Annotated in this window: 40 protein-coding genes, 1 rRNA gene and 3 riboswitches (1 of these 44 running past the window's edge); of the genes, 16 read left to right on the forward strand and 25 right to left on the reverse strand. The window is 72.8% G+C overall.

From position 1 onward, the window contains the following. The 3 genes in view from ACZ47G_RS30980 to ACZ47G_RS30990 are tightly spaced (at most 5 nt apart) and all read right to left on the reverse strand, a layout consistent with a single transcriptional unit that may run on beyond the window. Window positions 1-271, reverse strand: the start of a protein-coding gene (locus tag ACZ47G_RS30980; protein WP_465748333.1) for a bifunctional 4-hydroxy-2-oxoglutarate aldolase/2-dehydro-3-deoxy-phosphogluconate aldolase. The gene continues 356 nt to the left of window position 1, outside the view; only the first 271 of its 627 coding nucleotides appear in the window; the start codon lies at window positions 269-271; the stop codon falls past the left edge of the window. After that, window positions 268-1,878, reverse strand: a complete 1,611-nt coding sequence (locus ACZ47G_RS30985; RefSeq protein ID WP_465748335.1) for an N-acyl-D-amino-acid deacylase family protein — start codon at window positions 1,876-1,878, stop codon at window positions 268-270. The genes ACZ47G_RS30980 and ACZ47G_RS30985 overlap by 4 nt, the downstream gene beginning before the upstream one ends. A 5-nt stretch (window positions 1,879-1,883) precedes the next feature. Next, window positions 1,884-3,185 (reverse strand): alanine racemase, encoded by a 1,302-nt coding sequence (locus tag ACZ47G_RS30990; RefSeq protein WP_465748337.1) that lies wholly within the window; start codon window positions 3,183-3,185, stop codon window positions 1,884-1,886. A gap of 171 nt (window positions 3,186-3,356) precedes the next feature. On the opposite strand from ACZ47G_RS30990, the gene ACZ47G_RS30995 reads away from it, so the two are divergent. The 4 genes from ACZ47G_RS30995 (at window position 3,357) to ACZ47G_RS31010 (ending at window position 6,558) form a co-directional block, all read left to right on the forward strand. Further along, entirely contained in the window at window positions 3,357-4,478 is a 1,122-nt protein-coding gene (locus ACZ47G_RS30995) for a sugar kinase (RefSeq protein ID WP_465748339.1), read from the forward strand. A gap of 37 nt (window positions 4,479-4,515) precedes the next feature. Next, window positions 4,516-5,265, forward strand: coding sequence for an IclR family transcriptional regulator (locus ACZ47G_RS31000; RefSeq protein ID WP_380456887.1), 750 nt, complete (start codon window positions 4,516-4,518; stop codon window positions 5,263-5,265). A gap of 44 nt (window positions 5,266-5,309) precedes the next feature. Next, on the forward strand, window positions 5,310-5,720 hold the full coding sequence (locus tag ACZ47G_RS31005; RefSeq protein WP_465748341.1) for a RidA family protein: 411 nt from the start codon (window positions 5,310-5,312) through the stop codon (window positions 5,718-5,720). A 118-nt stretch (window positions 5,721-5,838) separates the two neighbouring features. Continuing rightward, window positions 5,839-6,558 (forward strand): DUF2470 domain-containing protein, encoded by a 720-nt coding sequence (locus tag ACZ47G_RS31010; RefSeq protein WP_465748343.1) that lies wholly within the window; start codon window positions 5,839-5,841, stop codon window positions 6,556-6,558. Window positions 6,559-6,875: 317 nt separating this feature from the next. Here ACZ47G_RS31010 and ACZ47G_RS31015 read toward each other — a convergent pair whose 3' ends face one another. Beyond that, window positions 6,876-7,880 (reverse strand): M23 family metallopeptidase, encoded by a 1,005-nt coding sequence (locus ACZ47G_RS31015; protein WP_465748345.1) that lies wholly within the window; start codon window positions 7,878-7,880, stop codon window positions 6,876-6,878. 2 nt (window positions 7,881-7,882) lie between these two features. After that, window positions 7,883-8,068: riboswitch (cyclic di-AMP (ydaO/yuaA leader) on the reverse strand. 313 nt (window positions 8,069-8,381) lie between these two features. On the opposite strand from ACZ47G_RS31015, the gene ACZ47G_RS31020 reads away from it, so the two are divergent. Continuing rightward, window positions 8,382-9,923: an MFS transporter gene (locus tag ACZ47G_RS31020; protein ID WP_465748347.1), complete on the forward strand. Its 1,542-nt coding sequence runs from the start codon at window positions 8,382-8,384 to the stop codon at window positions 9,921-9,923. A gap of 7 nt (window positions 9,924-9,930) precedes the next feature. Here the strand turns inward: ACZ47G_RS31020 and purB are convergent, their stop codons facing one another. The 4 genes from purB to ACZ47G_RS31040 all read right to left on the reverse strand — a co-directional run bounded on the left by purB (window position 9,931) and on the right by ACZ47G_RS31040 (window position 13,264). Beyond that, a complete protein-coding gene (gene purB / locus ACZ47G_RS31025) occupies window positions 9,931-11,370 on the reverse strand; it encodes an adenylosuccinate lyase (RefSeq protein WP_465748349.1) in 1,440 nt (479 codons plus the stop codon). Between the two features lie 172 nt (window positions 11,371-11,542). Continuing rightward, entirely contained in the window at window positions 11,543-12,001 is a 459-nt protein-coding gene (locus ACZ47G_RS31030) for a MarR family winged helix-turn-helix transcriptional regulator (protein WP_380456877.1), read from the reverse strand. A gap of 94 nt (window positions 12,002-12,095) precedes the next feature. Further along, complete coding sequence (locus ACZ47G_RS31035; RefSeq protein WP_465748352.1) at window positions 12,096-12,512, reverse strand: DUF3037 domain-containing protein; 417 nt, start codon at window positions 12,510-12,512, stop codon at window positions 12,096-12,098. Beyond that, on the reverse strand, window positions 12,509-13,264 hold the full coding sequence (locus ACZ47G_RS31040; protein ID WP_465748354.1) for a HipA family kinase: 756 nt from the start codon (window positions 13,262-13,264) through the stop codon (window positions 12,509-12,511). Before ACZ47G_RS31040 ends, ACZ47G_RS31035 begins: the two co-directional genes overlap by 4 nt. 180 nt (window positions 13,265-13,444) lie before the next feature. On the opposite strand from ACZ47G_RS31040, the gene ACZ47G_RS31045 reads away from it, so the two are divergent. Then, window positions 13,445-14,803 (forward strand): NAD(P)/FAD-dependent oxidoreductase, encoded by a 1,359-nt coding sequence (locus ACZ47G_RS31045; RefSeq protein WP_380456871.1) that lies wholly within the window; start codon window positions 13,445-13,447, stop codon window positions 14,801-14,803. A gap of 89 nt (window positions 14,804-14,892) precedes the next feature. Here ACZ47G_RS31045 and ACZ47G_RS31050 read toward each other — a convergent pair whose 3' ends face one another. Together ACZ47G_RS31050 and ACZ47G_RS31055 are read right to left on the reverse strand one after the other, a co-directional pair. Then, window positions 14,893-16,086 (reverse strand): GDSL-type esterase/lipase family protein, encoded by a 1,194-nt coding sequence (locus ACZ47G_RS31050; protein ID WP_465748356.1) that lies wholly within the window; start codon window positions 16,084-16,086, stop codon window positions 14,893-14,895. A gap of 156 nt (window positions 16,087-16,242) precedes the next feature. Next, the gene (locus ACZ47G_RS31055; RefSeq protein ID WP_465748358.1) at window positions 16,243-17,580 is read right to left on the reverse strand and encodes an aminotransferase class I/II-fold pyridoxal phosphate-dependent enzyme; all 1,338 of its coding nucleotides are present in this window, start codon (window positions 17,578-17,580) and stop codon (window positions 16,243-16,245) included. A 34-nt stretch (window positions 17,581-17,614) separates the two neighbouring features. Between ACZ47G_RS31055 and ACZ47G_RS31060 the strand changes: the two genes are divergently transcribed. The 6 genes from ACZ47G_RS31060 to ACZ47G_RS31085 all read left to right on the forward strand — a co-directional run bounded on the left by ACZ47G_RS31060 (window position 17,615) and on the right by ACZ47G_RS31085 (window position 23,287). Further along, window positions 17,615-18,343, forward strand: coding sequence for a pyridoxamine 5'-phosphate oxidase family protein (locus tag ACZ47G_RS31060; protein ID WP_465748360.1), 729 nt, complete (start codon window positions 17,615-17,617; stop codon window positions 18,341-18,343). Between the two features lie 12 nt (window positions 18,344-18,355). Further along, on the forward strand, window positions 18,356-19,015 hold the full coding sequence (locus ACZ47G_RS31065; protein ID WP_465748362.1) for an FMN-binding negative transcriptional regulator: 660 nt from the start codon (window positions 18,356-18,358) through the stop codon (window positions 19,013-19,015). A 114-nt stretch (window positions 19,016-19,129) separates the two neighbouring features. Continuing rightward, window positions 19,130-20,542, forward strand: a complete 1,413-nt coding sequence (locus ACZ47G_RS31070) for a sugar porter family MFS transporter (protein ID WP_465748364.1) — start codon at window positions 19,130-19,132, stop codon at window positions 20,540-20,542. Window positions 20,543-20,599: 57 nt separating this feature from the next. Continuing rightward, window positions 20,600-21,301, forward strand: coding sequence for a dienelactone hydrolase family protein (locus ACZ47G_RS31075; protein WP_465748366.1), 702 nt, complete (start codon window positions 20,600-20,602; stop codon window positions 21,299-21,301). A 62-nt stretch (window positions 21,302-21,363) separates the two neighbouring features. Further along, on the forward strand, window positions 21,364-22,647 hold the full coding sequence (locus tag ACZ47G_RS31080) for an MFS transporter (protein WP_465748368.1): 1,284 nt from the start codon (window positions 21,364-21,366) through the stop codon (window positions 22,645-22,647). Window positions 22,648-22,747: 100 nt separating this feature from the next. Continuing rightward, a complete protein-coding gene (locus ACZ47G_RS31085) occupies window positions 22,748-23,287 on the forward strand; it encodes an HAD domain-containing protein (protein ID WP_465748370.1) in 540 nt (179 codons plus the stop codon). Here ACZ47G_RS31085 and ACZ47G_RS31090 read toward each other — a convergent pair. Together ACZ47G_RS31090 and ACZ47G_RS31095 are read right to left on the reverse strand one after the other, a co-directional pair. Continuing rightward, entirely contained in the window at window positions 23,265-24,080 is an 816-nt protein-coding gene (locus ACZ47G_RS31090) for a CPBP family intramembrane glutamic endopeptidase (RefSeq protein ID WP_465748372.1), read from the reverse strand. The genes ACZ47G_RS31085 and ACZ47G_RS31090 overlap by 23 nt on opposite strands. 69 nt (window positions 24,081-24,149) lie before the next feature. Next, a complete protein-coding gene (locus tag ACZ47G_RS31095) occupies window positions 24,150-25,655 on the reverse strand; it encodes a glutamate-cysteine ligase family protein (RefSeq protein WP_465748374.1) in 1,506 nt (501 codons plus the stop codon). Window positions 25,656-26,032: 377 nt separating this feature from the next. Here ACZ47G_RS31095 and ACZ47G_RS31100 point away from each other — a divergent pair, with 377 nt between their 5' ends. Both ACZ47G_RS31100 and ACZ47G_RS31105 read left to right on the forward strand, forming a co-directional pair. Continuing rightward, window positions 26,033-26,605, forward strand: coding sequence for a hypothetical protein (locus ACZ47G_RS31100; RefSeq protein ID WP_465748376.1), 573 nt, complete (start codon window positions 26,033-26,035; stop codon window positions 26,603-26,605). Between the two features lie 435 nt (window positions 26,606-27,040). Then, the gene (locus tag ACZ47G_RS31105) at window positions 27,041-27,232 is read left to right on the forward strand and encodes a DUF5999 family protein (protein ID WP_380456847.1); all 192 of its coding nucleotides are present in this window, start codon (window positions 27,041-27,043) and stop codon (window positions 27,230-27,232) included. Between the two features lie 129 nt (window positions 27,233-27,361). On the opposite strand, the gene gcvP is transcribed toward ACZ47G_RS31105, so the two are convergent. Continuing rightward, window positions 27,362-30,262 carry an aminomethyl-transferring glycine dehydrogenase gene (gene gcvP / locus ACZ47G_RS31110; RefSeq protein WP_380456845.1) on the reverse strand — a complete coding sequence of 967 codons (2,901 nt, stop codon included), beginning with the start codon at window positions 30,260-30,262 and terminating at the stop codon, window positions 27,362-27,364. A 104-nt stretch (window positions 30,263-30,366) separates the two neighbouring features. Then, a riboswitch (glycine riboswitch) is annotated at window positions 30,367-30,498 on the reverse strand. Window position 30,499: 1 nt separating this feature from the next. After that, window positions 30,500-30,603, reverse strand: a riboswitch (glycine riboswitch). Between the two features lie 224 nt (window positions 30,604-30,827). Between gcvP and ACZ47G_RS31115 the strand changes: the two genes are divergently transcribed. Beyond that, window positions 30,828-31,895, forward strand: coding sequence for a PRC and DUF2382 domain-containing protein (locus ACZ47G_RS31115; RefSeq protein WP_465748378.1), 1,068 nt, complete (start codon window positions 30,828-30,830; stop codon window positions 31,893-31,895). A gap of 215 nt (window positions 31,896-32,110) precedes the next feature. Next, window positions 32,111-33,604: an MFS transporter gene (locus ACZ47G_RS31120; protein WP_465748380.1), complete on the forward strand. Its 1,494-nt coding sequence runs from the start codon at window positions 32,111-32,113 to the stop codon at window positions 33,602-33,604. A gap of 149 nt (window positions 33,605-33,753) precedes the next feature. Here ACZ47G_RS31120 and ACZ47G_RS31125 read toward each other — a convergent pair whose 3' ends face one another. From ACZ47G_RS31125 to rrf, 12 genes are all read right to left on the reverse strand, one after another. Beyond that, window positions 33,754-35,139, reverse strand: coding sequence for a DNA polymerase IV (locus tag ACZ47G_RS31125; protein WP_465748382.1), 1,386 nt, complete (start codon window positions 35,137-35,139; stop codon window positions 33,754-33,756). Between the two features lie 72 nt (window positions 35,140-35,211). After that, a complete protein-coding gene (locus tag ACZ47G_RS31130) occupies window positions 35,212-35,934 on the reverse strand; it encodes a SanA/YdcF family protein (RefSeq protein WP_465748384.1) in 723 nt (240 codons plus the stop codon). A gap of 101 nt (window positions 35,935-36,035) precedes the next feature. Further along, window positions 36,036-36,680: a MerR family transcriptional regulator gene (locus tag ACZ47G_RS31135; RefSeq protein ID WP_465748386.1), complete on the reverse strand. Its 645-nt coding sequence runs from the start codon at window positions 36,678-36,680 to the stop codon at window positions 36,036-36,038. Window positions 36,681-36,904: 224 nt separating this feature from the next. Further along, window positions 36,905-37,381 (reverse strand): bifunctional nuclease family protein, encoded by a 477-nt coding sequence (locus ACZ47G_RS31140; protein WP_030062493.1) that lies wholly within the window; start codon window positions 37,379-37,381, stop codon window positions 36,905-36,907. 98 nt (window positions 37,382-37,479) lie between these two features. Beyond that, window positions 37,480-38,172 carry a transcriptional regulator FtsR gene (gene ftsR, locus ACZ47G_RS31145; RefSeq protein WP_465748407.1) on the reverse strand — a complete coding sequence of 231 codons (693 nt, stop codon included), beginning with the start codon at window positions 38,170-38,172 and terminating at the stop codon, window positions 37,480-37,482. 182 nt (window positions 38,173-38,354) lie between these two features. Further along, on the reverse strand, window positions 38,355-38,897 hold the full coding sequence (locus tag ACZ47G_RS31150) for an FHA domain-containing protein (protein WP_465748388.1): 543 nt from the start codon (window positions 38,895-38,897) through the stop codon (window positions 38,355-38,357). 562 nt (window positions 38,898-39,459) lie between these two features. Beyond that, complete coding sequence (locus tag ACZ47G_RS31155) at window positions 39,460-40,563, reverse strand: DUF881 domain-containing protein (RefSeq protein ID WP_465748390.1); 1,104 nt, start codon at window positions 40,561-40,563, stop codon at window positions 39,460-39,462. Then, window positions 40,556-40,888 carry a small basic family protein gene (locus ACZ47G_RS31160; RefSeq protein ID WP_030062488.1) on the reverse strand — a complete coding sequence of 111 codons (333 nt, stop codon included), beginning with the start codon at window positions 40,886-40,888 and terminating at the stop codon, window positions 40,556-40,558. The genes ACZ47G_RS31155 and ACZ47G_RS31160 overlap by 8 nt, the downstream gene beginning before the upstream one ends. Then, window positions 40,885-41,958 carry a DUF881 domain-containing protein gene (locus tag ACZ47G_RS31165; RefSeq protein ID WP_465748392.1) on the reverse strand — a complete coding sequence of 358 codons (1,074 nt, stop codon included), beginning with the start codon at window positions 41,956-41,958 and terminating at the stop codon, window positions 40,885-40,887. Before ACZ47G_RS31165 ends, ACZ47G_RS31160 begins: the two co-directional genes overlap by 4 nt. A gap of 174 nt (window positions 41,959-42,132) precedes the next feature. Then, window positions 42,133-44,628, reverse strand: a complete 2,496-nt coding sequence (locus tag ACZ47G_RS31170; protein WP_465748394.1) for a sugar phosphate nucleotidyltransferase — start codon at window positions 44,626-44,628, stop codon at window positions 42,133-42,135. Window positions 44,629-44,752: 124 nt separating this feature from the next. Then, a complete protein-coding gene (locus ACZ47G_RS31175; protein WP_465748395.1) occupies window positions 44,753-45,373 on the reverse strand; it encodes a CDP-alcohol phosphatidyltransferase family protein in 621 nt (206 codons plus the stop codon). A gap of 98 nt (window positions 45,374-45,471) precedes the next feature. Continuing rightward, window positions 45,472-45,558: ribosomal RNA gene (gene rrf, locus ACZ47G_RS31180) — 5S ribosomal RNA — on the reverse strand; the annotation flags it as partial.

Raw genomic sequence — 45,558 nt, forward strand, 5'->3', positions numbered from 1 at the left:
GCCGACAGCCCGGGGTGACCAGGAAGGAAGCCCCGGCGTCGATCCCCCGCTCGGCCTGCTCGCCGGTCAGCACCGTCCCGACGCCGACCCGCCAGCCGGCCTCCGAAGCCCGTATCAGATGGTCCGTCACATCCGGTGTGGTGTAGGTGAATTCGGTGAAGCCGATGCCGCCCTCCGCGAGCGCGGCGCACAGCGCGGCGGCGTCCGGGATCCGGGGTGCGCGGACCACCGCGATCACCGGGTCGTTCCACAGCTCGGACAGATCGTTCATGGGGCCAGAGTCCCTCGGTCGGTGCGGCGCAGGGCACGCCCGGGGCGGGCGCCGGTGGTGCGTCCCTGCCGGACGACGGCGGTGCCGTTGACGTACACGTACTCGATCCCCTCGGCGGGCAGCCGGGGTTGCTCGAAGCTGGCGGAGTCCCGGACCCGCTCGGGATCGAGGAGCACCAGGTCGGCGTGGTACCCGGGGGCGATCCGGCCGCGCCGGTCCAGTCCCAGCCGGGCGGCGGGCCGACCGGTCATCTTGGCGACGGCCTGCTCCAGCGTGAGCACCCCCAACTCCCGTCCGTAGTGTCCGAGGTAGCGCGGGAAGGTGCCCCAGGCGCGCGGGTGCGGCCGGGCCCCCACGAGCAGCCCGTCACTGCCGACGGTGTGGGCGCGGTGGCGCATCACCGCCCGGACGTTCTCCTCGTGGCCGACGTGCTGGAGGATGGTGGTGGCCAACTCGTCCCGGAGCAGCAGGTCGAGGAACACCTCCGTCCCGCCGGTCCCCCGCTCGGCGGCGAGTTCGGCGACCGTCCGGCCGACCGTCTCCGCGAGCCGCGCCGAGCGGACGCCGGAGATCTGGACGGTCGCCCAGTCGGCGACCACGCCGTGGCAGCCGTCGCTGCCCTGCTCCTCCATCGCGTACCGGATCCGCTCCCGGGCGGCCGGGTCGGCGAGCCGCGCCAGTGTCGCGCCCGGCCCGCCCTCGGTGGCCCAACTCGGCAGCAGGGCGGCCAGGGTGGTGGATCCGGGTAGGTAGGGGTAGCTGTCCAGGGTGAGGTCGACGCCGTCCGCGAGCGCCCGGTCGACCAGCTCCAGCAGCTCACCGGCCCGGCCGCGGTTGACGCCGAAGTTCATCGTGGCGTGGGTCAGGTGCAGCGCGCAGCCTGACCGCCGGGCGATCTCCACCATCTCCGCGTATCCCTCCAACGCGCCTTTCCCGTAGGAGCGTTGGTGCGGAGCGTGGAAGCCACCGTAGGCCGCCACCACGGTGCACAGCTCGACCAGTTCGGCGGTGTCCGCGTACATGCCGGGGGTGTAGCTGAGGCCGCTGGACATCCCGACCGCCCCGTCCAGCAGGCTCCGCGCCAACACCTGGCACATCCGGTCGAGTTCGGCCGGGCCGGGCGGGCGGTTGTCCCAGCCCATGGCGAGCATCCGCAGCGAGCCGTGCGGTACCAGGTAGCAGGCGTTGACGGCGACCCGGGTGCGGTCGATCCGGTCCAGGTAGCCGGCGACGTCGCGCCAGTCCCAGGCGAAGTCCGCCGGATCGCCGTTCCAGCCCGCCAGTTGGCGGCGCAGCGCGGGCAGGGTGGTGTCGTCCACCGGGGCGTAGGACAGGCCGTCCTGGCCGAGCACCTCGCAGGTGACGCCCTGGGTGACCTTGGCCGGGTGCTCGGGTTCGAGCAGCAGGGCGAGGTCGGAGTGGGCGTGCATGTCGATGAAGCCGGGGGCGAGCACCAGCCCGTCGGCGTCCACCTCCGTGGCCCCGTCGAGGCCCGTACCGATCTCGGCGATCAGCCCGTCGGCGATCCGCACGTCCGCCCGGTAGCGTTCGGCGCCGGTCCCGTCGACGACCGTCGCCGCCTTGAAGACGGTTGCTCTCTCCCCCACCGCCATCAGAAGAACGTCCTGACCAGCCCGGTGACCTTCGGCTCGGCCGCGTCCGCCGAGTCCAGCACCGGAATCGCCGTCCACCTGTCGAAGGCCGTGCACGGGTGCGAGACGCCGAGCCGCAGCACCGCACCGAGCGGTGCGAGGTCGCCCGCGTCACGGAGGAAGGCGTGCTGGTCGTTGAGTGCGGTGATCCGGGCCGCCGTACCGGTCAACGCCGCTCCCCCGCGCACCAGTTGCGGCTCGGGCAGGCCCTCGTCGAACGGCAGGTCGCGCTTTCCCGCGTCCAGCAGCGCCAGTTGGGGCTCCGGCCGGGAGGCCACCCGGGCCCAACCGTGCAGCGCGCCGCGGAAGGGGGCTTCCCCGGCGCCCCGGGCGAGCGGCGAGATACCCCGGTAGAACCCGTCGTCGTGGGCGATGTACGCGCCCGAGCGCAGCACCACCAGCGCCTCCGGCAGCGCGGCCAACTCCTCGACCACCAGGTCGAAGTAGGCGCTGCCGCCGGCCGACACCACCGGCGGCGCGTCGTCCGGGTAGGCCGTGGCGAGCCGCCCGTGCAGCTCGCCGAGCGCCTTGAGGTAGCCGCGTACGGTGGCCAGTCCCTCGGCGGTGGCGTCGTGCGCGAGGGCCCCCTCGTACCCGCCGACCCCGGCGAGCCGCAGGGTGGGGGCGCGCAGGACGGCGGCGGCGATCTCGACGGCCGCGTCCACGCCGCGCGCGCCGGTCCGCCCGCCCGGGCCGCCGAGTTCGATCAGCACCTCGAGCGGCCGTTCGGCCCCGGCGGCGCGCAGCGCCTCGTCCATCTGCCGTACGCCGTCGGCGGAGTCGGTCCAGCAGAGGAAGGCGAAGCCCGGGTCGGCGGCCAGTTCGGCGGCGAGCCAGGCCAGTCCGGCCGGGTCGAGCAGGGTGTTGGCGAGCAGGATCCGCTGGACGCCGAAGGCCCGGGCGACCCGCACCTGCGGCAGGTTGGCGAGGGTGATGCCGTGGCTGCCGGCGGTGAGCTGGGCCTGCCAGAGTTCGGGCGCCATGGTGGTCTTGCCGTGCGGGGTGAGCGCGACGCCCGCCTCGGCGCACCAGCGGGCCATGGTGCGGACGTTGTGGTCGAGCGCGGCGGCGTCGAGGGTGAGCAGCGGGGTGCCGAGGGAGGAGAGGGTGGGCCCGGTGGCGAGCCAGTCGCGGACGGTGTGCCCCCAGCTCTCCGGCGGGGCGGCCTTGAACCGCCAGTCGAGGGTCTCGTCGGCCAGTGCGGCCACCGCCCCCTCGGCGATCCCCGGTCCGGTCGTCCTGCTCGCGAACGTCTGCTTCACCCTGTCCTCCATTCGTGCAAGTTGCAACATGTGCAACGAGGGTTGCACATGCTGCCAGCACGGTTCTAGCATCGGCGCCGGATCACGGTCAACGGAGTCAAACCCACGGCCAGGGGTCGAACCCACCGTCAGGAGTCGACACACCGCCGCCGCAGACGAGGAGCCCAGCAGATGCCGCCACAGGACACCCCGGGGCCGACCCGCCCCGGTCCTCCCCCGACGGCCGTCTGCCTGGGCGAGTCGATGGCCGTCCTGCTGCCCGACCGCCCGGGCCCGCTGGAGGCCGTGGACACCTTCCGACTGTCCGTCGGCGGTGCGGAGTCCAATGTGGCCGGGGCGTTGGCCGGTCTCGGCGTGCCGACCGCCTGGGTCAGCCGGGTCGGCGACGACGGCTTCGGCCGCCGCCTGCTCGCCGAGGTCGCCGCCCGCGGGGTGGACGTCTCCGGGGTCACCGTCGACCCGCACCGCCCGACCGGCCTGTATCTGAAGGAGGTCGGCGGCGCCACCGGACACCGGCACGACCTCGGCCCCGGCCGCAGCCGCCTGCACTACCACCGGCGCGGCTCCGCGGCGGCCGCGCTCTCCCCCGCCCTGCTCACCGACCCGGCCGCCGCCCGGCTGCTGGCGGGCGCCCGGCTGCTCCACCTGTCCGGCATCACCGCCGCGCTCTCCGACGACTGCCTGGCCCTGCTGCGCGCCCTGCTCGCCGACCGCCGCCCCGGACGGCTGGTCAGCTTCGATCTCAACTGGCGCCCCTCGCTCTGGCGGGACCGCGACCCGGCGGTGCTGCCGCCGCTGCTGGACGCCGCCGACCTGCTGCTGCTCGGCGCCGACGAGGCCCAGGCCGCCTTCGGCACCGACGAGCCGGCCGCGCTGCGCCGCCGCTTCCCGTCCCCCGCCACCGTGGTGGTCAAGGACGCCGCCCGGCTGGTCACCGCGCTGGAGCGGGACGGTACGGCGGTCGCCGAACCGGCCCTGGCCGTCGAGGTGGTGGAGGCCACCGGCGCGGGCGACGCCTTCGCGGCCGGCTACCTGGCCGGCACCCTGCACGGCCTGGACCAGCGCCGCCGGCTCAGACTCGGCCACCTGGCCGCGGCCTGCGCCCTGACCGCCCACGGCGACCAGGCCGAACTGCCGCCCACCCCGGTGGTGACCGCCCTGCTCGACGCCTCCCCCGCCGACTGGGCCGCCACCCGGGTCACCGCCGACGACATCGCCTCCCCGGCCCTGCCCGCCTCCCCGGCGCCGCCCGCTTCCCGCGTCCGGCCCGCCGCCCCGGCCCGGGCAGAATGAGCAGCGACCCCAGCCCCCCGACCGGAGCCCGAGCCCGATGAGCCAGACCGTCACCCGCGCCCTGCGCATCCTCGCCCAGCTCGGCGAGGGCGAGCGCTCCCTCGACCAGCTGGCCGAGGTCCTCGGCGTGCACAAGACCACCGTGCTGCGACTGCTCCAGAGCCTGGAGGAGGAGCGGTTCGTCTACCGTGACGCGGCCTACCGCTACCACCTCGGCGCGGGCCTGTTCGCCCTCTCCGGGCTCGCCCTGGAGCAGCGCGGCCTCCGCCGGATCGCCGCCCCGCACCTCGCCGAGCTGAACTCCGCCACCGGCCAGACCGTGCACCTGGCGGCGTACGAGGGCGGCGAGGTGGTCTACATCGACAAGTACGACTCCCGCCACCCGGTCAGGATGTACTCCCGGATCGGCCTGCGCGCGGCCCTGCACAGCGCCGCCGTCTCCAAGGTGCTGCTGGCCGACCTCCCGCTGCCCGAGCGCCGCCGGGTGGTGGCCGGGGTCGACTTCACCCCGCACACCGAACGCACCCTCACCACGCCCGAGGCGCTGCTCGCCGAGCTGGAGAAGGTCGCCGCCCTGGGCTGGGCGCAGGACCACGCCGAGCACGAGGCCTTCATCAACTGCGTGGCCGCCCCGATCCGGGACGCCAGCGGTCGGGTCGTCGCCGCCGCGTCGATCTCCGTCCCGGACGTCGTCCTCCCGTACGAGCAGGTGCTGGACCTTCTCCCGCAGCTGCTCGCCACCGCCCGCGCCATTTCGGCCGACTGCGGTCGCCCCGAGCACAACTGACGACCCGTCACCCACTGCCGCACCCACCGCACACAAGGAACCCCATGGACTCCGACAAGCTCGAGATCCGCACCGACGGCGCCCCGGCCCCCGCCTGGATGTTCTCCCAGGGCGTCCGCAAGGGCCCGATCCTCCAGGTCTCCGGCCAGGGCCCGCAGGACCCGGCCACCGGCGAGTACCTCCACCACGGCGATGTGAAGGCCCAGACCCGCCGCACATTGGAGAACGTCAAGGCCATCGTCGAGGCCGGCGGCGCCACCATCGAGGACGTGGTGATGTTCCGCGTCTACCTCACCAAGCGGGCCGACTTCCCGCTGATGAACGAGGTCTACGCCGAGTTCATCGACGAGAACATCGAGCCGGGCGGGGTGAAGCCCTGCCGCACCACCGTCTTCGTCGAACTGCCGCAGGAGCCGATGCTGGTGGAGATCGACGCCCAGGCCGTCGTCGGCTGACCCGCCGCCACCGCCACCCCGGGGCCCGGACGCCGTCACGCGTCCGGGCCCTCGCCGTACTTGCCACCACCCCCCACGGAGATTAGGTTAGGCTCACCTAACTAACAGGAGGTCCGTCATGAGCCTGCCCACCGGCGACGCCCAGGTGCCCGAGCCCACCACCGCCGACCGGGTCCACAGCCTGCTCAGCGCGACCTCCTCGCTCACCGTCCGCGCCCTCGGCGAGCACCACGACCTGGACACCCCGGTCTCCGTCCACGGCTCCCGGCTTCGCCTGCGCGTCCCGCTGGACGCCCCGCTCACCGCGGCCGCCGCCGGCGCCACCAACGGCCTGGCCGTCGTGCTCGACGTCACCGACGTCTCCCCCGTCGCCGTCCGCGACCGGATCCGCGCCCGGCTCACCCTGGCCGGCCGACTGCACCTGGCCCACCTCGCCGACGACGGCCTCAGCGTCCACCTGCGCGTCGACGTCGCCCACGCCGTCCTCGCCACCCCGTACGGCACCAGCGCGCTCACCGCCGCCGACCTCACCCTCGCCGCCCCCGACCCGCTGGCCCGGCACGAGGCCGCCCTGCTCACCCACCTGGCCGACGACCACGCCGACGCCCTCGACCTGCTCACCCGCCTGCTCGACCCAGTCCTGCTCACCCACCGGCCGGACGTCCGCCCGCTCGCCCTGGACCGCCACGGCCTGGTGCTGCGCCTGGACCACTCGCACGGCCACCGCGACGTCCGTCTGGTCTTCCCCGAACCCGCCGACGACACCGAGGACTTCGGCCACCGGATGCACCAGCTGCTCGGCGCCGCCGAGCACGGCCTGCCCGTCCACCGGAACTGACCCGCCGAAGCCGAACGGGCCGCGGAACCGGAGATCCTCCCGGGAATCACGGGAGTTGACGCGGTGTTCGGCCCGCGCGCACCGCGAAGCCCCGCGAAGCCCCGCGAGGCCCCGCGAGGCCCCGGGAAACGGCGGTGGCCGGCCCGGCCGCACGAGAGCTGTCTCGTACGGCCGGACCGGCCGTGGGCGTGTCCCGCGCCCAGGTCCACTGGTGCGGCGATCACCCGGTCGAGCGGTCACCCGACATGACCATCCCGGGCGGTCGATTCGCCCCGCATCAGCGGTGGTTCACAGTCCTGCGGAAGGGAGCAGGCGGGTCAGAGCGCGACGCCGTGCGCCCGCAGGTAGGCGACCGGGTCGATGTCCGAGCCGTACTCCGGACCGGTGCGGATCTCGAAGTGCAGGTGCGGGCCGGTCACATTGCCGGTCGCGCCGGAGAGGCCGAGCTGCTGGCCGGTGGTGACGGTCTGACCGATCGACACGCCGATCGAGGACAGGTGCGCGTACTGGGCGTACTTGCCGTCGGCGAGCTTGATCTCGACCTCGTTGCCGTAGGCGCCGCCGTTGCCGGCCTTCACCACGACACCGTTGGCGACGGCGCGCAGCGGGGTGCCGGTGGAGGCGATGAAGTCCTGGCCGGTGTGGTGGCCGGAGGCCCACATCGAGCCGGCCACGCCGTAGGCCTCGCCCAGCACCGGGTTGGCCAGCGGGGCCACATAGCCGGAGGTGGCGGCGACCGGGGCGGCGGTGACGGCCTGGGCCGGGGCGGCGGTCTGCACCTGGGTCTGCAGCTGGGCACCCGGCTTGGCGGCCTCGGTCTGGACCTGCGGCTGGGTGTCCGCGGCGGCGGAGGCGTCCTGGGTGGCCGGAGCGGCCGGCTTGGCGGGCTTCGCCGGAGCGGCGGGCTTCGCAGCGTCAGCGGCCTGACCGGCGTGGCCGGCCTGACCGGCCAGGGCGAGCTGCTGGCCCGGGAAGATCAGGTTCGGGTTGGCACCGACGACCGAGCGGTTCTGCTCGTACAGCGCGTGCCAGCCGCCGTCGACGTGCTTGGCGTCGGCGATCTTCGAGAGGGTGTCGCCGCTGACGACGCGGTAGCTCTCCTGACCGGCGGCCGAAGCGCCGGCAACCGAAGCGCCGGTGGCCGAGGCGGCCGGAGCGGCCTCGTGCGAGGCGGCCGAAGCGGTGGCGGCGGCCGGGACGGTGTGCGCCTGGGCGCTCATCGCGGTCACGAGCGGCAGGACGAACGAGGCGCCGGTGACGGCGGTGGCGATGCCGATGCGGGCGGCACGGGGCAGGGCGATACGACGAGCCTGTGCAGGCATGGAATTTTCCTCTCCGACGCCTGCGAGGTGAGCTGTCGGGTTCGGGCTGGAGTTGCCCGGCCGCGCATGCGCGGCTTCACCCCAAGCCGGTCCTGGTCGTCCGCGCCCTGAAAAGGCGCGAACTCCGGTCCGGCGACTTACCTGTGGGTCCCCCGCTCCTGCCGTACAGAGTTCGGTTCGAGCCACCGGGCAGCGGCAGGACTCGGCGTTCCACCCGGTGGATCCGTCCGGGCTGGCCGGGCGGTCGCTGAACTAAAACTCATCCGTTCAGGTGAAGCAATGTCGATCTCTTGAATCCGCAACCACCCCCACCGCCACGGTCACCCTCCGAATGATCCAGCGCACCGTGCGTGCACAATCCATTCACCCGGTGCCACTGATCCACCACCCTGCGCCGACCACCCCACCGCCACGCGACCATTCGCTCACGCACCGCCACCGGCCGACACACCGCCCAGTGACCCTTGTCACGTACACCCCCGTCGGACCAGGATCTGCCCCGTGACCACCTCTCAAGCAGGCACTCTGCGCCTGGGCACCGCGCAGGGTCGCTGGGTTCTCCTGGCAACGGTGCTCGGCTCCAGCATGGCGATGCTCGACGGCACCGTGGTGAACGTCGCCCTGCCCCGGATCGGCGCCGACCTCGGCGCCTCCCTCGCCTCGCTGCAATGGACCCTGAACGCCTATCTGCTCACCCTGGCGGGCCTGATCCTGCTCGGCGGCGCCCTCGGCGACCGCTACGGGCGGCGCCGGGTCTTCCTGATCGGCGTGGTCTGGTTCGCCGCCGCGTCCGCGGCCTGCGCCGCCGCCCCGACCATCCACGTGCTGATCGCCGGCCGCGCCGTCCAGGGCATCGGCGGGGCACTGCTCACCCCGGGCTCGCTCGCCATGCTCCAGGCCGTCTTCCACCCGGACGACCGCTCGGCGGCGGTGGGCCTCTGGTCCGGCCTGGGCGGGGTGTCGGCCGCCGTCGGCCCCTTCCTCGGCGGCTGGCTGGTGGACGGCCCCGGCTGGCGCTGGATCTTCCTGCTGAACCTGCCGCTGGCCGCCGCCGTCATCGCGGTGACCTCCCGTTACGTCCCGGAGAGCCGGGACGAGTCGGCGGCCGGCCGCTTCGACGTGCCCGGCGCGCTGCTCGCCGCGCTCGCCCTCGGCGCGATCACCTACGCGCTCACCGCCGCCGGGGAGGGCCTGTCCCCCGCCGTCTGGGTCACCGGGGCGATCGGCCTGCTGCTGGGCGCCGCCTTCGTGGCCGTCGAGCGGCGCACGCCCGATCCGATGCTGCCGCTCGGGCTGTTCTCCTCCCGGCTGTTCACCGCCGTGAACCTGGTCACCCTCTGCGTCTACGCGGCCTTCAGCGGGGTGTTCTTCCTGCTGGTGGTGCAACTGCAGATCGTCTCGGGCTTCTCCCCCCTGGTCTCCGGCTTCGCGCTGGTGCCGATCACCGTGCTGATGCTGACCCTGTCCGCGCGGGCCGGCCGCCTCGGCAAGCGGATCGGCCCGCGCATCCCGCTCACCGTCGGCCCGCTGCTGTGCGCGGCCGGGGTGCTGCTGATGCTGCGCACCGGCCCGGACTCCTCCTACTGGGCGGACGTGCTGCCCGCGGTGGCGGTGATGGGCTCCGGGATGACCCTGCTGGTCGCGCCGCTGACCGCGACCGTGCTGGCCGCCGTCGAGGTGCGGCACGCCGGCATCGCCAGCGGCGTCAACAACGCCGCCGCCCGCGCGGCGGGCCTGCTCGCGGTGGCCGCGCTGCCCGCGCTGGCCGGGCTGAGCGGCGACGCCTACCGGGTGCCGTCCTCGGTGGACTCCGCCTTCCACACCGCGATGCTGATCTGCGCGGGCCTGCTGGCCGCCGGCGGGCTGATCGCCTTCACCACCATCCGGGGCAATGTGCTCACGCCGGAGGAGGCGCACCCGATGGCCGAGCCGAACTGCGACTGGCCGTGCGCCACCACCACCCCGCCGCTCGACCCGGGCCGCCCCCGGACGCCCGAGGGCCCCGCCACCGGTACGGCGGCGGGGCCCTCGACAGAGAGCTGACGCTACGTCAGAGGATGTCGCCCGGCGCGTACTTGGCCGCCGCCGGGTAGGCCGCCGCGACGGCCTCCACCTGGCGGACGACCTCGGCGACCTGCGCCGCGGCCGCACCGGTGAAGGACAGCCGGTCGGCCAGCAGCGCGTCCAGCGCGGCCCGGTCCAGCGGGATCCGCTCATCGGCGGCGAGGCGGTCCAGCAGCTCGTTCTCCCGGGCGCCCGCGCGCATCGCCAGCGCGGAGGCCACGGCGTGCTCCTTGATGACCTCGTGGCCGGTCTCCCGGCCGACGCCCGCGCGCACCGCGCCCATCAGCACCTTGGTGGTGGCCAGGAACGGCAGGTAGCGGTCCAGCTCGGCCTCGACCACGGCGGGGAAGGCGCCGAACTCGTCCAGGACGGTGAGGAAGGTCTCCAGCAGGCCGTCGAAGGCGAAGAACGCGTCCGGCAGCGCGACCCGGCGCACCACCGAGCAGGAGACGTCGCCCTCGTTCCACTGGTCGCCGGCCAGCTCGCCGGTCATCGACGCGTAGCCGCGCAGGATGACGGCCAGGCCGTTGACGCGCTCGCAGGAGCGGGTGTTCATCTTGTGCGGCATCGCGGAGGAGCCGACCTGGCCCTCCTTGAAGCCCTCCGTCACCAGCTCGTGGCCGGCCATCAGACGGATGGTCTTGGCCAGGCTGGACGGCGCGGCGGCCAGCTGGACGAGGGCGGTGAGCACCTCGAAGTCCAGCGAGCGCGGGTAGACCTGGCCGACGCTGGTGAGCACGTTCTCGAAGCCGAGGTGGCCGGCGACCCGGCGCTCCAGCTCGGCCAGCTTCTCGGTGTCGCCGCCGAGCAGGTCCAGCATGTCCTGGGCGGTGCCGACCGGGCCCTTGATCCCGCGCAGCGGGTAGCGGGCGATCAGCTCCTCCAGCCGCCGGAAGGCGACCAGCAGCTCGTCGGCGATCGACGCGAAGCGCTTGCCCAGGGTGGTGGCCTGCGCGGCCACGTTGTGCGAGCGGCCGGCCATGACCAGCTCGGAGTGCTGGGCGGCCAGGTCGGCCAGGCGCACCAGCACGGCGACCGTACGGTCCCGGACGTGCTCCAGCGACTGGCGGATCTGCAGCTGCTCGACGTTCTCGGTCAGGTCCCGGGAGGTCATCCCCTTGTGGATCTGCTCGTGCCCGGCGAGCTCGCTGAACTCCTCGATCCGGGCCTTCACATCGTGGCGGGTGATCCGCTCACGGGCGGCGATCGAGCCGAGGTCGACCTGGTCGATCACCCGCTCGTAGTCGGCGACGGCGTTCGCCGGCACCTCGACACCGAGGTCCTGCTGGGCCTTCAGGACGGCGAGCCACAGGTGGCGCTCGAGGACCACCTTGTGCTCGGGGGACCACAGCTGGGCCAGGGTCGCCGAGGCGTACCGGGAGGCCAGGACATTGGGGATCTGGGGCTTCGCGCTCACGCTTCGCAAGCCTAACAGCCGAGGTCACGCCGAACGTCGGCGGATGGGGTCGCCCGGCTCCCGCCCGCCGATGTGCCACAACCCGCCGATCCGCCACAACCCACCGGTGCACTCACGGCCCGCCGATGCACCCACGAGCGCAGCCGCCGGTGCACCCGCGAGCGCACCGGCGGGGCGGCCGCTACTGCTGCGCGACGCCCGTCCGGCCGGCCAGCACCGGGAGGACCTGCCCGCAGATCGAGTGCAGGGCGATCCGCTGCTCGTCGGTCATCGCCTCGAAGGCCTGGTGGGTGCGGGCCATCTCGCCGCGGATGCGGTTGAGGATCTCCCGGCCCTCGTCCGTGATCACCACGATCTTCACCCTGCGGTCGCCGGCGGCCGCCTCCCGGTTGGCGAGGCCCAGCGTCTCCAGCCGGTCCACGATCCCGGTCACGTTCGACGCGTCGCAGCCCAGGCGCCCGGCCAGTGCCCGCATCGGCACCGGTTCCTGCACCGAGCCCAGCGCCTTGGCCTGGGAGGAGGACAGCCCGTGCCGGGCCGCGGCCGCCGCGAAGTCCTGGAAGTACGCGGCGCCGACGGCGGCCAACGCCTCCATCAGCTCGGCGTTGGTCGGTACGGTCGTCGTCGAGGTCGAACCCATGGGGTCAGCGTACGGCCGAGTGCTTCAGTAACTCAAGCTTTGACCACGGCAACCGTCGGCGAGCCGCCTCACACGTCCATCGATCGGGGGAAGGTCAGAGCACCAGCTGGTCGAACAGCCGCCGCAGCTCCGCCTCCGGGTCCGCGGTCAGCCCGGTGTGCACCGGCCCCGGCTGGACGATCGCGCTGCGCGGCGCGGTCAGCCAGCGGAACCGCTGCCCGGGGCTGTCCGAAGCGGCCGGACCGGCGGCCGGGCCACCCAGGCAGACCGCCTCGATCCCCTGCAGCGCCCGCCGCACCCCCTGCACGTCCGCCACCGGGTCCAGCGCCAGCAGCCGGGCCTGGTCCAGGTGGGTGCGCGCGGCCAGGTGGGCGTTCTGCCGGCAGTACAGCAGCACCCCGACGTTCACGCACTCACCCCGCTCCACCCGCGGCACCGCCCGGATCACGGCGTACTCGTAGTCGTGCAGCTCCACGACGGCCGGCAGCGCGGCCGACAGCGGCTCGGTCATGCGGGCACCTCCGGCAGCCAGTCACGCGGACCGGCCAGTCGCTCGGTCAGCTGGGAGCGGTACGCGGCGCGCACGTCCTCGGGCGAGTCGAATCCGAACTCGTCCATCAGCCACACCTCGGGGATCTGCGCCACCGCCGCCTCGACCGCCGCCTCCGCGAGCGGCGCGAGCGCCTTGTCCGCCGCCGCCAGATCCGGCCGGGCCCGCAGCAGCGCATGGTCGGACGCGTCGTACGGGCGGCGCACCCAGGCGGCGGCGCCGGCCCAGTTGTGGTGGAAGATCAGGCTCGCGCCGTGGTCGATCAGCCGCAGCCCGCCGGTGGCCACCAGCAGGTTGGGGTTGCGCCAGGACCGGTCGACGTTGCCGATCAGCGCGTCGAACCAGAGCACCTGCCCGGCCAGTTCGGGGTCCACGTCGAAGCAGAGCGGGTCGAAGTTGAGCGCGCCGCTGACGAAGGCCATCCCGAGGTTGGTCCCGCCGCTGGCCCGCATCTGGTCCTGCACCTGGTGGTCCGGCTCGCTGCGCGCCAGCACCGGATCCAGGTCGATCGTCACCAGCTCCGGCACCGGCAGCCCGAGCCGCCGGCCCAGTTCCCCGGCCAGCACCTCCGCCACCAGGGCCTTGCGGCCCTGCGCCGCGCCGACCCATTTCAGCGCGTACAGCCGCCGGTCGTCGGCCTCGACCAGGCCCGGCATCGAGCCGCCTTCTCGCAGTGGCGTCACATACCGGACCGCCGTCACCTCGGGGAGCACGCCCGACAGCCTATCGGTGCCCCTCCCCCTCCGTACGTCCCCGCCCCACGCCCCACCCGTCCCCTTTCCCCCTCCTCCCCCCTCCGCCCCACCCCGGTGGCAGCCCCCGCTGCTCCGTGCGAGTGTGGCGGACAGTAATGGGGGCCTTCCGGTACGACCTGTACGGCAAAGGGATGAGCGATGGAACGACCTCGGATCCTGATCGTGGGCGGCGGCTTCGCAGGCCTGGAGTGCGCCCGCCGCCTCGAACGCAAGCTCTCGCCGTCGGAGGCCGAGATCACGCTGGTCACGCCGTTCAGCTACCAGCTCTACCTCCCCCTCCTCCCGCACGTCGCCGCCGGCGTCCTCACCCCCCAGTCCGTCGCGGTCTCGCTGCGCCGGAGCCTGCGCCGCACCCACATCGTCCCGGGCGGCGCCATCGGCGTGGACCCGGCCTCCCGGGTGTGCGTCGTCCGCAAGATCACCGACGAGGTGGTCGCGCAGAAGTACGACGTCCTGGTGCTCGCCCCCGGCAGCGTCACCCGCACCTTCGACATCCCCGGGCTCACCGACTACGCCCGCGGCATGAAGACGCTCGCCGAGGCGGCCTACGTCCGCGACCACGTGATCGCCCAACTCGACCTCGCCTCGGCCACCTTGGACCAGCGCGAGCGCGAGTCCCGGCTGCAGTTCGTGGTCGTCGGCGGCGGCTACGCGGGCACCGAGACGGCCGCCTGCCTGCAGCGCCTGACCACCGCCGCCGCCCGCCGCTACCCCCGGCTGGACGCCCGCCAGATCAAGTGGCACCTGATCGACATCGCCCCCAAGCTGATGCCCGAGCTCGGCGACGCTCTCGGCACGGCCGCCCTGGAGGTGCTGCGCGACCGCGGCATCGACGTGTCGCTGGGTGTCTCGGTGGCCGAAGTCGGCGCGGAGTCGGTCAAGTTCACCGACGGCCGGGTGCTCCCCTGCCGCACCCTGATCTGGACCGCCGGCGTGGCCGCGAGCCCGCTGATCGGCACCCTGGACGCGGAGACGGTCCGCGGCCGGCTGGTGGTGACGGCCGAGATGCGGGTGCCGCAGTTCGAGGGCGTGTTCGCGCTCGGTGACGCGGCCGCCGTCCCCGACCTGGCCAAGGGAGACGGCGCGGTCTGCCCGCCGACCGCCCAGCACTCGGCCCGCCAGGGCCGCGCGGTGGCCGACAACGTGATCGCCTCGCTCCGCAACCAGCCCCTGGAGCCCTACTACCACAAGGACTTGGGCCTGGTGGTCGACCTCGGCGGCAAGGACGCGGTGTCCAAGCCGGTCGGCGTCGAATTGCGCGGCGTGCCGGCCCAGTTGGTGGCCCGCGGCTACCACCTGATGGCGATGCGCACCAATGTGGCGAAGTTCCGGGTGGGCGCGAACTGGCTGCTCAACGCGACCGCCGGGGACGACTTCGTCCGCACCGGCTTCCTGGCCCGCCAGCCCGCCCGACTGCAGGACTTCGAGTACACCGACGCATACCTGACGAAGGATCAGGTACGAGCCCACGCCCAGTCCCTGCTCGCCAAGGGCTGACCCAACGGCCGACCCCGAGCCCGAAGCCCGCCCCGAACCGCCCCGCCGCCCCTCGCCCACCCGGGCGGAGGGGCGGCGGCACGTCCGCCTCACTCCGCCGTCAGGTACATCCCGCTCGCGTCCCGCCCGGCCGTGTTGTTGCACGCGAAGTTGCCCGTCGGCCGCGCCCACAGCCGGCTCAGGCAGGCGCCGAGCGCCTGCTGCCCGTAGTAGTTGGGGTGCATCGACTCCTGCAGCACGCCCTGGGTGGTGTTGAGCCCGCCGTCCAGGAAGCGCGCCCACTCGCTGGTGGTCGCGGACGGGCCGGAGCCCGCGGTCGGCTGCTGTGCGGAGGTGGAGCACACCTCGCGGCCCTGCAGCATGTTGGAGAGGTCCAGGAACTGCGCCCCCTTGGACGCCGCCACTCCGGCCAGCGCCTTGGAGATCTGCGGCACCATCGAGTCGCGCGCCCAGTCCGCGTCGCCGTCCCAGAACGGGCAGCCGCCGGTGTCCGAGCGGCTCCAGCCGCTCTCCGGGTAGCGCATCTCGGCGCTGCGCGGGATCGGCGAGGGGTACGACTGGAGCACCAGCCGGTAGTCGGACGGCGCGTAGCCCGCGTTGGCCATGACGGCCCGGATCTCGTCGATCGCCTTGCCGACCCCGGCCATCGCGGCGGGCATCTTCGAGTCGATCGCCGACTGCTGCGAGTTGTGGCAGTAGGAGTACCAGACCAGGTAGTCCTGGACGCAGTTGGAGATGACGCTGGAGAAGCCGAGGTCGTTGCCGCCGATCGACAGCGTGATCAGCTTGACGTTGTTCTGGGCCGCCACGGTGGCGAGTTGGTCGGCCTGCGGGGCCTCGCCCTTGAGGGGCTGCCCGCCGTTGGAGGCGCGGAAGACGTTGCCGGTGACGGCGCCCGAGCAGGCCAGGTTGATCTGCTTCTGCGCGACACCCTGGGCGCCGAGCACCTCGGCGACGTCGGAGCGGTCGCACCCGCTCGCCGCCGTCGGACCGTAGACCACCGAGGGGTCGTACGAACTGCCGTTCCAGGCCCGGTCGGTGCCGCTCCGGTTCCCGCTGGAGTCGGCCGAGTTGCCCTTCCAGCGGCCGGCCTCGCCGGAGATGTAGCTGTCGCCGAGGGCGACGCTGGCGGTCGGCCCGCTGGGTGCGGTGGCCGGGGCCGCCGAGGCGGGGGCGGCGAGGGCCAGTCCGGCCAGGGTCAGCGGCAGGGCGGCGGCTGCGGTGAGCAGCCGTCGGCCGAGTCGAGGGGTGCTGCGGGTGATGCTCGAACCGTTTTCGGGCACGGCGGAACTCCTGCGGCTCGGTCTCCCCGCGGTATGGGGACGGGAAGACGCGTAGGTGAGGGAAGGCCGCCGGCCGGTGGCGCAAGGAAGATGACATGGCCGTGCCGGTCACCGCTAGGTACGTGCAGCAGGTTTCCCGCTTTGTTACCGACGGGTTCAGACCAGCCTGGTGTCGCCGCCGCCCGTTCCCAGGACCGCCGCCAGGTCGTCGGCCAGCTCCGTTGCGCCCGCCGGGTCGAGGCACGCGACGGTGAACCGCAGCCCGGGCGGCGACTGGATCCGGAACCGCGCCCCGGGCGCCGCCACCCAGCCGCGCTGCACCAGCGCCGCCAGCGCCGAGGTCTCGTCCGGCACCGGCACCCAGACGTTCAGCCCGCTCGCCCCGTGCGCCTCGATGCCGCGCGCCGCCAGCTCCGTGAGCAGCGCCTCCCGGCGCGCCCGGTAGGCGGCGGCCACGCTCGCGGCCGGCGCCGCGTCGGCCCGCCAGAGTTCGGCGACGGCGCGCTGCAGCAGGTGGCTGACCCAGCCCGCGCCGAGCCGCAGCCGCCCGGCGACCCGGCCGACCGTCTCCTCGTCGCCGACCATCACCGCCACCCGCAGGTCCGGCCCGTAGGCCTTGGCCGCCGAGCGCACCACCGCCCAGTGCCGTGAGCCGGCCCCGACCAGCGGCCGGTACGGCTGGTCGACCATGCCGTGCCCGTGGTCGTCCTCGATCAGCAGCACCCCGGGGTGCTCGGCCAGCACCGCCCGCAGTTCCGCCGCCCGGGCCTCGCCGACCGCCGCGCCGGTCGGGTTCTGCGCCCGGCTGGTCACCACGACCGCGCGGGCGCCCTGGGCCAGCGCCGCGGCCAGCGAGTCCGGCAGCAGTCCCTCGTCGTCCAGCCGGACCGGCAGGGGCCGCAGGCCCATCGCGGGCAGCAGGTCGAGCAGGCTGCCCCAGCCCGGGTCCTCGACGGCCACCGGGTCGCCGGGGCGCAGCCAGGCCCCGAGGGTGCGCTCGACGGCGTCCAGGGCGCCGGAGGCGACGGCGATCGGGCCGCCGGGCAGTCCGTCGGCCTCGAAGGAGGCGCGGGCGAGTGGGAGCAGGCCGGGGTCGGTGCGCGGGTGCCCGTAGAGCACGGGTTCGGCCCGGGCGGCCTCGGCGGCGGCCGTCAGGGCCGGGGCGAGGTCGGGCAGCAGCGCCGGGTCGGGGTTGCCGCTGGACAGGTCGCGGGCCCGGGCGGGGACGGGGATGCGGATCTGGTCGCGCGGGGTGAGCGCGGGCCTGGGGAGGATCCGGCTGCCCTTGCGCCCGGCCGTCTCGATCACGCCGCGGTCGCGCAGCAGCCGGTAGGCGGCGGCCACGGTGTTGGGGTTGACGCCGAGTTCCGTCGCGAGTTCGCGCAGCGGGGGCAGCGCGGTTCCGGGGGCGAGCCGCCCGCTGCTCACGCCCTGTTCGATGTGGGCCGCGATTTCGCTGGCGCGTCGCCCTGTCAGCGGATAGTCTCCTAGCACAAAGTAGATTATGCACTAGTACATAGAGGTTGTCATGTCGACCACGCCGGAAGCCCATCCGGACGCCCACCCGGAAGCCCACCGGGACGCCCCCTCCGGATCCCAGCCCGAGGCGGCCGCCAACTACCCCCGCACCCCCCGCACCACCCCCACCCGCTACAAGGACCGCGCCACCTGGGAGCGGGAGGCGATCCACGCCATCCTCGACGAGACCTACCTCTGCCACCTCGGCTTCGTCGCCGACGGCGCCCCGGTCGTCCTGCCGACGATCTACGCCCGGGTCGGCAGCCGGCTCTACCTGCACGGCTCCACCGGCAGCCGCCCGCTGCGCGCCGCCACCGACGAGCAGGGCCTGAAGGTCTGCGTCACCGTCACCCACGTCGACGCCCTGGTGCTGACCAAGTCCGCCTTCAACCACTCGGTGAACTTCCGCTCGGTGGTCGCCCACGGCACCGCGTACCAGGTCACCGACCCCGAGGAGCTGGACGTCGCGCTGGCCGCGCTGGTCGACCAGGTCGTCCCCGGCCGCTCCGGCGAGGTCCGCCCGGCCAATCCCAAGGAGCTCGCCGCCACCGCCGTGATCCGGCTGGAGCTGGACGAGGTCTCGGCCAAGACCCGCGAGGACGGCGCCGACGACGACCCGGCCGACGCCGACCTGCCGCACTGGTCCGGCATCGTCCCGGTCAGCACCGTGTTCGGCGCCCCCGAGCCGTACGACCCGACGATCCCGCTGCCCGCGCACATGCGCGCGTTCCCGCGCTGAGGAGGGCCCCCGATGCTGATCCGGTCCTGGGACCGCGGCGACGAGCAGGAGTGGCGGGCCTGGCTGGCCGAGGGCCGCGACTTCGGCCTGCTCGCCGCCAACGGCCGCCCCGGCGAGGGCCCGGTGCTCGTCCCGACGCACTTCCTGCTGGACGCCGGGCGCGGCGAGATCCTGCTCCACCTCGCCGCACCCAACCCGCTGCTGGCCGCCGTCCGGGCCGACCCGAACGTCACCCTGGCGGTCACCGACGACTACACCTTCGCCCCCGGCCACTGGCGCGGTGAGCCCGGCACGCCCACCAGCTACTACGCCTCGGTCCACTTCCACTGCACCGCCGAACTGGTCGAGTCCGCCGCGGGCAAGGCGGAGATCCTCAACCGCCAGCTGGCGCACTTCCAGCCGGAGACCCCGGAGGTCCGGGTGGTCCCCGGCGAGGGCGAGTTCGCCCGGCTGCTGCCCGGCCTGCGCGGGCTGCGGCTGACGGTCCGCGAGGTGCGCGCCAAGTTCAAGTACGACGACAAGAAGCCGGCCGCGGCGCAGCACGCGATCGCCGACCGACTCGCCGCCCGGGCGGACGCCCCCGCCCTGCGCCGCGACCAGGACGCCGCCGCCCGCGCCCAGCTGCTGCGGCGCCACGAGCGGCGCACGGGCCCCACCCGCACCGCCGACTGACCCTGTTTCACCCGATCGGCCCTGAACTCGGGCAGGTCGACCGCCGCGCTGCTCGAATGTGAGACGAGTCCTGCCCAGCCGTCAGAGCGGGCCCGTCCACCCCGGGGAGCGCACGTGTCCACAGTCCACCAGCAACGGGCGTCCGGCGAGGCCCACCTCGGGCACGTGATCTTCATTTCGGCGGCCGCCGCGATGGGCGGCTTCCTGTTCGGCTACGACAGCGCCGTGATCAACGGCGCGGTGACCGGCATCCAGAAGCACTTCGCGGTGGGCCACGGCACCACCGCCTTCGTGGTGGCCATCGCGCTGCTGGGCTCGGCCGTCGGCGCGGTGATCGCCGGCCGGCTGGCCGACCACTTCGGCCGGGTGCGCACGATGCTGCTGGCCGCCGTGCTGTTCGCGGCCAGCGGCATCGGCTCGATGTTCCCGCCGAACATCGAGGCGCTCGCCTCCTGGCGCGTGGTCGGCGGCATCGCGATCGGCATCGCCTCGGTGATCGCCCCCACCTACATCGCCGAGGTCGCCCCGACCGCCTACCGCGGCCGGCTGGCGTCCTTCCAGCAGATGGCGATCGTGCTCGGCATCACCGTCTCCCAACTCGCCAACTGGGCGCTCAACCAGGCCGCCGGCGGCGAGTCCACCGGCCACCTGGGCGGCATCCAGGCCTGGCAGTGGATGCTCGGCGTCGAGGCCATCCCGGCCCTGGTGTACGGCCTGATGGCGCTGGCCATCCCGGAGTCGCCGCGCTACCTGATCGCCGACCACCGCGAGGCCCAGGCCCGCAAGGTGCTGGCCGAGGTCGAGGGCGAGGACGTCGACCTGGACGCCCGGGTCGCCGAGATCCGCGCGGTGCTGGCGTCCACCCACAAGCCCCGGCTCAAGGACCTGCTCGGCGGCCGCTTCGGCCTGCTGCCGATCGTCTGGGTCGGCATCGGCGCCTCGGTGTTCCAGCAGTTCGTCGGCATCAACGTGATCTTCTACTACTCCTCCCTCCTCTGGCAGTCGGTCGGCATCAACGAGTCCAACTCGCTGCTGATCAGCCTCTCCACCTCGATCATCAACGTGATCGGCACGGTGATCGCGATGGCCCTGGTGGACCGGATCGGCCGCAAGCCGCTGGCCCTGGCCGGCTCCATCGGCATGGCCCTCGCCCTGTCCACCGCCGCCTGGGCGTTCTCCTACCGGCACGGCACCGGCGACACCGCCACCCTGGACAACACCCACGCCACCGTCGCCCTGGTCGCCGCGCACGTGTTCGTGCTCTGCTTCGCCTTCTCCTGGGGCGTGGTGGTCTGGGTGCTGCTCGGCGAGATGTTCCCCAACCGGATCCGCGCGCTGGCCCTGTCGGTCGCCGCGTCGGCCCAGTGGATCGCCAACTGGGCGATCACCGTCAGCTTCCCGGACCTCGCCGACTGGAACCTCTCCGCGACGTACGTCATCTACGCGGCCTTCGCGCTGCTCTCGATCCCGTTCGTGGCCTTCTGCATCAAGGAGACCAAGGGCCGCGCCCTGGAGGAGATGGGCTGACCGTCCGCGCCATCCCGTCCCCTCGCCGCACGCGGCCCGACCCACCGAGAGGAAGCCATGCCTGACCAGGGCGGCTCCCGGCAGAACGTCACCTTCCCGAGCAACGGCCGCACCGCGCACGGGTACCTGGCCCGTCCTCCGCAGGGGGTCGGGCCGGGCCTGGTGGTGGTGCAGGAGTGGTGGGGGCTCACCTCGCACGTCGCGGACATGGCCGACCGCTTCGCCGCCGAGGGGTTCACCGTCCTCGCCCCCGACCTGTTCGGCGGCGCCACCACCCACGACCGCGCCGAGGCGGCCCGGCTCAAGCGCGAACTGCCGGTCGAGCGGGCCGTGGAGGACCTCTCCGGCGCCGTCGACTTCCTGCTCGCGCTGGACGACGTGGTCGGCGACGCGGTCGGCGTGGTCGGCTTCTGCATGGGCGGCGGCTTCGCCCTGGTGCTGGCCGCCCGGGCCGGCGACCGGGTGGCCGCCGCGGTCCCGTTCTACGGCCTCCCGCCGGACCCGGACTTCGACTACCGCGGCCTGACCGCCCACGTCCTGGGCCACTTCGGCGAACTCGACGGCTCCATCCCGATGGCCGCCGTGGACGAGGCCGCGATCCGGATCGGCGAGGCCACCGACGTCCGCCCCGAGATCCACTTCTACCCGGCCGGGCACGCCTTCATGAACGACGAGAACCCGCTCGGCACCCACGACCCCCTGCAGGCCCGGATCGCCTGGCGGCGCACCCTCACCTTCCTCTGGGGCCACCTCGGCTGACGCACCGGACGGGTGCCGAAACCCGATGGACACCTGTACGAACTCCGGCCATAGTCACCGGGGTGCCCACCCCACACCCGCCGCGAGCCCGCCGACTGTCCTGGGCGAGCCGCAACTTCCGGATCCAGACCGCCGCCACCGTGATCAGCGGCCTCGGCAACGCCGGCGCCCCCATCGCCACCGCCTTCGCCGTCCTCGGCAACGGCGGCGGCGCCGCCGAGATCGGCTACGTCACCGCCGCCCGGCTGGTGCCCACCGTGCTGCTGGTGGTGGTCGGCGGCACCCTCGCCGACCGGCTGCCGCGCCACCACGTCATGGTCGCCGCCAACCTGTTCAGCGGCGCCTCCCAGGCCGTCCTGGCCGCCCTGGTCCTGGCCGGGAACGTCCAGCTGTGGCAGCTGCTGGTGCTCTCCGCCGCCGGCGGCGCCGGCTACGCGCTCTACTCCCCCGCCGCCGGGGGCATGATCATGCAGGCCGTCCCCCGGGAGCACGCCGCCCGGGCCTTCTCGGTCTTCCGGATGGGCCAGAACGCCGCCCAGATCGGCGGCGCCGCCCTCGGCGGGGCGCTCACCGCCGCGGTCGGCCCCGGCTGGGTGCTCGGCCTGGACGCCCTCTGCTTCCTGGCCGCCGCCGGCCTGCGGTTCCTCCTGGAGGCCGAGTCCGCCCCCGCGCCCACGGGCGGCGGCATGCTGCGCGACCTGCGGGAGGGCTGGCAGGAGTTCGCCTCCCGCCGCTGGCTCTGGGTGATCGTGCTGCAGTTCGCCGTGGTGGTGGCCTGCATCAACACGGTCGAGTCGGTGTACGGGCCGACGGTGGCCGAGCAGCGCCTGGGCGGCGCGGGCGCCTGGGGTCTGGCGATGTCCGCCTACGGCGTCGGCCTGGTGGTCACCGGTCTGCTGATGGCCCGTTGGCGCCCCCGCCGGATCCTGCTGGTCGGCAACTGGGGCGTGTTCCTGTTCGGCGCGCCCGCCCTGGCCCTGGCCGCCGGCGCACCGCTGCCGGCACTGGTCGCCGCGATGTTCCTGTCCGGCGTCGGGGTGACCGTCTTCGGCGTCAACTGGATGGTCGTGCTCCAGCAGGAGATCCCGGAGGAGATGTTCTCCCGGGTCTCCGCGTACGACGAGCTCGGCTCCTACTCGCTGGCCCCGGTCGGCACCGCGCTGGCCGGCCCGGTGGCCGCCGCGCTCGGCCTGTCCGGCGCGCTCTGGGCCTGCGCCGCGCTGTGCCTGCTGCTCAGCGCCGCCGTGCTGATCGACCCGCAGGTCCGCCGACTGTCCCGCCGCGCTCCCCGTCGGAGCACCCCGGACGCACCGGTGCCCGCGAGCGAGCCCGCGCCCGCGCCGTGAGCGCCCTGTGCGCCCCGCGTGCGCCCGTCGAAGAGCAACCACCGGTACGGGTGGTTCGTCCGACCAGGTAGGAAACACCATCCACTTGGGGGGCCCACCGGTGCCGAAGCCACTGCTGTTCCTGGACGTCGACGGGGTGCTGAACCCGGTCTGTCCGCATCCGGACGCCGGGTTCGACTCCCACACCCTGCTGGGCTACGCCGTCCTGCTCGCCGCCAAGCACGGCGCCTGGCTGCGCGAGCTGGCCGGCACCTACGAACTGGTCTGGGCCACCACCTGGGAGAAGCACGCCAACGACCACATCGCCCCGGCGATCGGCCTGGACCCGCTCCCCTTCGTCCGCTTCACCGGCTACGTCCCCCAGCCCGGCGACCCGCGCGTCCCGCTCATGGAGCTGTTCTCCGCCCGCAAGTGGGCGCCGCTGCTGCGCTACGCCGAGGGCCGGCCGTTCGCCTGGGTGGACGACGTCATCCCGTCCCGACTGGTCCGCCACTCGATGTGGCGCCGCGACCGCCTGCTGCTGCCGATCGACCCCGGCCAGGGCCTGGAGCGCCGGCACGTCGACCGACTGCTCACCCGCCCGCCGCGCGGCCACGCGCTGCCGGCCGGCGGACCGCTCAGGGGGTCGGCAGCCAGCTGACGTGCCCGGCGAGCAGCGCGTACCCGACGAAGGCCACCGTGTCGATCAGCGCGTGCGCCGCCACCAGCGGCATCACCCGCCCCCAGCGCCGGTACAGCAGGCAGAAGACCGCCCCCATCACCATGTTGCCGACCAGCCCGCCGACCCCCTGGTACAGGTGGTACGAGCCGCGCAGCACCGAGCTGGCCACCACCACCGCGGGCCAGGACCACCCGCGCTGCGCCAGCCGGCGCAGCAGGTAGCCGAGAACGACGACCTCCTCCAGGATGGCGTTCTGCCAGGCCGACAGCACCAGCACCGGCACCCGCCACCAGACGTCCGGCAGTCCCGAGGGCGCCACCGTCAGGTTGTACCCGGCGGCCTGCGAGGCCAGGTACAGCGCCAGCCCGGAGCCGCCGATCGCCGCCGCGACGCCCGCGCCCCGGCCGAGGTCGCGCAGCTTCTGGCGCAGGTCGAAGCCCAGCACCCGCAGCGAGGCGCCCTCGCGCACCAGCAGGTAGCCGACCAGCACCACCGGCATCAGCCCGCGCGCGATGGAGTAGAGCTGCCACACCAGGTCCAGCCAGGGCCGCCCGGGCGCGCGCGAGCCGTTCAGCGTGGCGACCTGCTGCCCGAGGTGGATCGGTTCGGTGAGCGAGCCCGCGAAGCTGATCACCGCGCTGATCCCGCTGGCCCCGAGCGACAGTCCGAGGACGATCAGCAGTTCCACGCCGAGCAGGCGCGGGGTGGGCGGCGCGCTCTCCGGCGCGGTCGAGCGGGTCGTCACGGGCGCTCCATCGAACGGATGCTCCATCGAACGGGTGATGGCTCCGGCGGTCGGCCGACGACCGGAGCGATCATCCTGACACAGTCCCCGGAGCGCTCAGCCGACCGGCCAGGTGTGCACCGGCTCGCCCCCGCGCATGTGCTCGGCGTAGCGCCTGGTCATCGCGGCGAGCGCGGCCGGGCGGTCCATCCCGTACCGCTCGCGCAGCCGGTGGAAGGTGGCGCTCTGCCAGGCCGCGCCGTTGGTGCGGCGCAGGCAGCGCTGCTCGATGATCCCCAGGTAGCGGTCCCGGTCGGCGGGCTCGACGCCCCACTCGTCCAGGCCCTGGTAGGCCATCGGCAGCAGCTCGTTGAGGACCAGGTCGACCGCCGACACCGTCTGCAGTCCGCCGCCGCGGCCGGCCCGGCCGGAGCGCGGCCACTGGAACACCGCGTCGATGCCGTACCGGGCGCCCTGCCGGAAGTTCTCGTCCGCCCGCTCGAACGGCAGCCGGGTCCAGATCGGCCGGGGCTGCTCGGCGAGCACCCGCACCAGCCCGTAGTAGAAGGCGGCGTTGGCCAGGGTGTCGGCCACCGTCGGCCCGGCCGGCAGCGCCCGGTTCTCCACCCGCAGGTGCGCGACCCCGCCGGAGACGTCGTACACCGGCCGGTTCCAGCGGTAGATGGTCCCGTTGTGCAGCCGCATCTCGGCGAGCCGGGGCGCGCCGCCGGAGGCCAGCACCTTCAGCGGGTCCTCGTCGTCGCAGATCGGCAGCAGCGCCGGGAAGTAGCGCAGGTTCTCCTCGAACAGGTCGTACGCCGAGTCCACCCAGCGCTCGCCGAACCAGGTGATCGGGCGCACGCCCTGGGCCTTGAGCTCCGCCGAACGGGTGTCACAGGCCTGCTGGAAGAGCACCGGACGGGTCTCCCGCCACAGCTCCCGCCCGAACAGGAACGGGGAGTTGGCACCGAGCGCGAGCTGCGGCCCGCAGATCGCCTGGGCGGCGTTCCACACCGAGGAGAACCGCTCCGGGGTCACCTGGAGGTGCAGTTGCAGCGAGGTCGCGGCGGCCTCGGCGACCATGGTGATCGACTCCAGCTGGAGGTGCTCGACGCCCTCGATGTCCAGCGCGATGTCCTCCCCCCGGGCGGCCAGGATCTGGTCGCTGAGCAGGCTGTACCGCTGGTTGTGGCTCATCGCGTCCAGCCCGGTGTGATCGTTCTCCAGGGTCGGCAGGATGCCCACCATGACGATCCGGGCGCCGGCCTCGGCCGCCTGCCGGTCGGCGTAGCGCAGTCCGGTGTCGATCTCCTCGCGCAGCTCCTCGAAGACGTGCCCGCAGAGCCGGTGCGGCACGATGTTGACCTCGATGTTGAACTGGCCCAGCTCGGTCTGGAAGTCGCTGGAGCCGATCGCGCTCAGCACCTGGGCGTTGCGCATCACCGGCAGGCCCTGTTCGTCGGCCAGGTTGAGCTCGATCTCCAGCCCCATCACCGCCCGCGGCCGGTCGAAGCGGTCCTCGCGCAGCATCCGCCCGAGCGCGTCGAGGCAGGCCTGGAGCTTGAGCCGGTACTGCTGCCGATCCGCGAGATCCGCCCGAGTCGCCACGACCTTCTCGCCCACGGTCCCCTCCTCCTGAGACACCCGGCCGGTCGACCGTGCCAGCATCATGCCCACCTCGAAGATCGATACCCGAACGCGCCGACTGGCTTGCAATGCAAGGGATCTGACGGTGATTCAGGCCATCTGCAGACTTGCTCGGCGCCACCGCCTGTGATAAACAGATCACCCTGCGCATTTGTTCGATGAAGTCGCTGAGTTCGCACTGCGCTCCGGCCGGTCCGTTCCCCGCCCCGAGGCCCTCGTCGAGGGCGGCGACCGCGCCGGCGCCGCGATCCTGCACAACCGGACAAGGCCGGCCCCCCGTCACCGTAGACGCACCGCGCCGCGCCGGTATGCCGCACTCGCACGCCGATCTCACCTGGAGAGGCGGACCCGCCATGACCCTGCAGACCCCCCAGCCCCCACCGAGCGCCCTGCGCGCGGTGCTGGGCGCGCTCGACTCGGAGACCGCACTGCGCCAGCCCGCCGCCGCAGCGCTGCGTCACCCGACCGGTCCACTGCTCCCCGCGCACCCGCTCGCGGTGCACGTCCTCGACGGTCCGCACCCGGAACTGCCCAACGCCCGTCGGACGGGCTGGCGCTTCCTGATCAAGGACGGCCCGGAGGTGGCGGCCGCCGCCGAGGTGGTGCAGAGCGCCGAGGGCCACACCTTCTCCCACTTCACCGCCGGCCCGTACCTCTCCTCCACCGTCCGGGCGCTGCGCGAGGCCTGGCAACTCGCCCAGAGCTCCCGCTCCCGCAGCCAGCCCCGGCTGCTGACCTTCCCGGGCCAGTACGCCACCGCGCTCTGGCTGCACAGCCCCGACGCCGGCCCGTCCACCGACCTGCTGATCCCGCTGGCCCCGGCCCCGCTCGGCGTCACCGCGCACCGCGCCTACCCGGCCGCCGAACTGCTCCCGCTGCTCACCCGCGCCCCGCTCGCCCGGCCGCTGCTGCTCGGCTCCGCCTGAGCCCGCGCCACCCGCCGCACCGGCCGCCGGGCACCGTGCCCGGCGGCCCTTCGCCGTGCGCTCCGACGGCCGCTGACGGCCGATGACGGTCGTTGACGGCATCACCCGAACGGCTACCACCCGAGTGGGCCACCCGCCATGGCCCCGTCGGGCCATGCGCCGACTGACCCACCGGTGCGCGGATTCCCCCGGGCCCCACCTGAACGGGTGATCTCTGCCCCGGAGTTGTGGCGCATGTCACCAAATTGCTGCGCGCGCGAGCTCGGATGCCGACACTGGGAACTAGCGTGGAAGGACCACCTGTCCTACCCACTTGAGCATCGGTCAAACCTGGCTGATGCGCGGACAGGATCCGACCACCAGGCGGCTCCGGACGGCTCGACCTCCGGTGACCGCACCACGGGGAGGATCGCAGAGCGAAGCGAGGGTACGCGTATGTGCCAGCACCGTCCTGAGTGCCCGATGGCCGAGTCCGAGGACCGCGAGGCGGCCGTACCGGTGGCCTGCCACCCGGAGCAGGGCTGGAGCCTGCTCTGCAACGGCGTCGTCCTGTTCGAGGACACCGGAGAGCTGCTGCCCGACGGCCGGGTGATCGGCCCGCGCCGGCCCGTCGCCCACGCGGCCTGAGCCGACCCGGCCCGACGACCGTACGGCCGGAACCGTACGGCCCGGGCCCATCGGGCGGGGGGAGACACCGAGACGCAAAGGGCAGGGCCCTGGCAGAAACGTTCTGCCAGGGCCCTGCCGCGTTCCTGCTCAGACGCCGTACTCGTCCAGCGGCGGGCAGGAGCAGACCAGGTTACGGTCGCCGTACGCGCCGTCGATCCGGCTCACCGGCGGCCAGTACTTGTCCGCCGGGTTCACGCCCGCCGGGAAGACCGCCTCCTGCCGCGAGTAGCCGTGCGCCCAGTCGCCGGCCAGCGTGGCGGCGGTGTGCGGGGCGTTGCGCAGCGGGTTGTCGTCGGCGGCCCACTCGCCCGAGCCGACCTTGTCGATCTCGCCGCGGATCTCGATCATCGCGTCGCAGAAGCGGTCGATCTCGTGCAGGTCCTCGGACTCGGTCGGCTCGATCATCAGCGTGCCGGCCACCGGGAAGGACATCGTCGGCGCGTGGAAGCCGTAGTCGATCAGGCGCTTGGCGATGTCGTCCACCGTCACGCCCGTCTCCTTGGTCAGCGGGCGCAGGTCGATGATGCACTCGTGCGCGACCAGCCCGCCCGGACCGGTGTAGAGCACCGGGAAGTGCGGGGCCAGGCGCTTGGCGATGTAGTTGGCGTTCAGCACCGCGACCTGGGTCGCGTGCTTGAGCCCCTCGCCGCCCATCAGCCGGACGTACGCCCAGGAGATCGGCAGGATCGCCGCCGAGCCCCACGGCGCGGCCGAGATCGGGCCGACGCCGGTGGCCGGGCCGGCCTCCGCCTGCAGCGGGTGGTTCGGCAGGTACGGCGCCAGGTGGGCGCGCACCGCGACCGGGCCGACGCCCGGGCCGCCGCCGCCGTGCGGGATGCAGAAGGTCTTGTGCAGGTTCAGGTGCGACACGTCCGCGCCGAACTTGCCCGGCTTGGCGAGACCGACCAGGGCGTTCAGGTTGGCGCCGTCCACGTACACCTGGCCGCCGGCCTCGTGCACCAGGGCGCAGATGTCGGTGATCTGGGTCTCGTACACGCCGTGGGTCGACGGGTAGGTGACCATCAGCACCGACAGGTTGTCGCGGTGCTGCTCGATCTTGGCCTTCAGGTCCTCGACGTCCACGTCGCCGTCGACCAGGGTCTTCACCACGACGACGCGCATGCCGGCCATCACCGCGGAGGCGGCGTTGGTGCCGTGCGCCGAGGACGGGATCAGGCAGACGTCGCGCTGGGTGTCGCCGTTGGCGTGGTGGTAGGCGCGGACGGCCAGCAGGCCGGCCAGCTCGCCCTGGGAGCCGGCGTTCGGCTGGATCGAGACGGCGTCGTAGCCGGTGACCTCGACCAGCTGCTGCTCCAGCTGGCGGATCAGGGTCAGGTAGCCCGCGGCCTGGTCGACCGGCGCGAAGGGGTGCAGCTGACCGAACTCCGGCCAGGTCACCGCCTCCATCTCGGTGGTGGCGTTGAGCTTCATGGTGCAGGAGCCCAGCGGGATCATGCCGCGGTCCAGCGCGTAGTCCCGGTCCGACAGGCGGCGCAGGTAGCGCAGCATGGCGGTCTCCGAGCGGTGGCTGTGGAAGACCGGGTGGGTCAGGTACTCGTCCGCGCGCAGCAGCGCGGCGGGCAGCGCGTCGGCGGCCTCGGCGACCTCGACCGCGGGGACGCCGAACGCGGCCCAGACGCCGGCCAGGTGCTCGCGGGTGGTGGTCTCGTCGGTGGAGACCGAGATCCGGTCCTCGCCGTCCTGGAACACGTTGATGCCGTTGGCGCGGGCGGCCGCGGCGATCTCGGCGGCGCGGCCCGGGACGACGGCGGTGACGGTGTCGAAGAACTCGCCGTGCAGCAGCTCGACGCCGCCGGCCCGCAGGCCCTCGGCGAGGGCGGCGGCGTAGCGGTGGGTGCGCCGGGCGATGTCGGCCAGGCCGTCCGGGCCGTGGTAGACGGCGTACATCGAGGCCATCACGGCGAGCAGCACCTGGGCGGTGCAGATGTTGCTGGTGGCCTTCTCGCGGCGGATGTGCTGCTCACGGGTCTGCAGCGCCAGGCGGTAGGCGCGGTTGCCGTCGGCGTCGACGGAGACGCCGACCAGGCGGCCGGGCAGCGAGCGGGCGTACTCGGCGCGCACCGAGAGGTAGCCGGCGTGCGGACCGCCGAAGCCCATCGGCACGCCGAAGCGCTGCGAGGTGCCGCAGGCGATGTCGGCGCCCAGCGCGCCCGGGGACTTGAGCAGGGTCAGCGCCAGCAGGTCGGCGGCGACGGCGACGATCGCGCCCAGCCCGTGGGCCTGCTCGATCACCGGGGTGAGGTCGCGGACCACGCCGGTGGCGCCCGGGTACTGCAGCAGCACGCCGAAGACGCCGCGCTCGGCGATCTCGGCCGGGATGCCCCCGGACAGGTCGGCGACGACGACCTCGACACCGGTCGGCACGGCGCGGGTGTTGATCACCGCGACGGTCTGCGGCAGGGTCTCGGCGTCGACCAGGAAGACGCCGCCCTTGACCTTGGTCACGCGGCGGGCCAGCGCCATCGCCTCGGCGGCCGCGGTGCCCTCGTCCAGCAGCGAGGAGCCGGAGGTGGGCAGGCCGGTCAGGTCGGAGACCAGGGTCTGGAAGTTGAGCAGCGCCTCCAGGCGGCCCTGCGAGATCTCCGGCTGGTACGGGGTGTAGGCCGTGTACCAGGCCGGGTTCTCCATGACGTTGCGCAGGATCACCGGCGGGGTGAAGGTGCCGTAGTAGCCCAGGCCGATCATCGGCTGGAGCACCTGGTTGCGGCCGGCCAGCTCGCGCAGCTCGGCGAGGACCTGCGCCTCGCTGCGGCCCGCGGGCAGGTCCAGGGCGGTGATGGAACGGATCGCCTCGGGAACGGCGGTGGCGGCGAGCTCGTCCAGCGAGCCGTAGCCGACGGACGCCAGCATCTTCTCCTGCGCGGCGGCGTCGGGGCCGATGTGGCGGTTCTCGAAGGGGCTGGCCAGCTCAAGCTCGGTGAGGGTCGAGGCGCTGGTGGGGCGTCCCGCGTTCGGCTGGGCGTTCATGGTGGTCGAGGCCTCCTGGTCACGGACCGGCGGGGGTACGCACGCCGACCGGCCGACGCCGCTGCGGACAGCGGACCGGCCTGGGCGGACGGACCCGAAAGGCCTCCCCCTCTGTCATCGGGACCTGAGAGCTTCGCCCGCACGTCGCGCTGTGGCGCTCCGTCGGCTTGCACCGTCGGTGAGGGTGGTGATCGCCGGCTCCCGCGCCGACGCTCCTGCCCTGCTTTCCAGAGTGACCTATCCCGCACGGTACGGATGCCTGAGAGATTCCGGGGAGGAGTTGCTCCTTCGGCGCCTCGACCAGCGGTTTTCGCTGTCGGGGACTCTCCCGAGCGGGCTCGGCGGTCGCGGCCCAGGGTACCAGCGGGCGGCCCTGCGATCACGGGTGCGTCGGGTCGACTCCGGGTCTACGCGCGTCCCCCGTACGGAGCAGCGCGGACCCGTCCGGCCGCACCCCGGTCGCGCACGTCCGGTTCATGGCTTTTGGTGTGAAGTGGCGGACGGGACGGGTGCTCCGGCCGCCTTACCTGCGGGAGTTCCGCAGGCGCAGCGCTTGGAGGAAAGAGTGCAGACCGACATCGACCCCCGAGACCTCATCGGCCACAAGGCGGTCGACCGCAACGGAGACAAGATCGGCACGATCGACGAGGTGTACCTCGACGACGCCACCGGCCGGCCGGAGTGGGCGGCCGTCCGCACCGGCATCTTCGGCCGGGACGCCTTCGTCCCGCTCACCACGAGCGAGTTCTCCGGCGAAGAACTCCGGGTGCCCTACGACAAGTCGCTGGTCAAGGACTCGCCGGACTTCGGCGTGGGCCAGCACCTCTCGCCCGCCCAGGAGCTCCAGCTCTACCGCTACTACGGGCTCGACACCCCGGCGGACGGCCACCCGGCCAACGGTGAGCCCGCCCGGGCGGCCCAGCCCGACCTCGACTTCGGCACCACCACGGCCGCCGCGGTCGCCAAGCCGCTCGCCTTCCACTCCCCCGAACCCGGCCCGACCATGACCACCGTCGCCACCGCGACGACCACCAGCACCGACACCGCCACGGAGGCCCACGTGCGGACCCTCAGCACCCCCGCACCGGTCGCCAACGGCACGGTGACCGCGCCGACCGCCACCCCGGTGGTCGAGCCGAAGCACCAGCCGGTCCCGTCCGCGGTCGATCCGACCGGCACCGCCGCCGCCTCGGCCCCCAACGGCCCGGTCGAGATCACCTGCCGCGAGGAGCGCCTGGACATCACCACCGAGTGGCACGTCCTGGGCACCGCGAAGCTGCGCAAGTACGTGACCAGCGAGCAGGTCGAGCGCCGCGTCCCGGTGGTCCGCGAGCGGGTCCGGGTGGAGCGGATGCCGGTCGGCGACGCCGAGCGCGCCTCGCTCACCGAGAAGGAGATCGCCGAGGCGGTGGAGGAGGTCACCCTCCGTGAGGAGCGGCCGGTGGTCCGCAAGTACCTCGCCCCGATCGAGCGGGTCCGCCTGGTGGTGGAGCGCTACACCGCGGAGGAGGTCGTCCAGGACGAGCTCCGCCGCGAGAACGTCGAGGTCCACGACGACACCGCCGCGGCCGCCGAGCCGGACGCCCCGGTCATCGACGGCGCCCGCCCGTCCGCGCTGCGCCCCCTGGTCTGACCGACCCCGCACCAGCAAGGGCCTCGGACTCCGGTCCGGGGCCCTTCGCCGTGCCCGCCCCCGCGCCGAGCCCACCCGACCGGCCGTCAACGCCCGGTCCGCCGAAGGCAAAGCCTTCCCCTTTGCCAAACCTTAACCACTCGATATTTGACACTCTGAAGTATCTCCCTGCACAGTTACTTCAGTTCATTCACTATGTACGGGAGGAAGCAACCGTGAGTGAGGCACCACAGCCCACCACCGCGGCCGAGAAGCAGAGCAACGCCCGGGTCCTGCCGGCCCTCATCCTGGCGATGCTGTCGTTCAGCGTGGTGCAGACCGCGGTCGTACCGATCCTGCCGTCGCTGGCCAAGGAACTGGACGTCTCCGGCTCCAACATCACCTGGCTGATGACCGCCAACCTGCTGTCCGCGGCCGTGCTGACTCCCCTGCTGGGCCGCTTCGGCGACCTCCGGGGCCGCAAGCCCATGCTGCTGATCTCGCTGGCCGGCCTGGTCGCCGGTTCGGCGCTGGCGGTCAGCACCCACTCCTTCACCTGGCTGATCGTCGCCCGCGTCCTCCAGGGCGCCGGCGGTGGCGTGATGCCGCTGGCGATCAGCATCGTCCGTGACGAGCTGCCCAAGCAGAAGGTGACCGGCGGCGTCGCCGCCATCAGCGCCTCGATGGGCGTCGGCTCCGGCCTCGGCCTGGTCGCGACCGGCCTGCTGCTGGAGCACTGGAACTACAAGTCGATCTTCTGGATGGGCCTGGCCTTCGGCCTGCTCGCGGTCGCCCTGGTCGCCTTCCGCGTCCCGTCCGACCCGGTCGTCGACAAGGAGGGCGGCGCCGACCCGCTCGGCGCCATCACCCTGGCCGCCTGGCTCTCCGCGCTGCTGGTCGCCGTCAGCCAGGGCAACCACTGGGGCTGGACCTCCACCAAGACCCTCGGCCTGTTCGCCGTCGCCGCCGTGGTCGCCCTGATCTGGGGCGTCATCGAGACCAAGGTCGCCCACCCGCTGGTGGACCTGAAGATGATGGGCCGCCCGGCCGTCGCCTTCACCAACCTGGCCGGTCTGCTCATCGGCTTCGGCATGTACGGCTCGTTCATGGTCATCAGCAACTTCGCCCAGACCCCGGAGAAGCTGGCCCACTACGGCTTCACCGCGACCGTCCTGCACGCCGGCGTGATGCTGCTGCCGTCCGCGATCGGCTCGATGGTGGCCGCCCCGGTCGGCGCCGTGCTGATCGCCCGCCGCGGCCCGCGCCTGCCGCTGGTCCTCGGCGGCGTCCTCGGCGCGATCGCGATGGCCTACCTGGCGCTGCGCCACAGCGCCGAAGGCGACATCTACACCGCCTCCGCCATCTTCGGCCTCGGTATCGGCCTCGCCTTCGCCGCGATGCCCGCCTTCATCAACGGCGCCGTCCCGGTCGAGCAGAGCGGCATCGCCAACGGCATGAACTCCGTGCTCCGCACCGTCGGCGGCGCGATCGGCACCGCCGTGATGACCGCCATCCTGACCGGTGACACCATGAAGTTCCCGATCAAGCTGCCGGTGCAGATCCCCACCCTGGACGCCTACAAGCACGCGTTCTGGACCACGGCCGTCATCTGCGTCATCGCCGGCGTCGTCCCCTTCCTGATCCGTACCGTCAAGCCGGCCGTCACCGCCGTCGCCGGCGGCTCGGCCCGGCAGGACTCCAGCCCCGAGCTGGCCAAGACCGACGCCTGACGAGGCGTCCGGCCCGCGCGCTCAGGGACAGGACGCGCGGGCCCGGCCTCCGCTCGGTCGCGAGGGCATCACGACCGTCCGGGGACCGGCACGGTATGCGGCCCCACCCGGTACTCCTACCGGGTGGGGCCGTTCCGCGTTCTCCCGCTTCACTCCCCGTCGCCGGCGGGCTCCTCGGCCTGCCGCAGCGGCAGCGGCCGGGCCGGCTCCAGCTCCGGATCGTCCACCGAGAAGGTCCGCACCCGCCCCGGCCCGCTCCACGGCGTCTCGAACCGCACGGTCACCCGCCCGACCCCGCTGCCCTGCACCCAGCCCGGCCCCCACTCGGCGTGCCGGACGTCCTGTCCGGGCATCCAGCGCCGCACCACGGGCTCCTCCGGCTCCTCCTCGGCCACCGCCGCCTCGGCGACCTCGGCGTGCTCCGCCGCCTCCTCCCGGAGCGCCTGGGCGAACAGGTCCTCCTGGGTGTAGTCGGCCAGCTGGGCCACGCCCACCCCGAGCAGCCGGACCCCGCCGGTGATGTCCACCTGCTCCGCCAGGCGCCGCGCCGTCGCGGTGATCACCGCCTGGTCGTCGGTGGGCCCGCCCAGGGTCTCCGAGCGGGTCAGGGTCGAGAAGTCGAAGCGCCGCACCTTGAGCACCACCGTCCGCCCCGAACGCCCGGCCGCCCGCAGCCGCCGCACGCACCGGCCGGCCAGCGCCTCCACCTCGCGCAGCACCCGGTCCCGGTCGGCCAGGTCCACCTCGTAGGTGTCCTCCACCGAGACCGACTTGGCGTCCTGGTCGGCCACCACCGGCCGCTCGTCCAGTCCTATGGACATCTGGAAGACCCCGGCGCCGTGCGCCCGCCCGAGCAGCTGGACCAGCTCCGCCTCCCCCGCCTCCGCCAGGTCGGCCACCGTGCTCAGCCCGGCCCGCCGCAGCACCTGCTCGGTGGCCGGCCCGATCCCGGGCAGCGCCCGGACCGGCATCGGCCCGAGCACGGCCCGCTCCTGCCCGGGCTCGATCAGCACCAGCCCGTTCGGCTTGGCCTGCTCGGAGGCGATCTTCGCCATCAGCTTGGAGCCCGCCGCCCCCACCGAGCCGGTCAGCCCGGTGAACCGCTGGATGTCCGCCCGCAGGTCCTCCGCCAGGGCCAGTACCAGTTGCTCCCCGGTCTCGTGGTCCGCCTCCGTCAGCGCCGGACCGTACGGACCGGCCTCCAGGTCGACGAAGGCCTCGTCCAGGCTCAGCGGCTGCACCAGCGGCGACAGTTCGCGCAGCAGCCCCATCACGATCTCGCTGTTCTGCCGGTACGCCTCGAACCGCCCGGCCAGGAACGCCGCGTTGGGGCACAGCCGCCGCGCCTGCGCCATCGGCATCGCCGAGTGCACCCCGAACGTGCGCGCCTCGTACGAGGCCGTGGACACCACCCCGCGCCCGCCGAGCCCGCCGACGACCACCGGTTTGCCGCGCAGGCTCGGCTTGGCCGCCTGCTCCACCGCCGCGAAGAAGGCGTCCATGTCGAGGTGGATGATGCTCGGCAGAGATCGCACCCGCCGATCATCGCGCACGGGTCCGACAGTGCGTACGAACCCGGCCGACGCCCCACGGCCGGCCGCTCGCCGCTACCGCTTCGCGGCCTGGGCCAGCGCCTTCGGGATGCCGTCCTCCGTGGGCCCGAGGAACACCGGGTCCGGCCGCAGCCACACGTTCACCGCCGCCTTTCCCGCCCCGGCGACCTCCCGCAGCCCGCCGTACAGCCAGGTGTTGTCGTGCAGCTCCGGCACACCGACCGCGTACGAGCGGATGCCCGCCGCCTCGCACAGCGCCAGCGCCCGCCGGACGTGGAAGTCCTGGCTGACCAGCACCGCGCGGTCCACCCCGAAGATCCGGTGCGCCCGGGTGCAGGAGTTCCAGGTGTCGAAGCCGGCGTAGTCCCGCACCACCCGGTCCGCCGGGATCCCGTGCTCGGTCAGGTACTGGTACATCGCGTCCGGCTCGTCGTACTCGGTCCGCCCGTTGTCCCCGGTCACCAGGACGGCCTTCACCTTGCCCTCCCGGTACAGGTCCAGTGCCGCCACCAGCCGGTGCTCCAGGTACGGCGACGGCTTGCCCTGGTCCAGCCCGGCGCCGAAGACCACCGCGACCGGCGCCGAGGGCGCGCTCTCCACCGTGCCCACCCGGTCCCCCGCCGCGATCCACAGCCAGGCACTGGGCGCCAGCGCCAGCGAGCACAGCAGCGTCGCCGCCTGGAAGACCCTGCGCTGCGTCCGGCGCTCCCGCAGCCGCGCCCGGAGCCCCCCGGCCCGACGCCGCACCAGCTCCGATATCCCGGCGCCGACCTCCACGTGCCCCTCCCTCGATCGCTTTCACCAGGCAACACGACGAGGCCGTGAGCCGGAACGGTTCCCCGTCCGGGCCCACGGCCCCGTCGAAAACGATCGCCCGGTCAGACCGCCCGGTTGCGCCGCTGCGCCAGCTCGTCCGCCGGATCGTTGCCGACCAGCGTCTCGCCGGTGTCGGTCCGCTCCGCGTGCAGCCGACCGAGGGTCAGCTCCAGCTCGTGCCAGACCGCTCCCACCGCGATGCCGAACACCCCCTGACCACCCTTCAGCAGATCGACCACCTGCTGCGGCGTGGTGCACTCGTACACCGTCGCACCGTCACACATCAGCGTCAGCCCGGCCAGGTCGGCCTGTTCGGCGGACTGCAGATGGGCGACGGCCACCCGGATGTTCTGCAAGGAGACGCCCGCGTCGAGCAGCCGCTTGACGATCTTCAGCAGCAGGACGTCGAGGAAGCTGTAGAGCCGCTGACTGGTCGCCGGGTACGCGGTGCGGACGCTGGGCTCCAGCAGTCCGGTGCGGGCCCAGTAGTCCAACTGGCGGTAGGTGATGCCGGCCGCCGCACAGGCCGTCGGGCCGCGGAAGCCGATCAGTTCGGACGTCGGGGCCAGCCGCTCGATCGCGGGCTGCCCCGGCTGTACGGCCGGGAACCTGCCCGTCCTGGGCAGGTCGGACACGGTGCGGGCGGTGCGCGGAAGGTGCACGGCGCACAGGCCTCCCACGGCCGCGTCATCGCCGGTGCTGCTCATGCCTACCTCCGTCCACTCGTGCTGCGGGCAACCCGACTGCGGGCATCGGCCACCCGGACAGCCACTCCTGACGGTAGGCAGTCCCCTATGACCCGTCAACGATCGCCACGCCGGGCCCGACAGACCACATCACTCAGGAGAGTGGTTTTTCGTGCCCCTAGTGTGGGTAGATGGACGGTTTTTGGCAAAACGGCGCGCGCAACGGCTGACGAGGCCCGTCCGCGCTACTGCGGGCCGCCGCCCCCGAAGTCCTCGGGCGACACCTGGTCGAGGAACTCGCGGAACTTCTCGACCTCGTCCTCCTGCTCGTCCGGGATCGCGATGCCCGCCTCGGCGAGCACCTCCTCGCTCCCGTAGATCGGCGTACCGGTGCGCAGGGCGAGCGCTATCGCGTCGGACGGCCGGGCACTCACCTCGACCCCGCCGGCGAACACCAGCTCGGCGTAGAACACGCCCTCCCGCAGGTCGGTGATCCGGACCTCGGTGAGCTGCTGGCCGAGCGCTTCCAGGACGTCCTTGAACAGGTCGTGCGTCAGCGGGCGCACCGGAGTCATGCCCTGCTGGGCGAAGGCGATCGCGGTCGCCTCGCCGGGGCCGATCCAGATCGGCAGGTATCGATCTCCCCCGACCTCCCGAAGCAGCACGATCGGCTGGTTGGAAGGCATCTCCACTCGGACACCCACGACGTCGAGCTCATTCACACAGGCAACCCTATGGCTACGACCCCGGATATGAAAGCGCAGGGCCGACGCCGCTGGTCAACGCGGTGCACCGGTCCGTGCGAGGGACGCCGCAGGGGCTATCCCCGAGAGCGCAGACCGGCCTGGACCATGGCCGCGTGCAGCCGCACCGACAGCGTCGCCAGCTCCCTCGCGGTGGCCTCGGCGTGCGCCCGGGTCTGCGGGTTCCGGTGCCGTCGCAGCGGCGCCACCACCTGCTCCACCAGCGCGATCTCGCGGTCCGCCGCCGCCTTCATGGCCCTCAGGTGCCGCGGCTCCAGCCCGTACCGGCCGAGCTCGGCGACCAACCGGGCCACCTGCAGCGCCTCCCCGTCGTACCCGCCGTCCGGGCCCGGCACGACCAGCCCGTACGCCTCCCACTCCGCCAGCTCCGGTTCCCCGGCCTCGGCGGCGGCGAGCAGCTCGGCCCGCCCCAGCCGGACCCCGGAGGGGACGTCGGCCGAGGCCACCAGCTCCCGGTCGGCCTCCTCCATCGGCCCGGGCCGGGCCTCGGCGGCCGGCAGGGCGGGCGGGGCCTCCCCGCGCTCGATCGCGTCCAGGTGCTCGCGGATCACCCGCAGCGGCAGGTAGTGGTCGCGCTGCATCCGCAGCACGTAGGCCAGCCGCTCCACGTCGGACGGGCTGAACTTGCGGTACCCCGAGGGAGTGCGCTGCGGCTCGACCAGCCCTTCCGCCTCCAGGAAGCGGATCTTGGAGATGGTCACCTCGGGGAAGTCGTCGCGCAGGAAGGCCAGCACCGCGCCGATGCTCAGCAGTTCGTCACCGCCGCGCCGTCGCCCGGCGGGCCGGTCCGGCCGGACCGGCTGCCTGGGGGCCGCGACCACCCCGCGACCGCCCCGGTCCGCCTGCGGACCGGACGACGACGCAGGGTTGGCCGCCCCGAGAGAAGAGGAAGGGGTATTCGTATTCACTCGGGCTCCCGCCGACGTTGGTTTCAGTACCCCCGGTTGTGGCCGGCGAAGAACACCAGCCGGTACTTCCCGATCTGCACCTCGTCGCCGTTGTTCAGCGGCACCTCGTCGATCCGCTCCCGGTTGACGTAGGTGCCGTTCAGGCTGCCCACGTCCGCGACGCTGAAGCCGGCCGGGGTGCGGCGGAACTCCACGTGGCGGCGGGAGACGGTGACGTCGTCCAGGAAGATGTCACCCTGCGGGTGACGCCCCGCCGTGGTGACGTCCGAGTCCAGCAGGAACCGGCTGCCCGAGTTCGGGCCGCGCTGGACGATCAGCAGCGCCGAGCCCGGCGGCAGCGCGTCGATCGCCGACAGCACCTCGGCCGACAGCGCCGGCGTGGTGCCGGTGCCGGTCGTGGCGGACGGGTCGTAGGACTCCAGGCCGGAGATCGAGATCGTCGAGGTGGTCTCCACCGCCCCCTCCGGCAGCACACCGCCGCGCAGCGCGGTGCCGCAGTTGGAGCAGAAGCGGGCCGCGGCCGGGTTCTGGTTGCCGCACCTGGGGCACGGAGTGGGGCCAGCCATGTTCACAGCCTCCTGGCGCGGCACACCCGACGGGTTGTGCCCGGCGTACGGGTCCGGGGCAAACCCTCCACCAGAGGTTGAGGGTCCTGACGGGAAACCTATGCGCGGGTCGCCGGAGGGGTCAACCGACGCGCCGTAGCCCGCCGGATTCCCCGCGTACTGCGCGGCACCGTCCCGGTAGAGCTGCTGTTCGGCGTACGGCGCGGCCTCGGGGGCGGGGCGCATGCCCGGCACGGCGGGCTCGTCCTCCGGCCGGCGGTGCCGCGCGGTGGGCGCCTCGACGGCGGCCGCGTCGCGACCCTTGTTGCGACCGAACAACTTCGAGAAGAAACTCACGGGCGAATCCCCTTGCGTGTGACAGACCCGCCCGCGGGGCAGGGTGAGAACCTCGGACAGGCTGCGGGCCCGGTTGCGGCTCGGGCCTGCTGGAGTGGTACTCCGACGGTTGGTGCTTCGGTTGGTGCTACGGAGCGTACTGGTGCGAACCAGTCTCTCCCACGCGACGACGGCGCCCCGCACCGGGTGCCGCCCGCCCGTGACGGGCCGTTCGACGAGCGCCCCGTCACTTCGAAGCCGGCTTGGCGTACTGCGGCGTCTTCAGATCGACGAGGGCGTCGACGACCACCTTCTGCTGCTGGGTGATCGTCGCCCGCGCCTGGTGGCTCTCCAGGGTGCGGACGACGCCCCCCGGGATGTTCAGCGCGGGCGTCAGGTCCTGCGGGTTCCCCACGACGGTGAACCGATAGGGCTGCGAGACCTTCTTCCCGTCGATCTGCACCCCACCGCCCGACAGGTCGGTGAAGTAGGTGTTGACCACCACGCGCACATCGTTGATCTGAATCGCCTCCGCCCCCGCCGCTCGAAGTTCCTGCAGGGTGTCCAGCAGCATATCTGCCTTCACCTGCCCTTGGGGATCATCGACCGTGAGTACGATGCCCGGACCTGTGGCTTTGACCGTACCGGCCAGCACACCCAGTTCCGTCATCTTCTTCCTGGTCTGTTCCTGGGCCTCCTTGGCCTGGTTGGAGCTGTTCTCCAACTTGCCCAGGGACTGCTCGAGCTCGGCCTTCTCCTGCTGGAGACGCTGCTGACGGCTGTCCAGTTCGTCGAGGATCCGGACCAGGTCCTCCTGCCGCGCCCCGCGCAGCTGGTTGTGGTGGTCGTTGGTCGAGCGCACCTGGATCGCCAGCCCCAGCCCGAGCGAGAACAGCAGCAGCGCCACCACCAGCTGCCCGCGCGACAGCCGCGGCGGCCAGAGCGCCGCCTTCAGCCGCCGCCGACCGGCGCTCCGGTCCGCACCGGGCGGCTCCTCTGCGGGCGATTCCTCAGCGGCTGGCTCCTCGGCGGCCTCCGGACCGACCGGTTCCGCCGGCTCACCGGCCTCGACCTCGACCTCGACCTCGGCCGCCACAGGCTCCGGCTCGGTTTCGGCGGCGGCGGCCTTCGTCAGCCGTACCGACGGCGCGGGCTCCGGCTCCGCCGCCCCTGCCTCAAGCTCAGCGTCAGCGTCAGGCTTCTCCGCCTCCGCCACAGCCTCAGCCGTCGCCGCAGCCTCAGGCTCCTCGGACGCCTTCGCCACCGGTTCCGGAGCGGTCTCCTCGACCGCCGGCGCCTCCGCCGTCTTCTCCTCTTCCTTCTCCGCCGCTCCGCGGCCCGGCTCAGGCACGGAAGACATGACGCCGGATCGCCGCCGCGTTGGAGAAGATGCGGATGCCGAGGACGACGACCACACCCGTGGACAGCTGCGAGCCGACGCCCAGCTGGTCACCCAGGAAGACGATCAGGGCCGCGACCACCACGTTCGACAGGAACGAGACGATGAAGACCTTGTCGTTGAAGATCCCGTCCAGCATCGCCCGGACGCCGCCGAACACCGCGTCCAGCGCCGCCACCACCGCGATCGGCAGGTAGGGCACGACGGCGTCGGGCACCTCGGGTTGGACGAAGAGTCCGACGACCACCCCGATCACGAGACCCAGTACGGCAATCACGGTCTAGCTGCTCCTGTCCCTGTGGTGGTCTTGGTGGATCCGCCGGACGGTCGCCGCTTCGCGGGCTGACCCGTACTGGTCGCGGATGGTGAAACGGACGCCGTCGGGCTCCCCGAGGTTCCCGGGCCGCCCGACGGGCTGCCGTCCGCTGCGGCCGTCGAGCTCGCCGACGGGCTCGCCGTGGGCGAGGGCTCGGGCGTGACGGGCTGCGCGGTCCGCAGCGTCACGCCCACCGCCGCCGGCAGCGTCAGGCTCTTCTGTGCGGAGAGCGTGGACTTGATGCCGTACTTCTCCTCCAGCAACCGCAGGTACTGCCCGGCCATGTCCCGCTCGAAGGCGGTCAGTAGCTTCGGCCCGTCCCCGATCGCCTGGATGTTGTACGGCGGGACCAGCGGCCGGTTGTCCACCAGCACCGCCTCACCGGCGGCCCGGATCGCCGACAGGGCGGTCAGCCGCTGCCCGTTGATCGAGACGGCCTCCGCGCCGGATCCCCACAGGCCGTTCACCACGAGTTGCAGGTCTCGGTCGCGCAGCCGGCCGCTGTTGGAGAAGCCCTGTCCGGCCCGCGGGTCGACGTTGCCCCCGCTGCCCGTCCCGGCGGCGTCCTCCAGGACCAGCTTCACCCCGGGCCCGGTGACCTCGCCCAGGCCCACCTCGCCGGTCAGTCCGGCCGATCCGCTGTCCCCGGAGGCCAGCGCCTGCTGCTGGGTGTCGTCGACCTTGCGCCGCAGGTCCTGGACCTCCTTCTGCAGGTGGTCCGCCGAGCCGTTGCTGTCGTTGATCCGGTGGATCAGCGCGTCCCGCTCCTTGGCCAGCGTCGGCTCCGCCTTGTGCGCGTTCACCGCGCCGATGGTCACCACCGCACCGACCATTGCCAGTCCGGCGCCCAGCGTCAGCAACCCCCGCAGCGTCCGGGGTATCCGGCTGTCGTGCTCACCGCCCCGGGCCGCGGCCGCCTCGGCGTACCCCTCGTCCAGGCTGTGGTCCATCACGTTGGTCAGCAGGGACATCGAGGCGTCCGGGCGGTTGTACCGCCCGTTCGGGGCACTCGGCGTCGGCGTCGCTGGCATGCGGACCATCGTCCCATGTCGGCGAAGGGGCCCGCGCACGGCCCCTGAGCTGCACACACGCCGGACACATCCACGGAAAGTGACGGAACCCTCCGAATGATGTGAAAACGGACAGCGGGGCGCGCGAACCGATCCGCGCGCCCCGCCCTTCAGGGGACCCGTCCGCTCAGACGGTCACCGTCCCGCGCCCTCGACCACCGCCGCCCACTCGTCCAGGAGCGCGTCGGTCGCCTCGTCGTCCGGCCCCTCGGCCCACAGGTGGGTGACCGCCTCGGCCGGGTCCGGCAGCACCAGCGTCCACCGCCCGTCCGCCTCGACCACCCGGACGCCGTCCGTGGTGTCCAGCCGGCGGCTGCCGGCCGCCTCCACCACCGAGCGCATGACCATGCCCTTCGCCGCCCACGGCGTCGCGATGTCCCGGCGCCGGATGTGCGCCTGCGGGATCCGCGCGTCGATCTGGCTCAGCGTGAGCTGGGTCCGGGCCACCAGGCCGACCAGCCGGACGAAGGCCGCGGCACCGTCCAGCACCCCGCTGAACTCGGGCACCACGAAGCCTCCGCGCCCGTCCCCGCCGAACACCGTGCCCTCGGCCGAGGCCGCCTTCGCCAGGTCGTCCGGCGTCGTCGTCGTCCAGATGACCTGGGTTCCGTGGTAGGCCGCGACCTGCTCGGCGATCCGGGTCGTGGTCACCGGCAACGCCACCTGCCCACTGCGCCGCTCCGCCGCGACCAGGTCCAGCAGCACCAGTAGCGCCCGGTCGTCGTCGATCACCCGGCCCAGCTCGTCCACGAACGCGACCCGCTCGCCCACCGGGTCGAACCGGACGCCGAAGGCCGCCCGCGAGGACGCCACCAGCTCGCCGAGCCTGGCCAGCCCGGCTCGCCGGGTCTCCGCGTCCTCGGTCGGCCGTGCCTCGTCCAGCCCGCTGGAGACGGTGAGCGCCTCCACCCCCAGCCGACCGAGGATGCTGGGCAGCACCAGCCCGGCACTGCCGTGCGCGGTGTCCACCACCACCTTCAGCCCGGCCTCCCGGACCCCGGTGGTGTCCACCGTCCGCAGCAGGTTGCCCGCATAGGAGTCGAACACGCTGGACGGGAAGGTCAGGTCCCCGATCTCGCCCGGGAACGCCCTCCGGTACTCCTGACGTGCGTAGACCCGGTCGAGCTTGCGCTGGCCGGCCTGCGAGAGGTCGGCCCCGCGCTCGTCGAAGAAGAGGATGTCCAGCGAGTCCGGCACGCCGGGGGTCGTCCGCAGGAAGATCCCGCCCGCGCTCCCCCGCGCCGTGTGCTGCCGGGCCACCGGCATCGGTACGTTCTCCAGGTCGCGGACGTCGATCGCCGAGGTCTGCAGGCCCGAAATCATCGCCCGTTTGAGCGCACGCGCACCACGCGAGTGGTCACGCGCAATGGTGACGGTGGCGCCCTTCTTCAAGGTCGTCGCGTACGCACCCGCCAGCCGCACGGCCAGCTCCGGGGTGATCTCGACGTTCAGGATGCCCGAGACGCCCCGGACACCGAACAGGTGCTCCTGGCCGCGCGACTCCCAGATCACCGAGGTGTTGACGACGGCGCCGGCCTCGATCGTCTTGAACGGGTAGACCCGGACGTTCGCCCCGATGATCGACTCCTCGCCGACCAGGCACTCGTCCCCGATCACCGCGCCGTCCTCGATCCGCGCGGCCCGCATCACATCGGTGTTCTTGCCGACCACGCAGCCGCGCAGATTGCTCTGCGGCCCGACGTAGACGTTGTCGTGCACCACCGCCTTGTGCAGGAAGGCGCCGCGCTTGACCACGACATTGCTGCCGAGCACCGTGTGCTCACGGATCTCCACGCCGGCCTCGACCTTGGCGTAGTCCCCGATGTACAGCGGCCCGCGCAGCACGGCCTCCGGGTCCACCTCCGCCCCTTCGGCCACCCAGACCCCCGGCGAGATCTCGAAGCCGTCGATCTCGACGTCGACCTTGCCCTCCAGGACGTCCGCCTGGGCCTTGCCATAGCTCTCGTGGGTGCCCACGTCCTCCCAGTAGCCCTCGGCGACGTAGCCGTAGACCCGCTTGCCCTCCTTCAGCAGCTGCGGGAACACGTCACTCGACCAGTCGACGGACTCACCGGCCGCGACGTAGTCGAAGACCTCCGGCTCCATCACGTAGATACCGGTGTTCACCGTGTCGGAGAAGACCTGGCCCCAGGTCGGCTTCTCCAGGAAGCGCTCGACCCGCCCGTCCTCGTCGGTGATCGTGATTCCGAACTCCAGGGGATTCGGCACCCTGGTGAGACAGACCGTGACCAGTGCGTTCTTACTGCGGTGAAAGTCGATCAATTCGGAGAGGTTGAAGTCGGTCAGCGCGTCACCGGAGATCACCAGAAAGGAATCGTCCTTGAGCGCGTCCTCGGCGTTCTTGACACTCCCCGCAGTGCCTAGTGGCGTCTCCTCATGGGCATACGTGAGGTGCATGCCCAGTTCCTCCCCGTCACCGAAGTAGTTCTTGACGAGTGATGCCAGGAACTGGACGGTGACGACGGTGTCGGAGAGGCCGTGCCGCTTCAGCAACCGAAGCACGTGCTCCATGATCGGCATATTGGCGACCGGAAGCAGCGGCTTCGGCATGCTGGAGGTCATCGGGCGGAGTCGGGTGCCCTCGCCCCCTGCCATTACTACGGCTTTCATTACGGGTGCGTCCTCCTTCGCGGTGGTGGACCTGCAGGTCCATCAAACCGTTCCAGAGGGTTCTCTACCCGGAAGGTCTCGTCCGACGCACCGGGACGACGTGGGACTTCTCTCAGATCACGTCTCAGACTGTGGACGCGGAGCCCGCGGAGCCGGCCTTGATGATCTGCCGCACCTGAACCGCGTAAAGAATCGCCGACCACCAGTACAGGGTCGTCCCCCACCAGATGAAGGCCCAGCTCACCACCTCGGCCGGCCGCGCGATCCAGCTGTCGATGCCACCGAGCAGCAGAAGCGGAAACGCGTACATCAGATTGAAGGTCGCGGCCTTGCCGAGGAAACTCGTCTGCAGCGGCCCGTAACCGTGTCGGTTCAGAATCGGCAGCAGTGCCGCGATAAAGACTTCCCGGGCCAGCAGAATCGCCGTCACCCACCACGGCAGGAACTCACGCCACGTCAATCCGACGAGCGTGGACAGCACATAGAGCCGGTCGGCCAACGGGTCCAGCAGCTGCCCCACCCGACTGATCTGCCCCCACCGCCTGGCGAGCTTTCCGTCCAGGTAGTCGGTGACCCCGCTGAGCGCCAGGATCAGCAGCGCCCAACCGTCGTTCTTGGGACCGCCGAACGCGGGCCACAGGATGAGCCAGAGAAAGAGCGGAACGCCGACCAGCCGGCCCATGCTCAGCAGGTTGGGGATGGTGAGGACACGATCGGTCTGGACCCGCGTCTCCTGGACCTCCACCCGGGGGCCTCCTGTCCTGTGTCACGACAATGCACGTTGACTTTACAACAGAAAAGCCCCCGTCCGGTTCACCCGGCGGGGGCTTCTCTCGAAGAATTGTTCGGCGGCGTCCTACTCTCCCACAGGGTCCCCCCTGCAGTACCATCGGCGCTGTGAGGCTTAGCTTCCGGGTTCGGAATGTAACC

The sequence above is a fragment of the Kitasatospora sp. NPDC030952 genome, assembly GCF_055571335.1.

Bases quoted from the DNA above. Each gene is read 5' to 3' on its own strand.
- ACZ47G_RS30995 (WP_465748339.1), top strand. From the start codon at position 3,357: ATGCCGCCACAGGACACCCCGGGGCCGACCCGCCCCGGTCCTCCCCCG.
- ACZ47G_RS31000 (WP_380456887.1), top strand. From the start codon at position 4,516: ATGAGCCAGACCGTCACCCGCGCCCTGCGCATCCTCGCCCAGCTCGGC.
- ACZ47G_RS31005 (WP_465748341.1), top strand. From the start codon at position 5,310: ATGGACTCCGACAAGCTCGAGATCCGCACCGACGGCGCCCCGGCCCCC.
- ACZ47G_RS31010 (WP_465748343.1), top strand. From the start codon at position 5,839: ATGAGCCTGCCCACCGGCGACGCCCAGGTGCCCGAGCCCACCACCGCC.
- ACZ47G_RS31015 (WP_465748345.1), bottom strand. From the start codon at position 7,880: ATGCCTGCACAGGCTCGTCGTATCGCCCTGCCCCGTGCCGCCCGCATC.
- ACZ47G_RS31030 (WP_380456877.1), bottom strand. From the start codon at position 12,001: ATGGGTTCGACCTCGACGACGACCGTACCGACCAACGCCGAGCTGATG.
- ACZ47G_RS31035 (WP_465748352.1), bottom strand. From the start codon at position 12,512: ATGACCGAGCCGCTGTCGGCCGCGCTGCCGGCCGTCGTGGAGCTGCAC.
- ACZ47G_RS31045 (WP_380456871.1), top strand. From the start codon at position 13,445: ATGGAACGACCTCGGATCCTGATCGTGGGCGGCGGCTTCGCAGGCCTG.
- ACZ47G_RS31060 (WP_465748360.1), top strand. From the start codon at position 17,615: ATGTCGACCACGCCGGAAGCCCATCCGGACGCCCACCCGGAAGCCCAC.
- ACZ47G_RS31065 (WP_465748362.1), top strand. From the start codon at position 18,356: ATGCTGATCCGGTCCTGGGACCGCGGCGACGAGCAGGAGTGGCGGGCC.
- ACZ47G_RS31075 (WP_465748366.1), top strand. From the start codon at position 20,600: ATGCCTGACCAGGGCGGCTCCCGGCAGAACGTCACCTTCCCGAGCAAC.
- ACZ47G_RS31090 (WP_465748372.1), bottom strand. From the start codon at position 24,080: ATGGAGCATCCGTTCGATGGAGCGCCCGTGACGACCCGCTCGACCGCG.
- ACZ47G_RS31100 (WP_465748376.1), top strand. From the start codon at position 26,033: ATGACCCTGCAGACCCCCCAGCCCCCACCGAGCGCCCTGCGCGCGGTG.
- ACZ47G_RS31105 (WP_380456847.1), top strand. From the start codon at position 27,041: ATGTGCCAGCACCGTCCTGAGTGCCCGATGGCCGAGTCCGAGGACCGC.
- gcvP (WP_380456845.1), bottom strand. From the start codon at position 30,262: ATGAACGCCCAGCCGAACGCGGGACGCCCCACCAGCGCCTCGACCCTC.
- ACZ47G_RS31135 (WP_465748386.1), bottom strand. From the start codon at position 36,680: ATGAGCAGCACCGGCGATGACGCGGCCGTGGGAGGCCTGTGCGCCGTG.
- ACZ47G_RS31150 (WP_465748388.1), bottom strand. From the start codon at position 38,897: ATGGCTGGCCCCACTCCGTGCCCCAGGTGCGGCAACCAGAACCCGGCC.
- ACZ47G_RS31165 (WP_465748392.1), bottom strand. From the start codon at position 41,958: ATGCCAGCGACGCCGACGCCGAGTGCCCCGAACGGGCGGTACAACCGC.
- ACZ47G_RS31170 (WP_465748394.1), bottom strand. From the start codon at position 44,628: ATGAAAGCCGTAGTAATGGCAGGGGGCGAGGGCACCCGACTCCGCCCG.